Source organism: Deltaproteobacteria bacterium GWC2_55_46 (assembly GCA_001595385.3).
Lineage (GTDB): Bacteria > Desulfobacterota > GWC2-55-46 > GWC2-55-46 > GWC2-55-46 > UBA5799.
The window spans coordinates 1-57,270 of sequence record LVEI03000002.1 but is presented as its reverse complement, the minus strand read 5'-3'; the positions used below and the strand labels follow the sequence as shown (position 1 = coordinate 57,270).

Annotated in this window: 59 protein-coding genes, 1 tRNA gene and 1 pseudogene; 10 read left to right on the top strand and 51 right to left on the bottom strand. The window is 55.0% G+C overall.

The genetic code is table 11. The features are described from left to right. Positions 1–10: 10 nt before the first annotated feature. The 17 genes from A2V21_312610 to A2V21_312530 form a co-directional block, all read right to left on the bottom strand. Positions 11–376 carry a hypothetical protein gene (locus A2V21_312610; protein OIJ72682.1) on the bottom strand — a complete coding sequence of 122 codons (366 nt, stop codon included), beginning with the start codon at positions 374–376 and terminating at the stop codon, positions 11–13. Then, a complete protein-coding gene (locus A2V21_312605) occupies positions 361–969 on the bottom strand; it encodes a hypothetical protein (GenBank protein OIJ72681.1) in 609 nt (202 codons plus the stop codon). The genes A2V21_312610 and A2V21_312605 overlap by 16 nt, the downstream gene beginning before the upstream one ends. Next, positions 970–2,706, bottom strand: a complete 1,737-nt coding sequence (locus A2V21_312600) for a hypothetical protein (GenBank protein OIJ72680.1) — start codon at positions 2,704–2,706, stop codon at positions 970–972. After that, on the bottom strand, positions 2,703–3,701 hold the full coding sequence (locus A2V21_312595) for a hypothetical protein (protein OIJ72679.1): 999 nt from the start codon (positions 3,699–3,701) through the stop codon (positions 2,703–2,705). The genes A2V21_312600 and A2V21_312595 overlap by 4 nt, the downstream gene beginning before the upstream one ends. Beyond that, positions 3,691–4,758 (bottom strand): hypothetical protein, encoded by a 1,068-nt coding sequence (locus A2V21_312590; protein ID OIJ72678.1) that lies wholly within the window; start codon positions 4,756–4,758, stop codon positions 3,691–3,693. The genes A2V21_312595 and A2V21_312590 overlap by 11 nt, the downstream gene beginning before the upstream one ends. After that, positions 4,755–5,603, bottom strand: coding sequence for a hypothetical protein (locus tag A2V21_312585; GenBank protein ID OIJ72677.1), 849 nt, complete (start codon positions 5,601–5,603; stop codon positions 4,755–4,757). Before A2V21_312585 ends, A2V21_312590 begins: the two co-directional genes overlap by 4 nt. Further along, positions 5,584–6,465, bottom strand: coding sequence for a beta-xylosidase (locus A2V21_312580; protein OIJ72772.1), 882 nt, complete (start codon positions 6,463–6,465; stop codon positions 5,584–5,586). The genes A2V21_312585 and A2V21_312580 overlap by 20 nt, the downstream gene beginning before the upstream one ends. Positions 6,466–6,476: 11 nt before the next feature. Continuing rightward, on the bottom strand, positions 6,477–7,214 hold the full coding sequence (locus A2V21_312575; GenBank protein ID OIJ72676.1) for a methyltransferase, TIGR04290 family: 738 nt from the start codon (positions 7,212–7,214) through the stop codon (positions 6,477–6,479). Then, complete coding sequence (locus A2V21_312570) at positions 7,211–7,954, bottom strand: nucleotidyltransferase (protein OIJ72675.1); 744 nt, start codon at positions 7,952–7,954, stop codon at positions 7,211–7,213. The genes A2V21_312575 and A2V21_312570 overlap by 4 nt, the downstream gene beginning before the upstream one ends. Then, positions 7,942–9,033, bottom strand: a complete 1,092-nt coding sequence (locus A2V21_312565; protein OIJ72674.1) for a glycosyltransferase — start codon at positions 9,031–9,033, stop codon at positions 7,942–7,944. Before A2V21_312565 ends, A2V21_312570 begins: the two co-directional genes overlap by 13 nt. Positions 9,034–9,107: 74 nt before the next feature. Then, the gene (locus A2V21_312560) at positions 9,108–9,758 is read right to left on the bottom strand and encodes a hypothetical protein (protein OIJ72771.1); all 651 of its coding nucleotides are present in this window, start codon (positions 9,756–9,758) and stop codon (positions 9,108–9,110) included. 29 nt (positions 9,759–9,787) lie between these two features. After that, on the bottom strand, positions 9,788–10,879 hold the full coding sequence (locus tag A2V21_312555; protein OIJ72673.1) for a glycosyltransferase: 1,092 nt from the start codon (positions 10,877–10,879) through the stop codon (positions 9,788–9,790). A gap of 22 nt (positions 10,880–10,901) precedes the next feature. Continuing rightward, positions 10,902–11,978, bottom strand: coding sequence for a hypothetical protein (locus A2V21_312550; protein ID OIJ72672.1), 1,077 nt, complete (start codon positions 11,976–11,978; stop codon positions 10,902–10,904). After that, positions 11,962–13,068, bottom strand: coding sequence for a glycosyltransferase (locus A2V21_312545; GenBank protein ID OIJ72671.1), 1,107 nt, complete (start codon positions 13,066–13,068; stop codon positions 11,962–11,964). Before A2V21_312545 ends, A2V21_312550 begins: the two co-directional genes overlap by 17 nt. Then, positions 13,056–14,159: a hypothetical protein gene (locus tag A2V21_312540; protein ID OIJ72770.1), complete on the bottom strand. Its 1,104-nt coding sequence runs from the start codon at positions 14,157–14,159 to the stop codon at positions 13,056–13,058. The genes A2V21_312545 and A2V21_312540 overlap by 13 nt, the downstream gene beginning before the upstream one ends. Before the next feature lie 11 nt (positions 14,160–14,170). Then, on the bottom strand, positions 14,171–15,448 hold the full coding sequence (locus tag A2V21_312535; protein OIJ72670.1) for a B12-binding domain/radical SAM domain-containing protein: 1,278 nt from the start codon (positions 15,446–15,448) through the stop codon (positions 14,171–14,173). Positions 15,449–15,459: 11 nt separating this feature from the next. After that, positions 15,460–16,611: a nucleoside-diphosphate-sugar epimerase gene (locus A2V21_312530; protein OIJ72669.1), complete on the bottom strand. Its 1,152-nt coding sequence runs from the start codon at positions 16,609–16,611 to the stop codon at positions 15,460–15,462. A 632-nt stretch (positions 16,612–17,243) separates the two neighbouring features. Here A2V21_312530 and A2V21_312525 point away from each other — a divergent pair. Together A2V21_312525 and A2V21_312520 are read left to right on the top strand one after the other, a co-directional pair. After that, positions 17,244–17,990, top strand: coding sequence for a hypothetical protein (locus A2V21_312525; GenBank protein OIJ72668.1), 747 nt, complete (start codon positions 17,244–17,246; stop codon positions 17,988–17,990). Positions 17,991–18,021: 31 nt separating this feature from the next. After that, positions 18,022–19,563, top strand: a complete 1,542-nt coding sequence (locus A2V21_312520) for a hypothetical protein (GenBank protein ID OIJ72667.1) — start codon at positions 18,022–18,024, stop codon at positions 19,561–19,563. A gap of 52 nt (positions 19,564–19,615) precedes the next feature. Here A2V21_312520 and A2V21_312515 read toward each other — a convergent pair whose 3' ends face one another. The 22 genes from A2V21_312515 to A2V21_312410 form a co-directional block, all read right to left on the bottom strand. Continuing rightward, a complete protein-coding gene (locus A2V21_312515; GenBank protein OIJ72666.1) occupies positions 19,616–21,220 on the bottom strand; it encodes an RNA helicase in 1,605 nt (534 codons plus the stop codon). A gap of 321 nt (positions 21,221–21,541) precedes the next feature. Beyond that, positions 21,542–22,765 (bottom strand): DNA polymerase IV, encoded by a 1,224-nt coding sequence (locus A2V21_312510; GenBank protein OIJ72769.1) that lies wholly within the window; start codon positions 22,763–22,765, stop codon positions 21,542–21,544. Positions 22,766–22,776: 11 nt separating this feature from the next. Beyond that, the gene (locus tag A2V21_312505) at positions 22,777–23,010 is read right to left on the bottom strand and encodes a hypothetical protein (protein ID OIJ72665.1); all 234 of its coding nucleotides are present in this window, start codon (positions 23,008–23,010) and stop codon (positions 22,777–22,779) included. Then, positions 23,007–23,621, bottom strand: a complete 615-nt coding sequence (locus A2V21_312500) for a repressor LexA (protein OIJ72664.1) — start codon at positions 23,619–23,621, stop codon at positions 23,007–23,009. Before A2V21_312500 ends, A2V21_312505 begins: the two co-directional genes overlap by 4 nt. Before the next feature lie 239 nt (positions 23,622–23,860). Further along, positions 23,861–24,742, bottom strand: a complete 882-nt coding sequence (locus tag A2V21_312495) for a monofunctional biosynthetic peptidoglycan transglycosylase (GenBank protein ID OIJ72663.1) — start codon at positions 24,740–24,742, stop codon at positions 23,861–23,863. A gap of 86 nt (positions 24,743–24,828) precedes the next feature. Next, positions 24,829–26,040: a cofactor-independent phosphoglycerate mutase gene (locus tag A2V21_312490; protein ID OIJ72662.1), complete on the bottom strand. Its 1,212-nt coding sequence runs from the start codon at positions 26,038–26,040 to the stop codon at positions 24,829–24,831. Between the two features lie 224 nt (positions 26,041–26,264). After that, the gene (locus A2V21_312485) at positions 26,265–27,335 is read right to left on the bottom strand and encodes a threonine synthase (GenBank protein OIJ72768.1); all 1,071 of its coding nucleotides are present in this window, start codon (positions 27,333–27,335) and stop codon (positions 26,265–26,267) included. Then, positions 27,322–28,647 (bottom strand): homoserine dehydrogenase, encoded by a 1,326-nt coding sequence (locus A2V21_312480; protein OIJ72767.1) that lies wholly within the window; start codon positions 28,645–28,647, stop codon positions 27,322–27,324. The genes A2V21_312485 and A2V21_312480 overlap by 14 nt, the downstream gene beginning before the upstream one ends. A gap of 38 nt (positions 28,648–28,685) precedes the next feature. Then, positions 28,686–29,879, bottom strand: coding sequence for an alanine transaminase (locus A2V21_312475; GenBank protein ID OIJ72661.1), 1,194 nt, complete (start codon positions 29,877–29,879; stop codon positions 28,686–28,688). Between the two features lie 20 nt (positions 29,880–29,899). Next, entirely contained in the window at positions 29,900–30,754 is an 855-nt protein-coding gene (locus A2V21_312470; GenBank protein ID OIJ72660.1) for a lipoyl synthase, read from the bottom strand. Between the two features lie 121 nt (positions 30,755–30,875). Then, on the bottom strand, positions 30,876–31,496 hold the full coding sequence (locus tag A2V21_312465) for a hypothetical protein (protein ID OIJ72766.1): 621 nt from the start codon (positions 31,494–31,496) through the stop codon (positions 30,876–30,878). 180 nt (positions 31,497–31,676) lie between these two features. Continuing rightward, on the bottom strand, positions 31,677–31,916 hold the full coding sequence (locus A2V21_312460) for a hypothetical protein (protein OIJ72765.1): 240 nt from the start codon (positions 31,914–31,916) through the stop codon (positions 31,677–31,679). A 319-nt stretch (positions 31,917–32,235) separates the two neighbouring features. After that, entirely contained in the window at positions 32,236–33,492 is a 1,257-nt protein-coding gene (gene glyA, locus A2V21_312455; GenBank protein ID OIJ72659.1) for a serine hydroxymethyltransferase, read from the bottom strand. 55 nt (positions 33,493–33,547) lie between these two features. Beyond that, positions 33,548–34,000: a ribose 5-phosphate isomerase B gene (locus A2V21_312450; protein ID OIJ72658.1), complete on the bottom strand. Its 453-nt coding sequence runs from the start codon at positions 33,998–34,000 to the stop codon at positions 33,548–33,550. 68 nt (positions 34,001–34,068) lie between these two features. Then, positions 34,069–35,304 carry a beta-ketoacyl-[acyl-carrier-protein] synthase II gene (locus A2V21_312445; protein ID OIJ72657.1) on the bottom strand — a complete coding sequence of 412 codons (1,236 nt, stop codon included), beginning with the start codon at positions 35,302–35,304 and terminating at the stop codon, positions 34,069–34,071. A 102-nt stretch (positions 35,305–35,406) separates the two neighbouring features. Beyond that, positions 35,407–35,643: an acyl carrier protein gene (locus A2V21_312440; GenBank protein OIJ72656.1), complete on the bottom strand. Its 237-nt coding sequence runs from the start codon at positions 35,641–35,643 to the stop codon at positions 35,407–35,409. 99 nt (positions 35,644–35,742) lie between these two features. Continuing rightward, positions 35,743–36,483, bottom strand: a complete 741-nt coding sequence (locus A2V21_312435; GenBank protein ID OIJ72655.1) for a 3-oxoacyl-[acyl-carrier-protein] reductase — start codon at positions 36,481–36,483, stop codon at positions 35,743–35,745. A 32-nt stretch (positions 36,484–36,515) separates the two neighbouring features. Then, positions 36,516–37,457, bottom strand: a complete 942-nt coding sequence (locus A2V21_312430; protein OIJ72654.1) for a [acyl-carrier-protein] S-malonyltransferase — start codon at positions 37,455–37,457, stop codon at positions 36,516–36,518. Between the two features lie 42 nt (positions 37,458–37,499). After that, complete coding sequence (locus A2V21_312425) at positions 37,500–38,471, bottom strand: 3-oxoacyl-ACP synthase (protein OIJ72653.1); 972 nt, start codon at positions 38,469–38,471, stop codon at positions 37,500–37,502. 3 nt (positions 38,472–38,474) lie between these two features. After that, positions 38,475–39,509, bottom strand: coding sequence for a phosphate acyltransferase (locus A2V21_312420; protein ID OIJ72652.1), 1,035 nt, complete (start codon positions 39,507–39,509; stop codon positions 38,475–38,477). Positions 39,510–39,604: 95 nt separating this feature from the next. Further along, entirely contained in the window at positions 39,605–39,790 is a 186-nt protein-coding gene (locus tag A2V21_312415; protein OIJ72651.1) for a 50S ribosomal protein L32, read from the bottom strand. Positions 39,791–39,879: 89 nt separating this feature from the next. After that, positions 39,880–40,404, bottom strand: a complete 525-nt coding sequence (locus A2V21_312410; GenBank protein ID OIJ72650.1) for a hypothetical protein — start codon at positions 40,402–40,404, stop codon at positions 39,880–39,882. A 116-nt stretch (positions 40,405–40,520) separates the two neighbouring features. Between A2V21_312410 and A2V21_312405 the strand changes: the two genes are divergently transcribed. Then, positions 40,521–40,594 (top strand) — tRNA-Gln (locus A2V21_312405). 345 nt (positions 40,595–40,939) lie between these two features. Here the strand turns inward: A2V21_312405 and A2V21_312400 are convergent. The 12 genes from A2V21_312400 to A2V21_312345 form a co-directional block, all read right to left on the bottom strand. After that, entirely contained in the window at positions 40,940–41,134 is a 195-nt protein-coding gene (locus tag A2V21_312400; GenBank protein ID OIJ72649.1) for a hypothetical protein, read from the bottom strand. 530 nt (positions 41,135–41,664) lie between these two features. Beyond that, entirely contained in the window at positions 41,665–42,087 is a 423-nt protein-coding gene (locus A2V21_312395; GenBank protein OIJ72648.1) for a hypothetical protein, read from the bottom strand. After that, positions 42,088–42,795 carry a hypothetical protein gene (locus tag A2V21_312390; protein ID OIJ72647.1) on the bottom strand — a complete coding sequence of 236 codons (708 nt, stop codon included), beginning with the start codon at positions 42,793–42,795 and terminating at the stop codon, positions 42,088–42,090. An 86-nt stretch (positions 42,796–42,881) separates the two neighbouring features. Further along, on the bottom strand, positions 42,882–43,430 hold the full coding sequence (locus A2V21_312385; GenBank protein OIJ72646.1) for a hypothetical protein: 549 nt from the start codon (positions 43,428–43,430) through the stop codon (positions 42,882–42,884). Positions 43,431–44,109: 679 nt separating this feature from the next. Further along, positions 44,110–46,383: a hypothetical protein gene (locus tag A2V21_312380; GenBank protein ID OIJ72645.1), complete on the bottom strand. Its 2,274-nt coding sequence runs from the start codon at positions 46,381–46,383 to the stop codon at positions 44,110–44,112. A gap of 1 nt (position 46,384) precedes the next feature. Next, entirely contained in the window at positions 46,385–46,627 is a 243-nt protein-coding gene (locus A2V21_312375; GenBank protein ID OIJ72644.1) for a hypothetical protein, read from the bottom strand. A gap of 95 nt (positions 46,628–46,722) precedes the next feature. Next, positions 46,723–47,391: a hypothetical protein gene (locus A2V21_312370; protein OIJ72643.1), complete on the bottom strand. Its 669-nt coding sequence runs from the start codon at positions 47,389–47,391 to the stop codon at positions 46,723–46,725. 3 nt (positions 47,392–47,394) lie between these two features. Beyond that, a complete protein-coding gene (locus A2V21_312365) occupies positions 47,395–48,615 on the bottom strand; it encodes a hypothetical protein (protein ID OIJ72642.1) in 1,221 nt (406 codons plus the stop codon). Positions 48,616–48,883: 268 nt separating this feature from the next. Beyond that, positions 48,884–50,329 carry a hypothetical protein gene (locus A2V21_312360; protein ID OIJ72764.1) on the bottom strand — a complete coding sequence of 482 codons (1,446 nt, stop codon included), beginning with the start codon at positions 50,327–50,329 and terminating at the stop codon, positions 48,884–48,886. Between the two features lie 422 nt (positions 50,330–50,751). Beyond that, entirely contained in the window at positions 50,752–51,924 is a 1,173-nt protein-coding gene (locus A2V21_312355) for a hypothetical protein (GenBank protein OIJ72641.1), read from the bottom strand. 171 nt (positions 51,925–52,095) lie between these two features. Continuing rightward, positions 52,096–52,836 (bottom strand): hypothetical protein, encoded by a 741-nt coding sequence (locus A2V21_312350; protein OIJ72640.1) that lies wholly within the window; start codon positions 52,834–52,836, stop codon positions 52,096–52,098. Between the two features lie 26 nt (positions 52,837–52,862). Next, complete coding sequence (locus tag A2V21_312345) at positions 52,863–53,336, bottom strand: hypothetical protein (protein OIJ72639.1); 474 nt, start codon at positions 53,334–53,336, stop codon at positions 52,863–52,865. A 285-nt stretch (positions 53,337–53,621) separates the two neighbouring features. Here A2V21_312345 and A2V21_312340 point away from each other — a divergent pair, with 285 nt between their 5' ends. From A2V21_312340 to A2V21_312310, 7 genes and pseudogenes are all read left to right on the top strand, one after another. After that, on the top strand, positions 53,622–54,251 hold the full coding sequence (locus A2V21_312340; protein OIJ72638.1) for a hypothetical protein: 630 nt from the start codon (positions 53,622–53,624) through the stop codon (positions 54,249–54,251). A gap of 91 nt (positions 54,252–54,342) precedes the next feature. Further along, on the top strand, positions 54,343–54,546 hold the full coding sequence (locus tag A2V21_312335; GenBank protein ID OIJ72637.1) for a hypothetical protein: 204 nt from the start codon (positions 54,343–54,345) through the stop codon (positions 54,544–54,546). A 26-nt stretch (positions 54,547–54,572) separates the two neighbouring features. After that, positions 54,573–55,328 carry a hypothetical protein gene (locus tag A2V21_312330; protein ID OIJ72636.1) on the top strand — a complete coding sequence of 252 codons (756 nt, stop codon included), beginning with the start codon at positions 54,573–54,575 and terminating at the stop codon, positions 55,326–55,328. A 257-nt stretch (positions 55,329–55,585) separates the two neighbouring features. Beyond that, positions 55,586–55,870: a DNA-binding protein gene (locus tag A2V21_312325; protein ID OIJ72635.1), complete on the top strand. Its 285-nt coding sequence runs from the start codon at positions 55,586–55,588 to the stop codon at positions 55,868–55,870. 147 nt (positions 55,871–56,017) lie between these two features. Continuing rightward, on the top strand, positions 56,018–56,251 hold the full coding sequence (locus A2V21_312320; protein ID OIJ72634.1) for a hypothetical protein: 234 nt from the start codon (positions 56,018–56,020) through the stop codon (positions 56,249–56,251). Positions 56,252–56,576: 325 nt separating this feature from the next. Beyond that, on the top strand, positions 56,577–56,894 hold the full coding sequence (locus A2V21_312315; GenBank protein ID OIJ72633.1) for a hypothetical protein: 318 nt from the start codon (positions 56,577–56,579) through the stop codon (positions 56,892–56,894). Positions 56,895–57,044: 150 nt separating this feature from the next. Continuing rightward, positions 57,045–57,270: pseudogene (locus A2V21_312310) on the top strand (integrase).

Here is a 57,270-nt window from a genome sequence, read left to right as displayed (position 1 = left end):
ATTCAAGCTATCACTCAAGGACCACCGGGGCTGATGAAAATCCTCCGATGACGACATGCACGCTGTCACCTTTTTTGAATATTTTTCCATGATTGGGAAATGTGATGCTCTCCTTTGGCGCGTCTTTTATCAGTGGAGAACTTATAAAAATCCCGGACTTCTCATGGAGGATAAAGACCCTTTCGCTCCCGGAAAGCGCATCGTCGAGTCCGCCAGGCCTGGTCTCAGAAAGCCGTATGACCGCGGCCTCGTTGTCCTGGGTCAGCCCTATCCCCTTGACCTCTATCCCTGCCCAGCCCCTACCGCAACCGGCCAGCACAAAGAGCAGGGACGGCGCGAGAAGGAGAAGGCAAAAAGCGTTCAAGGCCTGCCGCACACGCCCCTGTAGCGCCCACCCCTCAGCAACGAGACGAAGTTCTCGTATGTGACCTCGTCCTGGAACTCGGTATAGCATCTTCCAACGTCCTCCTTGCCGTGCGAGTCGCTTCCGCCTGTGGCGGGGATGCCGATCGAGGCGGCCACGACCATGGCCTTTTCATTCTCCTCAGGGGTGTTGTGCCCGTTGAAGGCCTCAACGGCACACAAGCCGTGGACAGAGGCGAGGTCGGCCTTGAACAGGCCCCATCCCCTGAAAGGATGGGCCGCGATGACGGCGGCGCCTTTCGGCGTGACGTATTTTATAAGCTCAGAGACAGGAGCGTACATGCCGAGGCCCATGAAGCTATCGTCGGTTATCCCGAATATGAGCACATGCCCTTCAGCCGCGTCATATTCCGCGCCCCTGAATATCCTTATCCTCCCCTCGAACCTCTCTTTAAGCTCCTCGGCCATGTCCGAAGCAGAGTAGGAGTTGTGCTCTGTAAAGGCTATTCCGTCGAGACCAGCGCCTATCGCCGCCTCGATCGTATCTTGAGGCTCAGAAGAGCTCTCATGAGTGAAAGAATGGTTGTGGAGGTCTATCTTCATCATTTAGTCCTCAAGCCATAGAAGCTCCCTTTTAAGCGCCGAGGCATAACGGTGCCGAAGGGTCGTAAACCTCTGACCGTCAGCGCTCCCCGCAAGCTCGATCGACGCGAAGGTAGAGTAGCCGAGCCTGAACGCGAGATAGGCGATAGTATAAAATCTCAGGCGCTCATGACTTACGTGGTCGCCGGCTGCGGCGGAATACCTGCCTACGAAATAGCTCTGCTCCATCGGATTCATCTCGAACTCGACGGCTGTCATACTTAAGTCCCATGCTATATCCTGGGAAGAGGGGACGAACTGGTCGAGATGGTGGTCGAGGCAATCCGTCTTCCTGTAGCCTTTACCTGTAAGCAGCCACTCGAACGGGAACATCCTGCCGTCTATCTGCACCGCCTCATGACCGGCATATTCCCCTTTAAACCCCTCAAGGCGAGCCGCCGGCTTTGCCCAGTCCTCGCCGAGGCCGAGGGTGATATTGCGAACGGCCATCTGGACGAACTCATCAAAACTCATCCTGCCCTGGGCCGGGAAGTTCTGCTTCACAAAGGCGAGATAGCCGGCCATCTGGTCGAGCAGGAGCTGGTTTACATCCTTTGCGGTAACGGGCCTTCCCGGAACGAAATCACTTAATATGAAACCGTTTGTAAAGCCCTTTACCGGCATGGTGAAACCTGCTTGAGAGAGCCGCGCCGCCCTCGCTGCCTTCGAGGCGCCGAACCTGCCGTGGCCGGCGAACTTGAGCATCACGGAACCAGCCTCCCCAGGCTCGCCTACCATATATTTTCTCCTCTCATGCCTCGGGTGTACGGCCGGGCAATCCTCATCATTGTAGAAAAACCCCCTCCACATGCCAGCCGATATGTCCTTAAGCGGCCCAACAAGGCCGGTTTCCATCTGGAGCCTTCCGCTCCTGACCCATATATCCTCGAAATATGAGACATACCTGGCGTGCCTGCCCCACCTCTGCCTTGCTTCCCCTGAGATGAAAGAGCTGCCGTCCGGTTCCCAGCTTGGGAAGATGATGATATTCCCGTCAGGGACACCCAGCCGGGATAACCTTTGGGCCACCGAGGAGAAAGACGTGCCACTGAGCCCCGGCCCCTCGTCCACCAATAAAAAGAAGCTCCCCTTGAGACCCGTGACAACCTCCTCAAGCTCAGGCATAAGGAGCGCCTTTCTGCTGAAAGGATGGCCCCTGGGCCTTAATGTAAATGACATAACGTCACACCCAAGGGACTCAAGGGTGGCGGCCACGACAGACGAGAGACTTGTCCCTATGCTCCGGAGGCCTATGCATACTGCTTGAGCGGGCCTCCTGTCCTCGAAGAAATCGCGCGCCGCTTGCAGATAGACCTCAGGAAAGAGCCCGTAATGGGCATATCCCTCCGGTAGCCTCGTCTTGATCCTTCCGGGCAGAGGCATGGAGAGTATACTCACGAGTTGGGCCGTCAAGACGTCAGACCATGACGATACTTCAGCGCCCCTTCCCTCCCAGGAGGCCCTGAATACGTGCCCGGCGGCGGTCGAAGCCTTCCTCATGGCCGCGCTTATCTCGTTTACGCCGTCCCTTTCATGGAAGAGGCTGTCGGCTATGCCCGATTCCAGCCTGCCCAACTCGATCATAAGCTCTGTTGCGGCCTCGTGGGTACAACCGTCCTTTACGCCTTCCGCCATCCGCAATATCTCCATCGCCAAATGGCGTGTCTCAATCTCCTCTTCAGACTTCCTGTACACGATCATCGATCTTTCCCCTGTATGACCAACATGTAGTTCCTGCTCTCCTTTGGCATCCAGACGTACTTATAGCTTTCGGCGCCCCTTAAAAAATCGACCTCTTTGGCCCCTGCCCTTATAGCGTCCTCTACCGCGTATTCGAGCATGCGGGCGCCGGGGCTTAAGGCGGCAAGGTCCGGCTCAAAGCCGCTTAGGTACGCGTACATCCGTCCTCTATGCAAAAATGAGTACAACGCTGCCATGTCGCTCCCCTGGTACCTCATCCTGTATAACCGCAGAAGCCCCTTATGAAGAAACCCGGCTGCCGCCTCGTTGTGAAAGGACCTTATCTCAGCGCCCTCAAGAACACCCTTCCGGCCGAGCGAATTCCATCTCCTCAGGTGAAGCGTGAAAAAAGATTCGAGGAACTCTGGAAGGTCGCCCATGGAGGCTGTCTCGACTGAAATAGAAGCGCTCCTGTCCAGCTTTTTTCTAGTACGCTTGGCGCCGTTTCTTCCCTTTGAGCCGCGCTTTCCGATCAACTCATCAAAGGTCGATGGCAGATCGATCGACAGGCAGGGCTTTCCCGCGATTTTTTCCGCATCTGCTGAATTCAAGACCTTCGGTGAAAGCATGGCTGACGAGGGCTTAAGCTCGCGCAGGTCGCATCTTCTCCACCGGCCCTTCGATAGTGAAAGGTATTCAACGACCGCCATCGCCGCTTCCTCCTCAAGCCCTGGAAGAGATAATATGTCGAGGTAATCGGAGACCCCTGTGCCTGAGAAGAATAGCTCTTCGCCCTTCAACGTGAACGTGGCGAGGCCAGCGAGCGCGCCGCCGCCTCTCAAGGCGAGCGCGAAAGGGCTGCCGTCATCAAGGTGCCTCGACCAGGGGATAAGCCAACGTGGGGACTGGAAGGGGGTTGCCATGGGGCATGCCTCGAAAAGCTCCTCCCAGGCGGGCGCGATACCTTCAAGGCCTTCAAGCGTAGTTATCTCATCGATAATAAACCTAAAGCTCAATGACACCGCTTCCTCCGCTCCGCTTCGATGCCGCGATCCTTGAATAGAGATCGATATACTTATCCGCCATCTCAACCGATGAAAAGCCATGAGCGGCTGCCCTGCATTCATCACGCGATATGGTGTCGGCGTAGGCGATAGCATCGGCCATCTCGCCTACGCCGTCTACGAGGAAACCGGTCCTGCCATGCTCGACTATCTCTGTCAGGGCGCCTTGCCGGAAGGCCACTACAGGCGTGCCGGAGGCAAGGGCCTCCATCGCCACAAGCGAGCTCGTCTCAGGCACGAGCGACGGGATAAGGACGCACCTGGCCCCGGCAAGCAGACGCCTTTTCCTTGGAAAACCAGCCAGCCCGGCGAAGACGCAGCTCCTGCCGTCGACCCTCGGGGATATCTCCTTCCTGAAGTACTCCTCATGCTCCTCGTAGCGGAATACCGCACCCGCTATAACGATAGGGACTCTTGCCATCCTTGCCGCGTCTATGGCATGGTGGAAGCCCTTCTCCGGGCAGATCCTGCCCATGGCAAGGGCGTAGTTCCTCCGTGTTATGCCTGTCGAGAACCTCTCCACGGGGACACCGTTCGTTATTACACCGGCAAGATTGATCCCTTCAGGGCATGTACGCTCCTGGCTCCTTGAGACGCAATTAAAAAAAGTGAGCGGCCTTGATGTCAAGAGCGCTTCTTCAGGGTACCAGGATACAGGCAGGTGGAGCGTTACGAGCGCAGGTACGCCATCTCTCGGCATGTATTCGAAAAAATCGAGCCCGTGCATGTGCACAAGGTCTATCTTCCAATGCTTGACCGCAAATCCTATGCTCTTCCTGTAAAGCTCATGCATGTAGGAGCGGACCTGAGCGTCAATACGCCCCCATACATAAGGTGTCGGCACCAGAGTGCCTTCCACCCTGGACCCTTCCGGGGCGACTACGACCGACCCCCAGCCCCTGGCTGAAAGCTCGCTATCAAGCGTCAACAGGACCTGTTCGGCTCCCCCGGGCGTATCCGGACTTACCCTGGCGAACGGGAACGAGACCCCGAGGACGGTGGGATTCATAAAAGCCCCTCTATCCCAAGCTCTTTTATCGCCTTTGAGGCAAGCTCGCGCCAAACTCTTCCGTCGATGCCCCAGTTAAACCGCTCATAATAAAGCCCGCCCTCATGCGGTGGCGCCGCGAAGTCGTAGCGCGGGGCAGGCCTGAACCTCTCAAATTCAAATGGAAAGACCCTCAAGACACCGGCCTGCGTGGTGAAGCTGTCCATCATCTTCTCTTTAAACCGCTTCTCCTCTTCGGTGAGTATGACCGTTATATCCTCGACACCCTCCCTGGGCAGGAACTCGAATACCCTGAGCCTCCCCTCAACCGCGTGATACAAGGGGTACTCTATTATCGGCGGCGCCTCGGCCCCTTCCTTTTTAAGCAACGCCACAGCGGCGGCTACGCCGAAAGAGACCGAATCATGGTCCGGGTGACCGCCCTCGTACGTGTGCGCCATCACCGACTCGGGCTCGGTCATGCCGATCATCTCCTTTAGCTTCAACGCCAGCCCGGCGAGGTTGAAGCCGGCCTCCTGGTCCGGTATCCCCACCTCGAGGCAGTCTTCAGGGCCTATGCCGGCGAAAGAGAGCGCCTTAAAAAGCTCGTTCCTTCTCGCCTTCGCGTATTCACCGGCTGACTTGAAGCCGTGGGAGGCCGCGTCTACGAGGTCTCGCGGAGCACCGTCGGTTACGTGGACGAAGACCGCCTTATCAAGGTACTTGTAGAGGGCGCCCGCGCCAGCGGCCTCATCATCAGGATGGGCCGCGACTATGAGGACCCTTGCCCCGAAGATATCCTTTACAAGCTCGCGGGCATAGCCCACCATGGACGTCTTTATGAACCTAAACTCCCTTGCGCGCATATCTCCTCACCATCGCGGAGCAGAAATCCGCGTACTCCTCGATCCTTTGCGGCGGGGAAGTATGGTGCGGCTTTATCCCCTTTTCCTCTGGCGTGAAGCAGAAGGTCACTGTCACGTCAAAGTCCTCTATCGCCTTCATCTGCCTGTCGAACCAGGATAGAGCGCCGGGCCTTAAGCTGTCGGCCCAGCTGAGCCCGGTGCGTAACTTTTTGACTCCAAGCCTTTTAAGCCACTCGACGGCGCCGAGGAGCCTCGGGTCCTCGAAATGGAACCATTGGCAGATGCCGAGGGCCGGAGCGTAACTGGCGAAGATATCGAGCGCCTTTTTTGGCGTGCCGTCCTCGCGGAGCAACCCCATGTAGAAATGGCGGTAGTATGCCGACCCTTCGGCCTCGCGGTGCCTGGTCGTGGCAGGCCAGGCCTTCGGCAGGTCGTAGAGGCTGTACCAGTGGACCCTCTCAGCCCTGCCGATAAGGAGCTCTGCGGAGCGCCTGAGCCCGAACTCCTGGACCTCCTCCGCCCCGAAGCTCGAAACCCCGGCCTCCGAGACCCATACAGGGAGGTCGGAGGTGGCCTTGATCCCGGCGAGCTTCTCCGGCCACTCGTCTATCATCCAGTGGTTCCAGTCGAGCGGAAAGCCGTGAACGGCTATGGCGTCCATCTCATCAAGGACGCCCTGCCCCTTGAGGTTACGGATAAAGTCCGGGTCTATCGGGGATATGCCGCCAAGGACCTTTATAAGAGAGCTCTGTTCAGCCTCAACCGCCCGGGCGGCGGACCTTACCATGCGCGAGTATATTCTCCAGCCCGGGTCGAGGTGAAAGTCCCAGTGCGAAAGGTTATTGGGCTCATTCCAGAACATGACCGCCTCTATCATGGCAGCGCCCACCGCCTCTCGCCCCTGCGGCAGATAAAGACCTCGCTCTCAGGGTTGTCTATCACCTCAAATCCGGAGCTCCTCAGCATGGCCTCTGCGCACGCCCTGTTCGGAAGCCACCAGTTGGTCGGGTCGCCGGAGTAATTCTTCTCTATGAAATGCATCCTCGGAAAACCGGGGCGCTCAAAGACCTGGGTCTCGTTGAACGGATAATCGTCATCTATCCCTTCCACGGATCTACCGCCCCTCAGCATCGACTGGAAGACGAGCAAGTCCGCCGCCGCGTGCTCATATACGAGGTCAAGCGCTAATAGCGGGTGCCTCAGATGATAGAAGACCCCCAAAAACAAGACCAGGTCGAACCTCTCATCAAGCCCTGAAAGGCCGTAAACGGACATATTCCTGAACTCTATGTCGGCCCCAAGGACGCTCGCGGCAAAGCTGGCCTGCGCGAGGTAGTCATCGTCAATATCTATCGCGAGCACCCTGGACGCCCCCCTCCTTTTCATCTCGATCGAATAAAAACCGGCGTTGCAGCCTATATCGAGCACGCTCCTGCCGCTTAAGTCACCTGGGACGGCATGCGCGAACCGCTTCCACTTGTACATGGGGTAGTCGCCAAGGAAGTGCTCTGGCGAGGTCAGAACCCCCTTGAGGTCGATATTCTGGAACCATGGGCCGAGTCTTTCAACGCGTCTTGCTATCTCATCCGGCGTAAGCTCATCTTCCATCATCTATCTCCTCTGGGCCTTCCTGGCAGGCTCAGGAGCCTTATCGCCTCCCTGTAGCCGTTGATCGTGCCGACGTCGACGTATGAGCTTCCGGCCCGCACCCCGACCGCCTCGCCGCCACCTGATATGTATCTGTTGACCAGCGTGCCTATGTACTCGTCTTTCCTGCCATGCTCAAGCCACAGGGCGTGCAGGTCGATAAAGACCGAACCAAGGAGCTTGAAGGAGCCCCAGACCCACCTGGTCGTGGGCCTCTTCCTTTTTACCTGTATCTCAAGCACCCTCCCGCCTCCGTCTATGACCACGGCGTCGAAGTACTCCGGCCTTTTAACCGGGAACAAGAGGAAAGAAAGCCCCTCGTCACCGAGCGCGCTGAACCCGTCCTCCGGGAACCAGATCGTGTCTGGCAGGCCCACCAGCACGTACTCGTCAGGCCTTATGAGCGGCATGGCCCTGAATATCGAATCGCACAACCCCAGCGGCTCCGGCTGCACGACGTAACATATGTCGGCCTCTCCCATGCTTCCGCCGTAGTACTCCAGTATGTCCGACTTGCCTGGAGAGATTACGAAGCAAATCTTCTCGGCGCCAGCGTTGAGCATGCGGTCAACAAGGTATTCGCTTACGGCCCTGGGGCGCTCGATAGCGCCTTCGAGGCGGCTCCCGACGGGCAGCAGTTCTTTTGAGAATGCCAGCGGCTGTATCCTTGAGCCGGAGCCAGCGGCAGGGATTATCCCCCACATGAGTGCACCTTGCGCCGCAGCGCCTCTTCCATTATCCTCTCGAACTCGGCGGCCCTCTCAAAAGAAGTATGCTCCGCGAGCGCCCTCTGCCTCGCCCTTCTCGCTATCTTAAGCCTTTCATCGTCATCCATCTTAAGCGCCTCTACCACGTCGTCGGTGCTCTCCACGATAACGACCTCAGAGCCAGGCGTAAAAAAAGTGTCGATACCCTCCCACCAGTCGCTCACCATGGGACTTCCGCACGCGGCAGCCTCGAAGAGCCTGCCGGACGGGCACCAGCCGGTCTCCGCCATCGCGCCCCTTGTGATATTGAGCGTCAAGGCGGCTGATGAATAGAAGGCCGGGTGCCTCGGCGGAGGCACATGGCGCGCGAAATAGATGTTCTCCGTCCACGGAAACTCTTCCGGGTATAGCGACCCGCCCAATACGAATTTTTTCTGCGGAAACCTTCTCGCCGGCTCTACAAAGAACTTTAAAAGGGCCTCCTGCCTGTCCTCCGCAAAGGTCCCCAGGTATGAAAGGTCAGCCATGTACTCATCTGCCTTTTGGGCAGGGGCATGCGCAAAAGGGTCGACGCTGCCGTAAAGCGGCGCTATGTTTCTGGCGCCAAGGATATCGCTTAAGTATTTCAACGTCCTGCCCCCCGTGTAGCTCAAGACGATATCAAACCCGCCGAGCCCGTCTTCTGGCAGGTAGCATACCTGGCGTCCAGCTTCCAGGTTCTTGATCGTAACCGGGGTATCAAGGTCATAAAAAGAGCTCAGGCGCGCGCCTGAGGATAGCACAAGTTCGGAGGCGCTCCGTCCGTCCGGGCAGTACGAAGTGACCATACCGACGTCCGCGCCCTTTAGCTCGCTTTCTGCCCTCTTCCTTACATCCTCCCATCGGCTGTAGATGACGAGCTCCGCCCATGGCGCTTCGGCCATGTCCCTGTGCGAGGCGTAGTAGGGCGCGTCCTTCTCGAAGAAGACGGCCCTGTGCCCCCTTTGGAAGAGGGCGCTCAGAAGCCCCCGCCAGATGGTCGCGTGCCCGTTGCCCCATGAGGAGCTGATCGTAAGTCCGAATACCACGAGCTTCATCTCCCCTCCCCGCGGGGCAAGATAGATCAGCCGATCATGGCCGAAGCTGCCGCTTTAACGCCTGCCGCCTTTCCTCATTCTCCCATCGCGCGGCCTGGCGGAGGTACCGCCTCCATGGACTGCTTGAACTTGAGAAGCTCCTCCCTCAGCTCCCTGAAGGAGACCGCGCCAAGGAGCCTTTGCACCGCGCCTTTCGCTCCACCCGGCAGGTTGTAGATCATACGCACCCTCAGCTCCGTTCCCCTGTGGCCGGGCGCGGTCCTGAACTCGACGAGCCCCTCGGCGTCTATGTCGGAGAAGGGAAGCGACTTCCATGCTATATACTCGTTCTCCCTTTCCCCTGTTATCTCCGAATCCCACTCTATCCTCGCGCCGTCAACGCTGGCGACCCAGTGCGAACGCCTGTCGTCTATGACCTTGACCTCCTCAAGATGGCTCATGAACTCAGGCAGGTTGGCGAGGTTCCTCCAGTACCTGTAGATCTCATAGGCGGGCCTGTTGATGGTAACCGTCTCATCGAGCTCCACAGGGCCGCCTGAGGTATCTATGCCAAGCCTCTCGTAGAGCGCGCAATGGCCTGTGCCGCCCCTGTATATGAGATAGCCGCCGGTAAGGAGTGATAGAAAGGCGCCGAGGCGCCCTTTCCTCAAGGCTCCGGCAGCCAGATAACCGCCAAAGAGAAAAGAGGCCACGCGCTCAGCCCTGCCAACGTTCACCTTTTCCATTGCTCTCCAGTATTTGGGCTCATGGTGTGTCATTTGAGTACCTCCTGTTTATTAAGTACGCTCCCCAGGTAACTCTCAAGCTCATCCACTCGGTGGACGGAGGTGTGCCCTGCGAGCACCCTTGCCCGTGCCCTCTCGCCTATCTTTACCCTCTCCTCCTCCGGTATTTCGCGAAGGTGGCGTATCGTATCCTCGGCGCTTCGCGTAACGAGTATCTCCTTGCCGGGGCTGAAAAAACAGTCCAGCCCGGTCCAGTAATCGGAGATCACCGGGGTGGCGCACGCGGCGGCCTCAAAGAGGCGCACACTCGGGGAGTAGCCGGCCCTGATCATTTGAGCCCTGGTGATATTCATCGTATACTTCATGGAGCCGTAAAAGGAGCGGTGCTGTCCCGGGGGCAGGTGCTCTATCCTTTGAATGTTGCCGGGCCAGACGGTATCGCAAGGGTAAAGCGGCCCTGCCACGACAAAGCTCCCGTCGAGCCTTCTCGCCGGTTCAAGGAAAAGATTGTTCAGAGGCTGCTGGCGGTCCTTGCTGTAGGTACCTATGTAGCCGATTTCCCACCTCTTCTCCATCTTCTCCGGCCTGTACACCTCAATATCCACCGAACAATACAGGGGCCTCGCCATCGGAGAGGCAAACTCCTTTTCGATCCTTTCAAGGATAGGCCCGCCTGTAAAAGAGAGGTAGATATCGAACCTCGGTATCAGCCCAGGTGTCAGGTACTCGTAATCACGGAGCCTCAGCTTTGCAAAGGTGACCGGGGTGTCGATGTCGTAGAAAGCCGTAGCGCCCCTGGCGATATCCAGCGCCCAGCGCGCGACAGTTACGCCCTCAGGCACGTAGGAGCCTACCATCACGAAATCGGCGTCCATGACATCGGCCTCGAAGCGGTCTTTAAGCTCATCCGTGCATGAGTAAAGGCCGGTGCTGCACCAGGGCGGCTTGGGGAGGTCGCGGTTATCACGGTACCAGGGCATATCGCGCTCAAGGAAGAGCACTTCGTGCCCCCTCGATGACAGCTCCCGCACGAGGCTCCTGTAAGTGGTCGCGTGACCGTTGCCCCATGACGACGTTATCGACAGGCCCAGCATTACTATTTTAAGAGGCGGCAGCCCCATAGGTCCTCCTGACAACCGGGATTCATCCGCCCAGGAGCGAGCTCAAAACAGTTGCGACCTGCCTTGCCCTGTGGCCATAAGTATGCTCTGAGGCGACCCGCGCCAGGGCGTTCCTTCCTATCGCGGCGGCGGCTTCAGGCGTAAGGCCCGATAGAAGCTCGGCCACTTCCCTGCCGCTCCCGGCCACAAGCACCTCTTTGCCGGGTGCGAGGAATGTCTCGATGCCATCCCACCTGTCGGTAATGATGCACGCTCCAGCGCCAGCGGCCTCGAATATGCGGGTAGGCGGTGAGAAACCGTACCTTGCCATCGAATCCCTGTTTACGTTCAGGACGGCCATGCACGCCGAATTGAAGGCGTTATGCCCATGGGTGTATACATGGCCCAGCCATTTGACGTTCGGGATATCGATAGAGTCCCAGCCGCTGCCGCCGAGCAGGAATCTTCTGTCCGGCAGCAGTGACGCGGCGCTGAAGAAAAATTCCCTGACCCTTTCCTCGCGGTCCGGCATGCGGTTGCCCAGGAAACCGAGGTCGGCCCTTAACATCCCGTCCGGGTCGGACGGGTAATGGGTCTCAGGATCGAGAGCGTTGTATATGGGGGTGCATCCGACCGCGCCAAGCCTGGAATATTCATCTACGACCCGGTCGCCGCCCCCGTAAGTGAATATATGGTCGTACTTTTCAACCAGCGGCCTGAAAGGGTCGGAAGGGTCGCCCTTCATGCGCTCCATGGTCGCCGGCGCGTCAACGTCCCAGAAGGCCGCGAGTCCACCCCTGGTCTCCAGCACCGCTTTTTCAAGGTACTCGTCGAAAGCACCCACGCCGCTTGCCTTTACGATGAGGGCGCTGCCGCTCGCCTCAGAAAGGGCCCTGTCTACCCCTGTCTTGGTAGCCTCATATACCGATACCTTTGCCCATGGAGGGTCTTCTATATCCCTGTACTTCTGCCTGTCGTAGGCGTCCGGTTCGTAAAAGGTGACCCTGTACCCCAGCTCATGCAGCCCCTTGATTATCCCCCTGTAATAGGTGGCGGCCCCGTTCCAGTACGCTGAAACGAGGCTTGATCCGAAAAAGGCGATCTCAGGCCCTTGCTTCATATGCCTCCTTCTCCACATCAAGCCTTGAGCATATCGCGAGGAGCTCATCCACCCTGTTCGCGCAGGTGTGGCGGCTCAATACGGTTGAAAGTCCGCGCGCAGCCATTTCCTTCCTCATGGTCTCGTCATGCAAAAGATCACGGAGGAGCCTTTCCATCTCCCGCCCGTTCTTGGCGACGAGAAAATCACCGGGGCTGAAGAGCCTTTCGGAATCTTCCCAGGGCGCGGATAAAAGCGGTATGCCGCAGGCAAGGGCCTCGAAGACCCTTATTGTCGGTATCCCTGGAAGGGCCTCTGCATAAGGCCTTCTCGGGACGTGCACAGTACACTTGTGAGCGGCGAAGACGCCCGGCACCTCGAAGTTTGGAAGCCAGCCCTTGTACTCGACCCCCGACTCAGCCAGCCTCCTTAACGCCTGCTCCGGGTATCTCACGCCATGAGCCAGCGCCCTCAAGCCCAGGGACCTTGCCGGCCCCAGAAAAAACTCATCGATCTCAGCGCTCCTCTCCCCGTCGCCCCAGTTGCCGATCCATACGAGGTCACCTTCGTTCACTCTGCGCATCGGGCGGAAGACCCTCACGTCGGCCGCCTCATGCCACGTCCATGCCCTGGAAGCCCATCCACGCTCAAGGTATGTCTCCCTTATCACCTCGCCGAAGGCGAGCACCCCGTCGTAATTTGAAAGGTCGTAGGCGCCCATGTTCCACGGCTCTGTGGCGGAGCGATGGTGTGTGTCGTGGAAGAAGAGGCGGAAAGAAGACCTCCGCCGCAAACTCCCTATCCTCCTTACAAGCTCATGGTCGTTCCATTCATGCACTATCACTACTTGAGCGCCGTCGATGGCCGCCTCAAGGTCTATAGACCCGAGGTCGTAACGCGTGCTTGAGAGCATCGGGTACCTGGACCGGAAAAGCCCCGCCGCGTCGCCATGCGCGGATAGAAGGTTATTAAAGCTCCATGAGTCCCTCGGCTCGTATATCTCTACCTCATGACCTCTCGAAAGAAGCTCGGTTGCCACGCCGCGCAGGAAGTGCGCGTTGCCGTGGTTCCAGTCCGAGATAAGGGATTGATAGAACATCACGAAACGCATCTTTCCGTCCTTTCAGCGCCTTCTGCAAGGAGACGCCTGTATATGTCGATATAACCCCACGCCATCCTTTGGGGTGTAAACTCAAGGGCCCTGTCGCGCGCAAGGGCCCCAAGCCTCTCACGCAAGGCCTTGTCCGCTGACAGGGACTCAAGCGTCACGGCAAGGCTTGAGGGTTTATCAGGATTTACAAAGAGAGCCGCCCCCTCCCATGTCTCCCTCAAGCTCGGTATGTCTCCCAGTACAAGGGCGCACCCGGATAAGGCCGCCTCAAGGATTGTAAGACCGAAGGGTTCATAACGGGCGGGCAGCGCGAATATCGAAGCACTCGCCATCCATCCTGAAAGCTCGGTGGAACCAAGCGCGCCAAGCATCCTCATCGATCCATCCGCCTTGAAGCTTTCGGCGCCGTGCTCAAGCGCCCCTGCCGCGTAAACAGGCCAGCTAAGACCGCCTGCCGCGCCCTGAAGCGCCTCGATGTTCTTGGCCTCGTCCCATAGCCTTCCGGCCGTGAGTATGAACTCCTCTTTTTTTGTACCGGGCCTGAAAAGGGCGCTGTCCCTGCCATTAGGGATGACATCGGATGGAGCGTCGAAGGAATAGTGCTTCTTGAGGCTCTTTAGCATCGCGTTTGTAGGCGCTACGACGGCACGGGCGCCACTAAGCCCTTTTTCGACCTCCGCGGCATATCTACGCCAATCGTAAGAGACGGGCGTCCTTCTGACGGCCTCCCACCATGAGAGCACGCACGAGTGGGCGGCTATGACGCACGGCGCGACCCACGGCAGCGCGCCGTGGCAATACCCGTTCAGATGGACGATATCCGGCATTGTGTACTCTTCGATCCTCAGCAGCCACTTCCCGGCAAGCTCTACGTTAAGCCATGGGTCGTCCATCCATTCGAGCTTAAAGCCGCTTTCAAAGAGATCTGCACCGGCTGACGTGGCCTCTTTTAACTGCGCCCTCGTCACAGCGGGGCCCATGGTCGCGAGAAAGACCTTGACCCCTGAAGAGGCCAGGGCAGAGGCCAGCTCTACGGAATAGGTCCAGACCCCGCCAACGGCGTCTGTAGTCATCAGCAGCTTTTCCGGCATCCTGCCTTCGCTCATATGCTCTCGAGCTCCCTTAACGGACCAGGCCTGTCGTCCTGTATGTCGCTGAAAGAATGGTTCTCCCGGAGGTAATGCTCGTGCGCGCGCTCCCATGCGTACTCATCCGGATCCCCCCATCTCCGTGAATATTCCTCAGAGCCGGGATATGGGAAAAGCGGGACGGGTTTATTTACCCATATGCCAGCGTCTAGGAGGTACGACCTCCACGCATCGACCGCCTCCGGGCCGTCCTCGTGCGCGTCAAGCAAGGTGGCCTGAACGAACGGCACGCTCTTTCTGGCTTTTTTAAGGAGGCTCGCAAGCTCACCTGTCGAGACCGCGCACCGCTTGTTAAGGCGCGCGCGCCCTTCCTCCGTGACGCTTTCCACCCCGGCCTCTATGGATACGCAGCCCGCGGCCCCGAGGAGAGCGAGCATATCAGTCTTCCAGAGGTCGATCCTGGTCTGTATCCCGAATGAGAGCCTTCTCGACGCGAGCGCCTCGAGGAGCTTCCTGTCTGGCATGAATATTTCGTCTATGAAATAGATGTAGTCGACCCCGTCTGATATAAGCCTGTCGATCTCTTCGAGGACGACCGGCAGTGGGCGTTTCCTGTAATTATTGCGGAACTCCTTTTTAGCGCAAAAGGTGCATGAATATGGACAGCCACGCGACGACTCAACCTCGGCGCCAGCCCCTGCCGGGCGCACGCCGAAGCGATGATGGTGATGCCTGTGCATGTCGATATAACTGGACGGCCACTTAAGCGGCGGCAGAGTCGGCATATCGGTCACCCTTGGCCCGCCCTGGATCTTCAAGCCGGTAGACGAGACGTAGCCAAGTGAGCTTATCTCCGCGAGGTCTTTTGCCGCAAGCTCAGGGAGGACCGTCTCTGGCTCGCCCATTACGACGATATCCGCTCCGAGCTTTTTGAGCGCGGCCGTTGGCGTTACCGAGCAATGCGGGCCCACCCCGACTTTTTTAGCCGGGATGCCCTCCATCTCACGGAAAAGGAGCATCGGCACCTTAAGCTCCGGCTGAGGACACCTCCAGAAAAGATACCCGGGGGCTGTTGTGATGACTATGAAGTCAGGGTTGAGCGCTTCGACCCGCTTCTTCGTCTCAAACAGCGTAAGGCCCTCGGAGTGCGCGTCTACGAGCTCCGCCCTGTGCCCAGCCATCTCAAGGAGCGCCCCGGAGTAGGCAAGCTCAAGCGGGAAATGGGGTTCCCTGCAGCCGAAATAAACGCTGCCTGAAAAGTCCCAGTTCGGATATACCAGCGCGAATATCATTCACTGTCCTGTCATATTGTAAGGCCCCGGTTCGCAAGCTCCTCACAGGCCTCGGCGACACGGTCGCATGCGGCCTTGCCTTCGAGCCACGCCGCAAGCTCGATGAGCCCGTCGGCCATGGTTACCTCTGGTTCATACCCCAGAAGGCTTTTCGCGAGCGTTATATCGGCAAAGCAGTGCCTGATGTCCCCGACCCTGTATCTGCCCGTGACCTGAGGCGCTATTCTCTTGCCGAAGACCTTTCCCAACCTCCCGGCTATCTCTATTATGGAATAGCTTTCTCCGCAACCTACGTTAATGGCGGCATACGCGGCAGCCGGAGATTCCAGCGCGAGCCTGCATGCCCTGGCAACGTCGCGCGCGTTTACGAAGTCCCTCATCTGCATGCCGTCCTCGTATATAAGCGGCGGCTTGCCGTTCATCAGTCTTGCGGAGAATATGGCGAGCACGCCTGTATATGGGTTAGAGAAGGCCTGTCTCGGGCCGTAGACATTAAAGAACCTGAGCGCCACGACCGGCATGTTATACGCCCTTCCCGTGACGAGGCACATCTTCTCCTGATCGTATTTTGTAAGGGCGTAGACCGATGATATGGAAGGCGGCTTGGACTCGGGCGTGGGCACGGGAGTGAGCCTTTCCCCGGCAGCGTCCTTAAGCTCCCACTCCCGTGCCTTCAACTGTTCGACCATCCTTGCCGCGTCTTGGACCGCGACCCCTTCCTCGGTCCGGTACGATCCCTCTCCGTATACGCTCATGCTGGAGGCGGTAACGAGCCTTTCAACAGGTTTTTTTATGAGTGTCTCAAGGAGGACAGCCGTCCCCCTGCAATTCACATCTACGTAGTCCTCTATCATGTACATCGACTGTCCGACGCCAACGGCGGCGGCGAGATGCACTACGGCATCCATCCCTTCGAGCGCCTTGCGCACCGCTTCACGGTCCCGGATATCCCCGACGATCAATTCCACTTCAGGCGAGAGATACTCAGGCCTTTTCTTTTCAGGGCCGTGTACCTGTTCGGTCAATGAATCGAGGGCCCTTACCTTGTAGCCGCGCCCAAGGAGCTCATCTGCCAGATGCGAGCCTACGAACCCGGCCCCTCCGGTTATCAGGATATTTTTCACAAGCCACCTCCCACATGGTCGTGCCAGGAACGAGGCCATATTTAACCTGCCGCCTAAATCCAAAGAGGGACCAGGCACGGTAAAACGACCTGTTTTTTCGGCTAAGCTCTTGCAGACGGACCGCGGGAAAAGGAAACATTCAAACCACAACGGAATCGCGGATAAAGCGGCTCAAGCCCTCCTCAAGTCGAAGCTTTCTTTCTTCTAAACTTATATCAGGATTCAGCTTTGTCAAGGGTATGTAGATGAAGAAGCTTCTGCTCGAAACGGCGCATTAGGAGGCTGTTGAAAAACAGCCTCCTAATGCAATCCATGGACGGATTGCCAAATTGCGAGACTTGAAAAGCCGAGCAATTTGTAAAATTTGGACTGATTCACTCAGGCCAAATCGTAGTTGAAAAAGTCCTGGATGGGCTTTTTCAACATCCTGTTAGGGCGGAGATTCTCAGGACCATTATGCTTAAAAGGACGGGGCCCGGCTTCGGGGCCATGGAAAGGCCAGTGGCCCGTTGTTACTGCGTAAAAAAATTTTCATGTACTGGCGCGCCGTGATATAATTCTTTTCTAAATAAAAATGGCAGACGTTTCTCTATTCCTCTCCCCCTCTTAATCAGCCAGCCTCCTCCCGGTTGAGTTTCTGCCGCGATACCCTATAATTAAAGTAGCAGTAGATGCCGCGCCAAGACACTATCCGAATAATGACGTATAACGTCCACAGCTGCACAGGCTCGGACGGTGAAGTCTCGACTTACAGGATAGCCGACGTTATCGCGAAATATGAACCTGACGTCGTGGCTTTGCAGGAGCTTGACGCAGGCCTGGCGAGGACGAAACACAGGCATCAGGCCGAAGAGATAGCGAAGCATCTCGATATGGACTTCCATTTTTACCCGTCTATAAAGATACAGAGCGGGCACTACGGGAACGCCATATTGAGCCGTTATCCATTGAGGCTGGTGCAGGCAGGGGCCCTTCCGGCGCCATGGTGGTTCCGTCCCTTTGAGAGAAGGGGGGCGCTCTGGGCCGCGGTCCAGGTCGGGGATAAGGAGATACAGATAATAAACACGCACTTCGGGCACAACTGGAGGGAAAGGCTCGCACAGGCGGAGGCCCTGCTGGGAGCCAAATGGGCGGCGCATTCGTCCTGCAACCCTCCTCTTGTGGTATGCGGCGACCTCAACACGCTGCCCATATCATCGGTCTACCGCAGGTTCAGGCAGCTCCTGCGGGACGCCCAGATGTCGCTCAAGGGCAAGCGCCCGATGAAGACCTACCCGAGCCGCTGCCCCGTGGTACGGATAGACCATATCTTCACAAGCCAGGAGGTCCTGGTCCTGGACACTAACGTCCCAAGGAACGGGCTCACCGCAAAGGCCTCAGACCACCTCCCCCTTATCGCCGAGCTGGAGATCACCTGACGGAAAAAGTTTTTTTTCCGGAGGTACTAAAATGTGGGCCAGGATACTGAAGCCCGGCCGCAACTGCTTTGAGAACTCTGGCGTCAATGAAGCGGGCGTCTACGTGGACGGCGGCGAGTACTACACCGCCTTCTACCGCGCTGCCCTCAAGGCCCGGAAGTACATAATTATCTCTGGATGGCAGTTCGACAGCGAGGTACAGCTCCTGCGCGGGGCAGAGGCCCGGCACGCGAGGCGCGAAGTAAGGATGCTCAGGTTCCTGGACCTGCTCTGCAGGAAGAACCCGGAGCTAAGGGTCTACATACTCGCCTGGGACTTCAGCCTTATCTTCATGCACGAGCGCGAATGGATGCAGGAGCTGGTCTTCAACTGGTCCACCAGCGAACGCCTTCACTTCCGCTTCGACGACAAGCACGCCATAGGAGCGAGCCAGCACCAGAAATACGTCGTGATAGACGGTACAATAGCCTTCCTTGGCGGCATGGACATCTGCGCCGGAAGATGGGACACCAGGGCCCACCTCGCCACTGACCCCGACAGGATAAACCCTGACGGCGGCCATTACGGCCCGTACCACGACATACAGGCCTACTTCACCGGCCCTCTCGTTCTGACCATCTCAAAGATGTTCGAGGCGCGCTGGAAAGTAACTACCGGAGTTGCCCCCGGCCTCAAAGCGCCGCTGGAAGGCGATTATCTGCAGCGCGGCATCGGCTCGGAGATATCGGCGCGCCGCGCCGCCCTCAGCAGGACCCAGGGGAAGACATTCATAAAGGAGCTTGAGCCGGTAAAAGAGATACGCGCCCTCTACATAGACGCCATAAGGTCGGCGAAACGGCTCATCTACATCGAAACCCAGTACTTAAGCTCCCACGCCATATACCGCGCCCTTGCCGAAAGGATGGAGGACATATCCGCCCCGAGGCTCAATATAGTGATAATGCTCCCGAAAAAACAGAACGCCCTCGTCGAGACGATATCCATCGGTCTCCTGCAATCGCGCATACTGAGCGTGCTCAGGCAGACGGCCAGGCGCATGGGGCACTCCTTCGGGGTCTACTACTCTACCGCCTTCGACGAGGCAGGCGAAGAGGTGCCGGTATACATACATTCAAAGCTCATGATAGTGGACGACAGGTTCCTGACGATCGGTTCGGCCAATGGCACGAACAGGTCCATGGGCCTCGATACTGAATTGAATATCTCATGGGAGGCATGCTCGCTCCGGGACTTAAAGCTCCTGAGGTCGATAAGGCGTTTCAGGACCGGCCTGCTGATGGAGTTCATCGGACCGGGAGAAGGTGTAGACAGACGGAGGCTCGGAAGGAACAGGCGGCTGGTCGACTACCTGGACTCTCTGGCGGATACAAAAGTATACCGCATACAGCGTCACTCATTAAGCCCGTATCTGGCCGGCAACGAAGTGCTCCAGGCCTTTGACGAGCTTGTGTTCGACCCGGATCGGGCGGTCATTGAGGAGAATGTATTCGAGATATTCTCGCCTGATATCGCCTCGGTCTTCGCTGAGGGGATCACCTTCCTCAAGAACCTTTTCAGGAAAAAGACTGGGTGAAATAACAAAAGGCCCTGGGAAACCAGGGCCTTTTTGTTGGATGCGGATGCCCTTATCTCCCGAAAGCCTTGGGCTTTGCCGGCGCCACGGCGACCTTTCTTCCGGAGATTATCGAGCGGTGCAGGTACTCGATGACCTTCTCAGCCGTGTTCCTCGGCACCTCGACAAAGGTGAACGTATCGAATATGCTTACCTTCTTTATCTGCTGCCTGGGAAGGTCAGCCTTCTTTGAGATGGCGGTTATGATATCGGCCTGGCTTACCCCCTGTTCCTTGCCGATGGTCAGGAACAGCCTTGCCATACCCGGAGAGGCGCCGGTATCGTCCAATGAAACGGCCTCAGGCTGCTCGGCGGAAGGCTTTTCAAAGCCCTCGAACTGGAACTTAAGGAGCGCGGCCAGCGCTTCGACCGGCTTTATCTTCTCGGAGAGCCGCTCGGCCAGGGCAAGGAACTTGTTGAAGCCCTTGTCGTCGATGAATACGTTTATCTTCTCTTCAAGCGAGGTTATCCTCGCGCCCATGACCTCTTCCCTGCTTGGGAGCTTGCCCCTTTTTATAACGGCCTTCGAGGCGGCCTGTATCTGCCGGAGCTGGCGGTCTTCCCTTGGAGTGACGAAGGTTATGGCGATCCCTTCCCTGCCGGCCCTTCCCGTGCGCCCGATCCTGTGCACGTATGATTCAGGGTTCTGGGGTATCGAATAGTTTACCACGTGGGAGATGTTGCTTATATCGAGGCCGCGCGCGGCGACGTCCGTCGCCACGAGTATGTCCACCTTTGATGCCCTGAACTTCTTGAGGACCGCCTCCCTCTGAGCCTGGGTGTAGTCCCCGTGCATGGCGTCAGCATCGTAGCCCCGGAGCCTCAAGTGAGTCACTACCTCGTCGACTTCCCTCTTGGTGTGGCAGAATACGAGGAACATCCCTTCGGCGTCGAAGTCGATGAGCCTTGAAAGCGCGTCCAGCTTATCAGAGTTCCTGACCTCGTAGACTATCTGTTTTATCTTGGAGGCCGTGAGCGTGTCGGAGGCTATGCGTATGCGCTCAGGGGTCTTCATGTAGCGCTTGGATATCCTCAGGACCTCTTCCGGCATGGTGGCCGAGAAAAGGAGCGTCTGCCTGCTATCCGGGGTCTCCTTCAATATCCTGGTGATGTCGTCGACGAAGCCCATATCGAGCATCTCATCCGCTTCGTCAAGGACGACCATCTTTACGTCCTTGAGCTTGAGGGTCTTGCGCTCGATGTGGTCGAGCACCCTGCCCGGCGTGCCTACGACCACATGGACCCCCTTGGCGAGGGCCTTTATCTGCCTTTCTATCGAGGTGCCGCCATAGACAGGCAACGCGTGGACCCTCTTGAACGCCCCGAGCTTATTCATCTCCTCGGCAGCCTGTATGGCAAGCTCCCTTGTGGGGGCGAGTATTATAGCCTGAACAGCGTTAAGCCCCCGCTCTATCTTTTCGACTATCGGTATGCCGAAGGCCGCCGTCTTTCCTGTACCGGTCTGTGCCTGTCCTATTATGTCCTTATTCGCAAGGAGCACCGGTATCGTCTTTGCCTGTATCGGGGTAGGCTCCTCAAACCCCATCGAGCCGATCGCTTTCAGGACCTCGCTTGATAAGCTGAAATCGTTAAAACCCTTCTTTTCCTTGCTTTCCAATTTGCCTGCAATCTCCTTTTTACCAGCTTTGTATGTCAATTGTATAATATAACATAAAAACAGACGGTTTGGCAAAGGAATACCCTAAGTTTTAAAGAGGGTTTTTTAATGGACAAAATAAAAGGGCCGGGAGTCTATTAGACTCCCGGCCAAGGAGGGGGAACAGCAACAACTCTTCCAGTGAGTCGCGCCTGAAAAAACTTTAACACAGTTTTCAGGGTTGTCAATCCGGCTTACGAAAAACCGGGGCTCGGGGTAAAATCGTTTTACAAGCAAAGCCGTCTTTCTGGGTAAAAAACAATTTTTTAAGGTTCCCTGTGATCACTTCACGTTCACCCTTTTTACACCCTCAGGCCTCCAGGACGGCGAGATGACACCGCTCCTTTCCTCCCAGGGGTCCTCCTCCAGGAGCGTTGCCCATGTAATGGTCGATCCCCCGAAAGACCTGTTCACCGCGTCCATGGCCGAAAGGAGCCTCTCGCGAGCGCGGTCCTCCTCGAAAAGCGGTATCTGCAGGCTGGATTTGACCATATCCGATATCGAAACACCCAGGAGCCGCACAGCCGTCCTCAAGCGTATCGCCTCCAGTATGCCAAGGACCCAGGCATATATGGCGCGCGTGTCGTTGGTGGGCTCTGCAAGGGTCTTCTGCCTTGAGAAGGTATAAAAGTCAGGATACCTCACCGTAAGGCAGACCTTTCTGCCCTTTAAATTATGCTCGCGCGCCCTGGCGCCGACCATCTCAGATAGCTTGAGTATGTATTTCCTTATGGCCGCCCTGTCGGCTACGTCGGCCGGCAGTGTCATCGAATGGCCCACGCTCTTGGCCTCCTCTTCCTGCCCTATCGGGACCACCACGCTTCCGTATATCCCCTGCCCCATATCTTTAAGCCTCTCGCCTATTATGCCGAAGCGCTCCCTGAGGATACTGGCCGGTGCCCTTCCGAGCTCTCCGCAGGTCGCTATACCCATGGCGTTGAGCTGCGCGGTAAGCCTGGGGCCTATACCCCAGAGCTCTCCGACGGGCAGCCCTTCGAGGAGAGAAGGCACATCCTCCTCGCCGATTATTACCAGGCCGTCGGGCTTTTTCATGTCAGAAGCGAGCTTTGCGAGTAGCTTATTTGGGGCTATGCCTACCGAGCAGGTAAGGAGGCTACCTATCTCCGCCCTTATCCGTGCCTTCACCGAGGCCGCGATAACTGACGGAGGTCCGAAGGCCGATGAGCAGCCGGTTATATCGACGAAGGCCTCGTCTATCGAGTATGCCTCGACCTTCGGGGAGAACGACTTCAATATCTCCAGCATACATACGGAGGTATCCATATACTTCCTGTTGTCCCCGATAACGAATATGAGCGGCGGGCAGGCCCTTTTTGCCTCGGCCTTGTTCATCCCGGTCTTTACTCCGAACTTCCTGGCCTCGTATGAGGCGGTCGTCACCACCGTCCTCTGCGCCGAGCCTATGACGGCTATCGGTTTCCCGCGCAAGGACGTGTTGGCCTGCTGCTCGACCGAGGCGAAAAAGGCGTTCATGTCGACGTGCATTATAACGGGCGTCACGGCAGGACCTCTTCAAGGGACCACTTGAGCGTAGACTGGTTGTAGGCAAGCTCGTAGAGGGATGAACCGTCGGAGACGGAGAAATGGAGTATCTTGGCGCTCCCGTCCCTGGAGGCCCAGGTATAGGTTATATCCTTGATACCGTATACGCGCCCGCGCCACTTGAACTTGGCTGGCTTAAGCCCCTTGTCAAAGACCGCCACGACCTTTACAGGCTCGCCGAGCTTCATCTCTCAAGCCGCCTTATTACCGATATGACCTTGCCCACGATAGAAAACTCGTTCCCCTCGCATACTTCGATAGGCGCCATCGTCGGGTTCTCCGGCTTTAATATCATCTTTTTGCCGCTCCTCGAAAACCTCTTGACCGTCGCCTCGTTATTTACGAGGGCCACGACTATCTCTCCATCCAGGGCATCCGGCTGTGGGCGGACGACAACGAAGTCCCCGTCTGATATCCCGGCGCCGACCATGCTCTCCCCTTCCACCTTAAGGAGAAATGCCTCCCTGCACTTGAAAAAGCGCTCGTCGAGCACGACATGGCCCATGATATCCTCGACAGCCTGTTGTGGGGCGCCTGCCCTGACCCTTCCGGCTATAGGGATGGAAACACCGTCCCGTATCCACGGGTCGAGCAGTTCTATAGCCCGCGAGGCCCCGGCCGCCCTTTTTATGAAGCCCTTTTTCACGAGCGCGTCGAGGTGTTTTGCCGCGTTCTTTGGCCCGCTTATGCCGAACCTCGCACAGATGTCCCTCAAGGAAGGCGGGTAGCCCGCCTCCCTTATGAACCCACGGAGGAAGTCCAGTATCTCTTTCTGCCGTGATGTAAGTGTGTTTTCCATAGGGTAATATATGTTACCCTATAATAGCCCAGCTTGCTTAAGATGTCAATGGGATGATGGCAGGAAGAAAAAGCATGAGGTAACCTGTGTAACTATTTGATAATAATATATGTTTTTCTCTCAAAACCTTTCTCCGCGCTGCCGTGCGGCTTAGAGGGTTCTATTTTAAAGACAAAAAAATCCCCTCACTTTGAAAGGCAAGGGGAAAATGATTGTCTTGAGATGAACTTGCCAGGACTTCAATTCCCTTGCGGGACGGCGTCAGTCCCAGGGTTGGGAAAGCTCTGTGAGGCAGGCTCAGGGGCAGGTACAGGCTCTGCATCTGCCTCTAAAGGATCCGCAGGGGCAGGTTCAACGGGCTGCCCCTGGTCTGCCGCCTGTTCTGGCTGGGCAGGGATCTCTATCGCTGGCTCGGCCTCGATCTCCTCAAACTCCTGTATCACGATGCCGCGCCTGACCATGATGCTATAGATGAGATTTGCCCTTCTATCGACAAAGCCCTGTGTACCCGAGGCGTTAAGCCTCCTCGGATTAGGGAGCACTACGGCGAGCCTCGCGGCCTCCATCGGCGTAAGCTCAGCGGCTGATTTGCCGAAGTGGTGGCGGGATGCGGCCTCCACCCCGAAGACCCCATCGCCCCATTCGGCCACGTTAAGATAAAGCTCAAGTATGCGCCGCTTGGAGAGCGTCCGTTCGAGCTTCCAGGTGATGACAGCCTCCCTCACCTTCCTTACCGGCGACTTGGTCGGCCGGAGGTAGAGGTTCTTGGCGAGCTGCTGGCTTATCGTAGACCCGCCTGCTTTGAGTTTGCCGGCCTTAAGGTCCTTTTCAATGGCCTTCTGCATCGCCTCGAAGTCAAAGCCTTCGTGGCTCCAGAACTTGTCATCCTCCGCCAATATGACCGCCTTGGTCATGTAAGGCGATATCCTGGAATAGGGCACCCATACCTGGTAGATCTTCCGCTTCTTTTTCTTGGCCGCCCACTCCGCCTCCCTGTACTCCATCATGGCGGTCTTCTTCGGGTTCTCTTTCTTGAGATTGGAGACACCTGGGATGAAGACCAGATAAAGGACTACAAGAATGGATATAAAGGCGAGGACGGCGTAACCGGCTTTTTTCATCTTACGGCTCATCTCTGATAAGAACCCATCCTGTAAAAAAGGCCCGCAAGCTCTTTGCGGGCCTTATGGAGACTTTTAAAAACCTCTCAGGCGAGCGCCTTCTCGGCCTTTCCGTAGAACTCTTCGGCGAGGGCGGCGCAGTCATCCACGACCACGCCCGAAGCCTTGGCGTTCCTCTCGCAATACTTGACCGTGCCGCCTGACATGCCGCTCCTGTAGAGGACGAACGGGACCGCGTCAGGGGTATGGGTCTTTATGGCTATCGGCGTCGGGTGGTCAGGCAGCACCATGACGACGTAATCGCCTAAGCGCTCAGCGCCCTTTAATACCGGCCCGACTATCTTTGCGTCGAAGTCCTCTATGGCCTGGAGCTTGTCCTTCAAGTTGCCGTTGTGCCCTGCCTCGTCCGGGGCCTCGATATGGACGCAAACGAAGTCACCCTTCTCAAGAGCCTTGATGGCGGCCTCTGCCTTGCCGTCGTAATTGGTATCTATATAGCCTGTCGCCCCGGGGACCTTCAGGACCTCGAGCCCGGCGTATATGCCTATGCCCTTCATGAGGTCAACCGCCGATATGATGGCCCCGTCGACTCCGAACCTCTCCTTAAGCGTAGGCATGGCCGGGGCGCTCCCCTGCCCCCAGAGCCAAATGGATGTAGCCGGCTTTTTCCCGGCAGCCACCCTTCTCTTATTTACCGGGTGCTCCTTTAGTACCGCTCTTGATAGCTCCATAAGCCTTACGAGCTTCTCCGCGCCCTTGCCCTTTGGCAGATGGCTATCTATAGCCTTATCAGAGATATCATGCGGAGGGGTGGTCTTTAAATCCTTTGCCCCATCCTTCCAGACCATAAGGTGCCTGTAACTCGTGCCTGGATAGAAGCGCACACCCTCATTGGAGAGGGCCTTGTCGAGGTCAAGGACTATTTCGCTGGCGTCCTCTGTCGTTATATGGCCGGCGCTATAGTCTCCCATGATGGCAGCGCCGTCCTTCTCGATGAGCGTTACCATGTTGCACCTGAAGGCTATATCCGTGGGGCCGAGCTTTACCCCGATGGAGGCGGCCTCAAGCGGGGCCCTGCCAGTATAGTACTTTGCCGGATGGTAGCCGAGGACGCTTAAGTTCGCGACATCGCTTCCAGGTGAGAAGCCATCCGGGACGCTTCTGAAGAGGCCGAGCTTGCCTGCCCCGGCCAATCTATCGATATTGGGCGTTTTCGCGTATTCAAGCGGCGTTTTACCGCCGAGCTCGGCTATGGGGCTATCGGCCATGCCATCGCCTATCAAGATTATATATTTCATTCGAGTTCTCTTCCGCTCCAGGCTACTGAAAAAGTCCATCTGCATCGTTGTCTTCGTCGCTCGTCACTGCGGCGTACATAAAAAGTACGCCTCATTCCTCGCTCCCCGGTTTAACGGGGGCCTCGCATATGGAACTTTTTGAGCAACCTGAATAAAATCTGTGTTTTTCAGCAACCGCTGAACCGTTGATCAGTACTGATTATACCAGAACCGCGACAAACGGATTAAAAACCCATCACCTTTAGTATCTTCTTCGTGTCAGCCGGCACCTTTACAGGCTTCTCAGACGATTTCAATGCTATATCAGGATCCTTCAGGCCGTGTCCGGTGAGCGTGCATACGACGGTGTCGCCGTCGTTCAACACCCCTTCCTTCTTCATCTTTATCACCCCGGCAAGGCTGGCGGCTGAAGCCGGCTCGCAGTAGACGCCCTCACGTGAGGCGAGGAGCTTATATGCAACGAGTATCTCCGCGTCGGTTACCAGATCTATAATACCGCCGCTTTCGTCCCTGGCCCTCAACGCCCCGTCCCAGCTCGCCGGGTTGCCGATCTTTATGGCGGTGGCTATCGTCTCCGGGTGCTCAACGGGCCTTCCGAGGACTATCGGGGCCGCGCCCTCTGCCTGGAAGCCCATCATCTTCGGCAGGTTAGAGATTATGTTCTCGTTATGGTACTGCTTGTAGCCCTTCCAGTAGGCGGTAATGTTACCGGCGTTGCCCACCGGGAGGAAGTGGTAGGTCGGAGCATACCCGAGGTGTTCGCAGACCTCGAAGGCGCCTGTCTTCTGCCCCTCTATCCTGAACGGGTTGATCGAGTTCACCATCTTTACCGGATAGTCGCCGGTTATTTCCTTCACGATCTGAAGGGCCTCGTCGAAGTTGCCCTTTATCTGCAGCACAAGCGCGCCGTGCATTATCGCCTGCGAGAGCTTGCCCATGGCGATAGAGCCGTCCGGCACGAGGACGAAGGCCTTCATGCCTGCCTTTGAGGCGTAGGCGGCAGCGGCGGCAGAGGTGTTGCCGGTGGAGGCGCAGATGATGGCCTTTGCCCCCTCCTCCCTCGCCTTGGATACCGCCATCGTCATGCCGCGGTCTTTAAACGAGCCGGTCGGGTTGAGCCCCTCGTACTTAAGGAGCAGCCTCAGGTCCCCGAATATGTCCTTCAGGTTTACGCACTCGATAAGGGGCGTATTCCCTTCAAGGAGGGTCGTTATCGCCTCGTCGCTTATCTCAGGGAGAAAGTCCCTGAACTCCCTAATGACGCCGCCCCAAAGCCCTTTTCTAGTTAGCTGCACCAAGGTTCTCCTCTATCCTTATGTAGACGATCTTGTCGTGTATTATGTCCATGGTCGATATCTCTGCTATCGCGGCCCTGAGCTCCTTTTCAAGGGCGTTATGCGTCAATATCACAAGCGGTACCGCGCCGCCTACCTTCCTGTCCCTCTGTATGACCGAAGATATGCTTATGTTGTGCTTGCCAAGGACCCCCGATATCTTCGACAGCGCACCCGGCCTGTCCATCGCGAGGAAGCGTATGTAATATGGTATCTCAAGCGTCTCCGTACTTTTAAGCTCAACGGCCCTCACCGCCTCTTCAGGGCATGACAGCGGAGGGACCCTGCGTGGGGAGTTCGTGGAGATGTTCCTCGCTATGTCCATTATGTCGGCCACGACCGCGCTCGCGGTCGGCATCATACCGGCGCCCATGCCGTACAGAAGCACAGAGCCCACCGCGTTGCCCTTGAGATAGATGCCGTTAAAGGCGCCGTCAATGGTCGCGAGAGGATGGTTCGCCGGTATCATGGTCGGGTGCACCCGGGCCTCAATCTTCCCGTCGACCGATTTGGTTATCGCAAGCAGCTTTATCCTGTAACCGAATTCCCTGGCGAACTTTATGTCGAGCTGGCTTATGCTCGATATGCCCTCTGTATAGATGTCCTCTATCCTTATGTACGTCCCGTACGCGAGGTTAATCAGTATCGCGAGCTTGTGGGCGGTGTCTATCCCCTCCACGTCGTAGGTTGGGTCCGCCTCGGCGTAGCCCTTCTCCTGGGCTCTCCTCAATACGTCCTCGAACTTGCCCCCTTCGTTGGTCATCTTCGAGAGGATATAGTTCGCGGTACCGTTTATTATGCCGTATATCGACTCTACCCTGTTCGCGGCAAGCCCTTCGCGGAGCGCCTTTATTACCGGTATGCCGCCGCCCACGCTCGCCTCAAAGCCTATGTCGACCCCCTTTTCGGCGGCCTTGGTGAATATCTCTTTTCCATGCGTCGAAAGAAGCGCCTTGTTGGCAGTGACGACGTGCTTGCCGCGCTCGAGGGCCTCCATTATGAAGTCCTTGGCGATGCCCGTGCCTCCGACCAGCTCGATCACGACCGATATATCCGGGTCGTTTATGATATCCCTGGCATCTGTGGTGAGGACGCCTTCTTCAACTCTTATGCCCCTGTCCCGGTTGACGTCCCTGTCGGCTATCTTTTTAAGGACGATCTCGCACCCCAGCTTGTTGCTTATGACAGAGGCGTTCTCCTTCAAGACCTTCACTACACCCGTGCCAACGGTGCCGAAGCCGATGAGCCCGACGTTTATCGCGCGGAGCGCCATGGAATCTTTCATGACGGCATTCTCTTTTTCGGAGGTGATCATCCGATGACCTGCTTGACTGAAGACTCGAAGGCCTTCTTTATGCACTTGGCCGCCTGGCGCACCCTGTGCTCGTTCTCTACGAGGGCGAGCCTTACGTAATCGTCGCCGTACTCGCCGAAGCCTATTCCGGGTGAGACCGCGACCTTTGCCTTGTTAAGGAGGAACTTCGAGAACTCAATGGATTTCATCGCGGCAAATGGCTCCGGTATCTTGGCCCACACGAACATGCTCGCCTTTGGCTTTTCTATCTCCCAGCCGGCCTTGCCGAAGCTCTCTATGAGGGCGTTCCTCCTCGACTCGTATATCTTGCACATCTCGGAGACGCACTCCTGCGGGCCGTTAAGGGCTATGATGCCCGCTATCTGTATCGGCTGGAACATGCCATAGTCGAGATAGCTCTTTATCCTGGTGAGAGCGGCTATCATCTTCCTGTTGCCCACGGCGAAGCCAACCCTCCAGCCCGGCATGTTGTAGCTCTTGGAGAGCGTGAAGAACTCAACACCCACGTCCTTGGCGCCGGGTACTTCGAGGAAGCTCGGGGCCTTGTACCCGTCAAATACGATGTCGGCATAAGCGAGGTCGTGGACGACCATCAGGTCGTTCTCCTTCGCGAAGTCGACTATCTTTACGAAAAAGTCCCTGTCTACCACCAGGGTCGTGGGGTTATGGGGGAAGTTTATTATCAGCATCTTCGGCCTGGGCCAGGTCTGCTTTACGGCCTTCTGCAGCTCATCGAAAAAATCGACGCCCGGCAACAAAGGTATGCTCCTTAAGTCGCCGCCTGCGATGATGACCGAGTAGGCGTGGATCGGGTATGTGGGGTTGGGCACAAAGACCACGTCCCCCGGCCCGATTATGGCGAGGGCAAGGTGGGCTATCCCCTCCTTCGAGCCGATGGTCGCCACCGCCTCGGTCTCAGGGTCTATCTCCACGTTAAACCGGTTCTTGTACCAGTCGGCTATGGCGAGCCTGAGCTTATATATGCCCCTTGAGGCCGAATACCTGTGGTTCCTCGGGTTGTGGGCGGCCTCTACGAGCTTGTCGACTATATGTCCGGGGGTCGGCTGGTCGGGGTTGCCCATGCCGAAGTCGATGATGTCCTCGCCCCTTTTCCTGGCGGCCACCTTAAGATCCGTCACTATGTTGAAGACATAGGGGGGAAGCCTTTTTATCCTGTGGAACTCTTCCATTTCCCGCGCACCTTTCAAAGTCAGTCTGATATCCTGTTTAATAGCTTCTCAGCGTTATAAGAGCTTCTCACGAAAGTCCCGGAGTATACGTGCTGGAAGCCTATGCTTCTGCCGTACTCCTCGTATTCCTTGAAGACCTCCGGCTCTACGTACTCCACTACTTCGAGGCTCTCCCTTGTGGGCCTCAGGTACTGGCCTATGGTCACCGCGTCGCAGCCGGCGCTCTTAAGGTCCCTTAGAAGGCTCCTGACCTCTTCCCCGGTCTCTCCGAGGCCGACCATTATGCCGGATTTCGTCAAGATGCCCGGGCGACGGGCAGAACAGATGACCTCAAGGGACCTCTGGTAGTCTGCCTGCGGCCTTACCCTGGGGTAAAGGGACGGGACCGTCTCGAGGTTGTGGTTAAAGATATCCGGGCCGGCCTCAAGAACGGTCGAAAGCGCCTCTTTTTCCCCCTTGAAATCAGGGGTCAGCACCTCTACTAAAATGCCCGAAATGTTATCCTTAACCGCCTTGATTGTCAAGGCAAATTGCCCCGATCCGCCATCCGGAAGGTCGTCCCTGGTGACCGATGTTATGACCACATGCTTGAGTCTCATCTCGGAGGCCGCAAGGGCTATGTTAGCCGGCTCATGGGGGTCTACCAGCAGCGGACTGCCCGATTTATCTATCGAGCAGAAGCCGCAGGTCCTGGTGCAGACGTCCCCCAATATCATGAAAGTGGCCGTCGGCTTAGAGAAGCATTCGCCTATGTTGGGGCACCTGGCCGACTCGCAGACCGTATGGAGGTTCCTCTTCCGGAGGATGGATTTCACCTCATGGAGCTTATCAGAGGGCCCGAGGGTCTTTTTTGCCCATGGTGGAAGTCTTTTCATATTTGGAATACAAGTCCGTTATGCCCGAAATTGGTTGATTTGCGTATGTTTTAGAATATCATTTTGGGGCGGGTTCTGCAATACAACAACTTAGGGTGCGGGCTGGGGGGGCGGGGCCGGGCTACAGCTCCAATTCCCTCAAAAACCCCGCACTCGACGGGGCTTCCGGGTTATCTTTCAGGTATTTCAGGTCCTCAGCCCTGTCTATATCATGCCATGTGTCGAGGAGGGCGCATTTTAGAGAGGCCTGCCTTGCCCTTGCGATCGAATCATCGAGCACCGAGCTTGAGCCCCAGATGATATCACTGAAAAGGCATCCGGCAGGGCCTTTGAGAGCGATGAGGTAATACCCTCCATCCATTGCCGGGCCAAAGACCACATCCGAGCCGTCAAGCGCGAGGATAGACCCTGATATGAATGCGATTGGGAGGTCTGGCGTATCCGAGCCTATCATCGAGACCCTATTGTAGCCAGCTGAAAAAAGCCGCATGAAGGCATCGCTCATCCGCTCACCAAGGCCTCCCCCGGCCTGCTCAAAGATAGATATCCCTTCAGGCACCAGGGCCCTTACCTCCTCCTCCGATGCCTGTGTGTAAGCGGCAAAGGGGTCGATGCCCTTTAAAGGAGTTATCCTACCGAAGGTGTCCTTGAGGAAACACCGGTAAAGCGAGGCCGCCTCCTCGCTCGTTAACGGAGGGACGAGCCTGGTCTTTACAGCGCCCGGCCTCGGGTACTTCATCATGACGACAAGGGCCGCCTTGCCCACTTCTATTTCACGACCTTGAGCCTTGCCTGCCTCTCCTTCTCCTTCTTCTCAGAGCACTCAGGGCAGGCATACCTCTTCTCGTGCTTGACCGTAAGCCTGTCGTAGTCCTTGTCGACGGCTACCCTGGTCACGTTCTCCGTCGTCTTCCCGCAGAAATCACACTTTAACATAGACCTCACCTTCTTTCCTGTATACGCTCCTTGGCGTCAAGCCTGAGCCTTCGAGCGCCTTTTTCGCATCATCAAAGGCCTCGCCTTTTAAACGGATGACCAGCCCGCACGCAGAATCGAGCGCCTTCGGTACTGGCAACAACCTGAAAGGGAGACCGGCCTTTTTAAGTATCTCCTCGGCCTTTAGCGCCCTGTGGGCGGAGCCGAAGCCCAAGATAAACTCCATGAGCAAACAATTAGCAGATTTCAGCGGATAGCGCAAGTAGTCAGAATTCAGCGATAAAAAAAGGCCTGCCGTTGGTACGGAAGGCCTTACCTTGATCAATTCTTTTTTTCAAAAGACCTTTTGCGCGCTACCGCGCTTTTTTGGGCATAAGGCTCCGCTCGCTGTCTGCCTCCTGCCTCCTCGCTCGCCGCTTACGTCGCTCGGGTTTACAGCCTTGCTCCAGTTTGCCCGGCTCGCTCGCCCTTCCCCCGGCCTTATGCGAGCTACGCGTTATGCCCCCTTCAGATTTAAAACAAAACTTCAAAAAAATGAAACTGCCCTAAACAGTAGCCTTATCGAGCCTGCTGGTATAGAACGGGAACCTGGAGCAAAGCTCCTTTACCTCGGCCTTGATGGCAGCCAAAGCCGTCTCGTCCGACCTCTGCTTCAGGGCCCTGTCGATCAAGCCGGCTATTATACTCATCTCGGCCTCTTTCATGCCCTTGGTGGTGGCGGCAGGCACACCGATCCTCACGCCGCTTGTGACAAACGGGCTCCTGGTCTCGAACGGGATGGTATTCTTGTTCACGGTTATGCCGGCCTTCACAAGGGCCTCTTCGCCTTCCTTGCCTGTTATGTCCTGCTTCGTGAGGTCCACGAGCATCAGGTGGTTGTCGGTGCCGCCTGAGACGAGCGAATAGCCCCTGTCCATGATCTCTTGCGCGAGGACCTTGGCGTTGGCAAGAATCTGCTTCTGATAGGTGGTGAATGACGCATCGAGCGCCTCCTTGAAGGCGACCGCCTTTGCCGCTATCACATGCATGAGGGGGCCGCCCTGTATGCCGGGGAATATCTGCTTGTCTACGGCCTTCGCGAACTCTTCCCTGCACATTATCATGCCGCTTCTCGGCCCGCGGAGCGTCTTGTGGGTAGTGGTGGTAACGAACTCGGCATAGGGGACCGGGCTCGGGTGAAGGCCCGTTGCCACAAGGCCGGCTATATGGGCGATATCTACCATGACCTTTGCCCCGACCTCGTCAGCCACTTCCCTGAACGCCTTGAAGTCGATTATCCTCGGGTACGCGCTCGCGCCGACCACGATGAGCTTTGGCCGATGCTTCTTCGCAAGCGTCCTCGCCTGGTCCATGTCTATCCTGTGGTCGTCGGGACGGACGCCGTAGAAGACTATGTTATAGAGCTGGCCTGAGAAGTTCACCGGGCTCCCGTGGGTAAGATGGCCCCCGTGGGAGAGGTCCATGCCCATGACGGTCTCGCCGGGCTTTACAGTCGACATGTAGACTGCCATGTTGGCCTGCGAGCCTGAATGGGGCTGCACGTTCACGTGGTCTGCCCCGAAAAGCTTCTTCGCCCGTTCTATAGCGAGCCTCTCGACTATGTCGACGAACTCGCAGCCGCCGTAATAACGCTTTCCGGGGTAGCCTTCAGCGTACTTGTTGGTCATTACGCTTCCGGCGGCTTCCAGCACGGCTTCGCTTACGAAGTTCTCGGACGCTATGAGCTCGAGCTTCCACTCCTGCCGTTCGGTTTCAAGCCGTATCGCTTCGAAGACCTCCGGGTCGAATTCCTTGAGAGCCATCTTTTTAGAGCCTCCGTGTTAAAATACTTTCAAAAAAAAGAAAAAACGCAGGTTGCTATTTGTGGTTCCTCTTCTCTATCTCGGTTATCTTATCGAGCCGCTTCTGGTGCCTGCCGCCCTCGAACCTGGTCTCTATCCAGGTCCTGAGCATCTCTCTGGCGAGCCCCTTGCCGACTATCCTGCCGCCGATGACGAGGATATTCGCGTCATTGTGCTCTTTGGCCATCCTGGCGGTAAATACATCGGCTACGAGAGCGGCCCTGACGTTCTTGAACTTGTTGGCGAGTATGCTCATGCCTATCCCGGTGCCGCAGACCAGAATGCCCCTGGCTATCTCGCCTTTTGAGACCTTTTCCGACAAAGGTATGCCGTAGTCAGGATAGTCCACGGACTTGTCGTCGTTAACGCCCATGTCGAGGACATCCACGCCCATGGAGGAGAGAAATTCCTTCAGGTCATCCTTGAGTTCCCTGCCTGCGTGGTCGCTGGCTATGGCAATCTTTTCCATCAAAAGACCCCTTGGATGCTTATAATCAAATTATCCGTCTTTTCTGAGACCGAGACAAGGGTTTTGGCCTACTCGAAGCGTTTAAAGGCGAGGACCCCGTTGGTGCCCCCGAAGCCGAAGGAATTGGAGAGGGCCACCTTCATCCTGGCATCCCTCGCAACGTTCGGGACATAATCCAGGTCGCACTCCGGGTCAGGGGTGGTATAGTTGATGGTCGGCGGGAGCACGCCGAGGTAAAGGGAGAGCGCCGTAAAAGCCGCCTCTATGCCTCCGGCTGCGCCAAGGAGATGGCCTGTCACGCCCTTTGTGGAGCTTACCGCAAGCTTCCGGGCGTGCTCCCCGAAGACGGTCTTTATCGCCATGGTCTCGTAAAGGTCGTTATAATATGTAGAAGTGCCGTGAGCGTTTATGTAGCCAACTTCATCCGGGTTTACACCGGCGCTCTTCAAGGCCATCTTCATGCACCTGGCAGCCCCTTCGCCATTCGGCGCAGGCGTGGTCATGTGGTTGGCGTCGGCGTTCAACCCGTAGCCCACCACCTCGGCGTATATCTTCGCCCCTCTTTTCCTGGCGGACTCCATCTCTTCGAGGACCAGCACCCCGCTCCCCTCGCCTATTACAAAGCCGTCCCTGTCCTTGTCAAAAGGCCTGCTCGCAGCCTGAGGGTCGTCGTTCCTGGTGGAAAGGGCCTTCATGGAGTTGAAACCGGCAACGCATAGCGGCGTGATGGTCGACTCGGTCCCGCCCGCGATCATCACATCGGCCATGCCGGTCTGGATGAGCCTGCAGGCGTCTCCTATTGAATGGGTGCCGGTAGCGCAAGCCGTAACCGCGCAGCTATTGGGTCCCTTGGCGCCGAGCTTTATTGAGACCTGACCGGAGGCCATGTTTATGATGACCATGGGTATGAAAAACGGGGTGATCCTGTCGGGCCCCTTCTCCCTGAGCACGTTATACCAGTTCTCGATCGCAGGGAGGCCGCCTATGCCGGCGCCTATGCAGACGCCGACCGATTCGGCGTTCTCTTCCGTTATCTTAAAGCCGGAGTCCTCAAAGGCCATACAACTAGCGGCAAGGGCGTACTGGATGAAGAGGTCCATCTTCTTGACCTCTTTCTTCTCGATATACTGGAGCGGATCGAAGTCAGGGACCTCCCCGGCTATCCTTACCGGAAAGTCCTTTATATCGAAACGGGTTATCTCCCGTATGCCGGAGCGCCCCTCGATAGCGGCCTGCCAGGATTTATCAACCCCTGCGCCGAGCGGGCTTATGATGCCTATGCCTGTTACTACTACCCTTCTCATCTTCTATTATCCCGGGTCTTAAATAAATCCGCCGCAGAGGCTTGTGCTAAAGGCCTCCCGGCGGAATTGAAAGAATGCGGAAAAAACGGCGAGAAGACCGGCTTACTTGCCTGTCTTCTTCTTTATGTACTCCACCGCGTCCTGGACTGTCTTTATCTTCTCGGCGTCCTCATCCGGGATCTCGATCCCGAACTCCTCTTCAAAGGCCATGACCATCTCGACCGTGTCGAGCGAATCAGCTCCAAGGTCGTCGACGAAAGAGGCCGGGGAAGTCACCTCTTCCTCGGTCACGTCCAACTGGTCTATTATTATCTTCTTGACCTTATTCTCAACAGACATTGATATCCCTCCACAATATTATTCATGAAAAAAACGATTATTAGCCAGACCAAATGTATAACACCCATGAGGTTGACTTGTCAATTCTTTAGATATGCTTTACATCGCCATTCCGCCGTTGATATCGATGACATGGCCGGTTATGTAGCTCGACGCGTTGGAGGCGAGGAATAAGACCCCGTTGGCGACGTCAGCGGGGCCGCCGAGCCTGCCTAATGGTATCCTCGCCATAAGCTCCTCTTTTACCTTGTCGGAGAGGGCGTCTGTCATGGCGGTCTCTATGAAGCCCGGGGCAACGGCGTTGCAGGTTATGTTCCTGCTCGCGAACTCCCTGGCGACCGTCTTGGTGAGCCCAATGAGGCCCGCCTTGCTCGCGGAGTAGTTGGCCTGTCCGGCGTTGCCTATCTCACCCACCACCGAGGCGATGTTTATTATCCTGCCCCAGCGCATCTTGGTCATGTATTTAAGCACCGCCTTCGTGCAGTTGAAGGCGCCCTTGAGGTTCACGTTCAGCACCGCGTCCCAGTCCTGTTCCGTCATCCTCAATATGAGCCCGTCCCTGGTTATTCCGGCGTTGTTGACGAGGATATGGATGGCCTCCATCTCCTTGAAGACACGCTCGGCCATCTCCTCGCAATCTTTAAGGCTCGTGACGTCGACCTTGAGGGCCATCGACTTCCTGCCCATCGCCTTGATCGCGTCAGCCGCCTCCTGGGCCTTCTCCAGGTTTACGTCTATTATGACCACGTCCGCCCCGTAAGAGGCGAGCTTTTCCGCTATCGATCTGCCTATGCCCTGGCCGCCTCCGGTCACGAGCGCTACCCTGCCGCTTACATTCATCCCTGACCCTCCCTGATCAAAAATTTACACATCTACGCCCCGAGCACGCCCAGGACCTTCTCCAGGTCAGCCGGTTCGCTCAAGCTCAAGGCGTTGATATCCTTCTCTATCCTTTTAACAAGGCCGGCAAGCACCTTTCCCGGGCCCACCTCGATTATCGTATCAACGCCGTCGGCCTTCATCGCCCTTACGGTGTCCACCCACCTTACGGGGCTTATTAGCTGAAGGCACAGAAGCTCTTTTATCCTCGCGCTGTCAATAAGCGGCGCGGCCTCGACGTTCGTATATACCGGGGCCTTCAAACCGTTCAACGTTATCCTGTCGAGCTCCTCACCGAGCCTCCCAGCGGCCTTCTCCATGAGCGGCGAATGGGATGGGGCGCTCACCTGCAAGGGGATGACCCGCTTTGCCCCGCGCTCTTTGGCAAGGTTCGCGGCGATATCGACGGCTGCGGCGTGGCCAGATATGACAATCTGCTCGGGGCTGTTTATGTTGGCTGGAACTACCCTGGCGGAATCCATGCTCGCGGAATCGCAGATAGCCTCGACGGCTCCGAGGTCAAGTCCGAGTATAGCGCACATCTTGCCGACGCCCTGCGGGACGCTCTCCTGCATGAACTTTCCCCTCAGGTGCACCAGGCGCACGGCGTCGCTGAAATCGAGCGCGCCCGCGGCGACAAGCGCCGTATACTCGCCAAGGCTGTGACCCGCGAAGCAGACCGGCGTAAAAGCGCTCTTCTCCCTCAAGGCCAAAAGGACGGCTATAGAAGCCGTAAGGAGGGCCGGCTGAGTGTACTCGGTCTTGTCGAGCATCTCCTGCGGGCCGTCGAAGGCGAGCCTGGCGAGGTCCATGCCCATCGCATCATTTGCCTTTTCAAAGATACTCCTGGCGCTTTCAGAAGAATCGAAAAAACCCCTGGCCATCCCGACGGACTGCGAACCCTGGCCCGGAAAAACAAAGGCTGTCTTGCTCAATTGCTTATCTCCATGCTGGTCTCTAACAAGTAAAAAGACGGCTTACCACCTGAGGGCTGCTGACGCCCATGTGAGCCCTCCGCCGAAGGCGACAAAGAGGACGATATCGTTATCCTTCACCTTGCCTTCCCTCACGGCCTCGTCAAGGGCTATGGGGATGGAACCGGCCGAGGTATTGCCGTATCTTTCGAGGTTCGTGAATACCCTGTCTTCCGTAAGGTGAAGCCGTTCCCTGGCGGCGTTTATTATCCTCATATTGGCCTGGTGGGGGATAAGGAGGGAGATGTCCTCGGAAGTTAGCCCCGTCTCCTCCATGACCTCCTTTATGGCCTGCCCCATCGTCCTTACCGCGAGCTTGAAGGTCTCGTTGCCGTTCATCACGAGGTATTCTGGCCCGGCCCCTTCTTCGAACGGGTTCGGCGGGCAGGTGCTCTTGCAATAGAGCATGTCCCAGTGCCTGCCGTCGGAATGTATGCGGGTAGAGAGCACCCCTTTTGAGCCTTTTTCAGCGGAGAGGACGACCGCGCCGGCGCCGTCGCCGAAAAGGACGCACGTCGTCCTGTCCTTCCAGTCTATGAGCTTGGAGAACCTGTCAACGCCGATGACAAGGGCCTTTTTGGCCCCGCCTGACTTAAGATACTTGTCTGCTATATCGAGAGCGTAAAGGAAGCCTGAGCAGGCCGCGGAAACATCGAAGGCAGCTGCCCCGGCGCGGATGCCGAGCTGGGACTGGACTGAGCAGGCGGTTGACGGGAATGCCATATCAGGCGTTACGGTGCCTACTACGACAAGATCTATATCCTTTGCCTGTACCCCGGCGGCCTTCAGAGCCGCCTTTGCCGCCTTGGAAGCCATGTCGGAGGTAGGCTCATCGACCGCGATCCTCCGCTCTTTTATGCCTGTGCGGGTGGCGATCCAGTCGTCGGAGGTCTCCACCATCTTCTCCAGGTCGTGGTTGGTGAGCACCCTGGCGGGCACGTATGAGCCTGTGCCTATGACCCTTGACCTCAACATCCGTTAGCTCCCGGAAGCGGCCTCGCTCCGGCCCAGCTTCATAAGGTCATGGTATTTTTCTATCTCTTCCATGAGGTGTAGGTTGACCCTGTTTTTGGCGTACTCATGAGCCCGAAGAATAGCGTTACGCATGGCCTTGGCGTTCGACCTGCCGTGGCTTATGATGCACACGCCCTCTATGCCAAGGAGCGGCGCTCCGCCGTACTCCGCGTAATCCATCTTTTTCTTGAGGTTCCGGAAGGCGCCCCTGGAAAGGAGGTAGCCAAGCCTTGCCGGAAGGCTCGCCATGATCTCGTTTTTAAGCATGGTCGTTAAGGCCTCTACAAGGCCTTCGCTGAGCTTGAGGACGACGTTTCCGACGAAGCCGTCGGCTACGACCACGTCTACTTCGCCATGGTATATGTCCCTGCCCTCGACGTAGCCGATATAGTTTATGGAGGAGCCCTTCAAAATGGCATGGGCCTCTCTCGTCAGCTCGTTCCCCTTACCCTCCTCTTCTCCGTTGGAGAGGAGGCCGACCCTGGGCCTGTCCTTCCTGAGGACGTACCTGGCGTAGACGTCGCCCATGAGCGCGAACTGAAACAGGTGCACGGGCTTGCAGTCGACGTTGCCGCCAACGTCCAGGAGCACCGCCTGGTCTTTCATGGTGGGCACGCTCACGGCGATAGCGGGCCTGTCAACGCCCTTTATCTTCTTGAAGAGGAATATGCCGGCTGCCATGGCGGCCCCGGAGTTGCCGGCGCTTACCACAGCCCCTGCTTCGCCCGAGCGCACGAGGTCGAAACAGACCCGGAGCGACGAGTCCTTCTTTTTCCGTATGGCCTGTGCTGGGGATTCGTCCATGCCCACCACCTCGGAGGCGTGGACTATGGAGATATTGGGGGCGGAGGCATTGTGTCTTCCGAGCTCGTCTTCCACGCGCGCCCTGTCGCCCACAAGGATGATGGGGATATTCAGTTCGCTCGCGGCCCGGATGGCCCCTTCAACAACCACGGCGGGGGCATGGTCCCCGCCCATCGCGTCAACGGCTATCTTCATACCTGTTTGGCTGAGAACGCAAAAAAGTGTGCCGCTCCCATGGAGCAGGGCGCGTGGCCCCGCCAGGAAGCTGGTTGGGTTGAAGGATGCACGCCTTAGATGGCCTCTTCCTTCTTTATCACAGTCCTGCCCTTATAGGTGCCGCAGCTCGGGCAGACGTGATGGGGGCGCTTTGGCTCGCCGCACTGGGGGCAAGTGGAGACCGCCGGAGCGGACAGTGAATCATGGCTCCTTCTCTGCCCCCTTTTGCACTTGGAATGTCTCTTCTTTGGATTCGGCATCTGAAAAACCTCTCTTTTCTGTTTCGTTCCGGGTCCATATCCTTATATAGGATTTGGCACCGCTCTTCAATAAGAAAAAACAAAAAAAACTACTTTACCTTGAAATCCTTGAGCTTCGCGAACTTCGAATCGGTCTTCTCATCGCGGCCGCAGCCGCAGTCGCCGAGGTTTAAGTCAGCGCCGCACCTGGGGCAAAGCCCCTTGCACTCTGTAGAGCAAAGGGGCTGCATCGGCAGTTCCAGGGATATCTGTCCGAGGAGAAGCTCGCTGGTGTCGAGCGTGTCGCCGCTTATGTAGTTCACGTCCATGTCAGCGGCCTTAAGCTCTTTTTCCTTTTCCGGCTCCGCCCCCCTTTCGTAATATGAGGCGAAATCGGCGTCAAAGGGATAATCGAAGTCCTTCAGGCACCTGCTGCAGTTAAGGTGGATTCCGGTCTTTATTTCACCGCTAACAAAGATACTCCTGCCCTTCTTCGATATCTCAAGGTGGGCGGCAACAGGGGAAGAGAAGCTGAAGTAAAGTTTGCCGCCGGCAAGGCCGTCGAATACGGCCCCATCCTCTTTAAGGTCGAGAGAAAACCCGGACTCCGGTATGTCGTCTATGTTTATCTTCATATTATGCCGTCCCGTATAAAGACCTAAAAGTATACAAAAAAACCTTCGCCATTGTCAACAAAATTTACTTGACTTTACGCTCAGGATAATTATATTAGATTATCTGTCCAAACGCCTGGGGGATCGTCTAACGGCAGGACAACGGACTCTGACTCCGTTTATCTAGGTTCGAATCCTAGTCCCCCAGCCAATTTAAAAGCCCTGTAATTCTAACGAGTTACGGGGCTTTTCTTTATCTTCTTTTTTAGTGCCTCTTTCCTCTAAGGGGTATTTGTCCAGCATCTGTCCAGTTTGGACAAAATAAAAAAGCCGCCCACCTTTTCAGGGAGCGGCCTTCCGGCAAGGAGCCGTGGTAGGCGTGGGGAGGGTCATACGGCAGCATCATAATCTTTAAGGCATGGGTGCTCGCCCCAGGGTGAAACCTCCTCGCCGTGGAAACTCAAGGGAGCTGCGCAATGGTCACAGAGACGACCTTCTTTTTTATTTACGAAATCAAAAACCGATGAGCATCGTGTGCATCCGTAAACCATCATATCTAAGACCTCCGTCCTGTTTTGCCGGGTGTGTTCCGTCTCTCCGGTAGAACCACCAACGATATGAGCCTATCGACCACCTTGAGGTATTCCCGCCGTATTCTGGCCATTGCTTCCCGGTCCTCGCGGTAATGCGCCTGGACGGAAAGGCGGTCGAGCCTCTTTTCCTCTACCCATAGAGCCTTGAGCCTGTCCATCGTCCATTCAGAGCCTTTCCATCGCCAGCGTGCCCTCCAGCGTGCCTGCTGGAAGATAGAAAACGGTTTTCAGGGCTATCGGTCAGTGTCTTTATACGGCATCCACGGGAAAAGCGCACAACTCGGAATCCGGCAACTGTGTTTGCCGTCCGAATAGCCGCCCATGCAGTCGTAACAATTCGCATGGATAGCCTGCCGCTGCGTGAGCGTGCCGCCCTTTGAATACTTCACAAGGTGAGCACGGCCTGTGGCGCTCTTGGTAGCCGGGTTATTCAAAAAAGCCGTTACGCGTTTCATCTGATAATACCTCCATCAAGATAAAGGACGGCCCCTCCGGAGAAGGGCCGCGCCATGTGGACTACCTCTTCACGACCTTCTCGTCGGGTAGAACATCCTCGACATTGACGTCTACCTCTACGCCGCCCCTCAAGACCGTTACAGTCGGGCATGGGCCGGGTGCCACTACATCGACCGAGCCAACTATTTTTTGCCATTTTTCGTCAAACATTTCATGCCTCCAGAATATAGGGTTAAAAAAAACTTCTTAAAAAACCAGTGCCGCTCGATATGGGCTTAGTCGTTCTTCGCAAGTGCTTGTTGCTATCGAGGAATTCCTCAACATACGCCTTGACGCTCAGAGCCGCGCCCGTTCCGTCGTAACGCCTCTCCCCTTGTTCATCTACGACCGATAGCACGCCCACGGCATCGGCCTTTATAAACGGGCCTACCAGCACGGTAACCTGTCCGGGGTTTACGGCCTCGCCCTCGATAGCGGCGTTCTCTATCGAGGCAAGCCGGAGTCTATCGTGAGCCTCGGCGAGCTTCATCTGAAGCTCGGTAACAACCTTTGGAGTGGCTGCGTCATATTTTTCCACGGCCTTTGCATATGCTTCAGCGTATTTTTTGGAAATCAGAGCGTCGATGAACGCTTGTTGGGATGGTGTGAAGTCCATCTAAACACCTCCGGGCAGAGTGCCCTGGGCCAGCCTCGCCTCAGCTTCCGTCGCCGCTTTCGCCCTTCTCTCTATCGAGTCCAGCTTTGACGGGTTTCCAAGTTCATGCGCTGCCCGGCCTGCCTCGTGGAGGGCAGTCTGGAGGTTCCCGGATAACTCGGCGAAGACCTCGCGGTTTTTGTGGAGGTCTGGGAGTCGCTGTATTTCTATCTGCTCCTTGAGGCGCGAGTGCGTTACATTGTCCAGGCCGCTAAGGTAGGGAGGCGCGAAAAGTACGGAACCCAACCCAGCATCATCGGCGTTCTTGACAAGCTCCTGGAGAAAGACAGAACGATCTGCCGGGTCCTTAAGCGCCTTCAGGTGTGCCCTTATCTCGCTTGCCGTCTGTGGCGTAGTCAACCCGCTGTTCTGAACAAAGGCCGCCTCAAAGCCTGCCTCCGTTTCGGAGCGGAGTTTTGCCAAACGCGCCTCGACGCCGGGCAGAGCATCAGAAAGTTTCGCTGCGGCCCTCAGGATGCGAGCTTGCCGCTGTTCTGGCGAGCTGTCGGCATCGGGGTTTTCGGCAATCGTGGCAACCGCCTCGACGGAACCCGCCAAGCGCCCCATGTCCGCGAGTACCTGCTGCTGTCCAGGGCCGGAGTTCGAGTACTCCTGCATCTTCTTCAACATCATAGATAGAGCTACTGCCGGTGTGTATTTCGTCTTCATCGAAGTCTCCCGCTCATCGTGATGAGCTTATCTGTGGCCGCCTCTACCGGCGGCAGGTCTTTGCCTTATGCTTTGGCGATAAAAATTTAAGAGCTTCCCTTATCAGTTTTTGAACCGCCGTTAGTTTTTTCTTCATCCGCGTTGTACCTCCTTTTCGGCTGCCACTGAACCAACTCCCTCAGGGCATCGTCGATCGCCGTCGTTAACAGCTTCATAATAGCGACCGCCGCCGCCCGTCCTTCAAGAGTTTTACCCATGTGTGCGCACTCCTGAGCGACCGACGCCGGGATGGACCTCAGCCGGGTTTTTACTGTTGTGGCAACATCCGCAAAATAGAAACGAATCTCATCGACGTTGACAAGGGTCCGCGATTTTTCATCTGCTTCCAATTCCCTGAGCGAAGCCAATGCTCTTTCTTTTCGCGTCCTCGCCTCGTTAAAAGTTTCGTCAGGTTCGACCACGGGCCTCTTGCCGCCGTGAATAGGGTTCTTGTTTTCGGCAACTCGCCGATCAGCGTCCACGGGGTCTATGAGGCCGTCGATAAGTTTTATCGTGCCGTCCTTAATGAGCTTTGATATCATCTGCCGGGAAACGCCCAGGTGCCGGGCATAGCCTGCCTGCGTGAGTTTTTTCAATATTCCCTCCTTATTTTGTCAACCAGAGCAATCAAGTTTCAAAACTGAAACGTTTTTAGGGGTCGCGCCTTGGTATCCGCACGTGACGTGGGTAGGTGAAAACCCCGGTGTACCCCCTAAGCCCTTAATATCATTGAGCTTTTCCTTTTCATAGTCCACAAGCTCTGCCCGCCCACTGAAGGCTATAAAGGAAGCGCAAGAGGGCCGCCCGTAGTCTCTTCAATTTTTCCACGGTACCTCCGGGCCTCTTGGTTTTCTCCTATCAGCATCCTTCTTTATCTCCGGCGGCACCGGCCCCACCACCTTGATGATGTAGCCCGTCTCCATGAAAGGGGTCTCAGGAGGATGTGAACAGTGCGCCCACCTGTGGCCGTCTCCAAGACCATGCCAATGATACCGTCGGCAGTGTTCACACCAGGTTATACAGTGAATTCCATCACCCCAATCCCATGCCATAAGTACCGGGATCACCTTTTCCGTATCCATTTTATCTCCGTAGGTGCTGGGTCAGTCAAACCCGTCACACACCAAAAACACCTTAGATATTAAGTGGTTATCGCCTTTTCCCTTTACTCTTGTGACGGGTTTGAGGCTTTTGTGTAACTCTTTCCCTTAACTCATTTTTTAAAACTCTCGCGCAACAAGGATATGACAAATGGGGTCAAACCCGTCACACCCGTCACAGAGCCAACTTCAGGCCGGTATAAAAAGCACCCAACCGCCCCTTAGCCTTTTGGTATCTCACACTCATTTTCCTCCCGAACGCTGTCCCGCTCATCGGCTTTATATTCATAGCCGCCGACCAGTTCGTGTATGCCTGGTAAAGGAGCGCGGCCCCGACCTCGGCATCATGGTGAACCTCGCAGGAGTCCTCGATGAAGCGAAGAAGGAGGTCCTCATCTTCGCGGTAATCTTCCGTGGCGACCTTGACGATCTCCGGCGGATTCAACCCTTCCCGCTGCCAGGCAAGACAACCGCGCACCAGCCAAGCGAGTATGCCTGGAGCCTCGCGCCTTAGCGTGTCTGCCATATTCGGAATTTTGCGACGCTCATGCGGGGCCTGTGGGTCATCAACAAAAGAGATCCCGAAGGGTATGAGTAAAAGACGTTTCCAAAGTGCGTAATCGTCGGAGTTAACATGGGGCCTCGCATTCGTAAGAAGGAATAAGGTGTAGCTCTGTGGAAAAGATATTTCCCTCCTCCCAAACGGCGGCCTACCCACTAAGGCCCCGCCCCCTGTGAGAAGTTTTACCCGACCGCTATCCAGCTTGCGGCCTTCGTTTGTTTCTGAAGCCCAGGCAATACGGCGGCCCCTCAGTGCCATGATGTCGGCGGAAGGCCCGGCGGAAGACCGGGCGCGCCCCTGCTCAAGCAACAACTCAGATTGAACAGGCCCGGCGAGGTCCCCCAGTACATGGGAGACCGCCTCCAGTGTTGTATCCTTCCCATTGCGCCCTATCCCGTGAAGCACCGGGAGGATATGCTCGATGGCCGCACCGACGATAGCCGCTCCGAGGAGCCGCCGATAAAACGAGATAAGCTCCTTCTGCCCATCGAAAATTTCGTATAGCGTCTGTTCCCAGCGAGCGCAAGCGGCATCCGGGGAATAGGGTGTCGGACATATTGTTTTTAAATAATCTTCAGGGGCACCGGGCCTTATTTGCGCGCTCTTGAGGTCCACCACGCCATTAGCGCATGGCAGTAACCACGGGTGCAGGTCCCACTCCTCGCCAGTGATTCCGAGGCTCCCAGGGCCTTGCGCGGCAAATTCTATGACTTGCTTCCTGTACCCGAGTGAATTTAAATTAGAGACCTGCGTGAGACACGCCTTTTGCCTGGCCTGCAATTTTTCGATAGTCGCCTTGAGTTCGACGTCGCGGTCGTCTCCGCTTTTTGCAGTCTGCCCGAGTACGATTATCTCGCCCTTGCACCTCGCTGCCGCCCCCCGGAAAAGTTCCGCGACGGCATCGACGGCCTTGAGGGGTTCCCCCAGGGGTTCGCGCTCCCAGTAGTGCGTCCTCCAAGTGTGCCAAACGCCTGAGGCATGGTCGAAGCAAAAGCGGTTCTTGTTGAGCCGGATAAATAAAGAGGCGCCCCCTTTCTGTCCTTCAAAGGCGGCCTTGAAAACATAGTCGTCATCCGGGGTGATTGTCGGTTCGTATTGAGCAACGCTCCTGGCAATCTTCTGTAATTCGCTGTCAGGGAGCGGAGGACTACATTTTTCTTGATTCTCTACTCGGAGCGCGGCCAGGATTGCGGCCTCGGAAAAACCGCGCCGCCGCATGGTACCGGCCAATGATGTTAAAGTAGCGTCCCGCGCCCCGTCGATAATTGTCTCGCCTACCCGAGCCGCAGCCTTTGTACTCTTTTTTAATGGCGGGATGCTCTCAGCCACTTTTTCAAGGGTGTACGGCAGCCCGCCGCCTTCATGGATAATCTTTACAAGGTGCGGGTGCGCGGGGTCTTTCAGATGATAGAATCCGGCAAGCCGTAGAACGCGGGAGCGGTCTTTCGCTTGAGGGTCGCTGCCGTAGTCTTCGACCATGCGCTCCATTATGGCGTCGGTAGTGTCGAGGTCATCGGAAGGTTCAATCAAAAGATATTCGTGGTGCTTGCCTGGTGAAGTCTGGATAACGAAATGCGGCTCAAGAGGAAGAGGAGGGAGTCCACCTGTATCATCTTCCCGCCATATAGCCCTGGCGTGTGTGATTTGAGCCTTCGTGCGCCCGCCTCTGTTGACGACCACGAATACTCCAGCCCCGCGAGCCTGTAGCCTGGTAAATTCCGCTGCGTACTCATCAAGAGTGCCGCGAAGAACGCCAGTACTACACGCCAGTGACAAGCCGCCCTTCTTCGAGTCGGGAAAAGTCTGGAAGGTAAATTCCGCTGCGTCCTCATCGAGCAAGAGGAGGTGACGGCGAGCCATATCGAGGTCAGGGGTCAGCTTGCCCATGTTACTTCGCCTCGCCCCTGTAGCTCGCCTTCGCGTGGGCCTTGAGGAATTCGATAACCGACGCAACCGGATAAACAACGCGCCGCCCGATGAAGAAACGGCCCTTAATCCCGGTGCCTTGCGAATCCATATTCGCACACCATTTTGGAGTTATCGCCCCTCCGGTGAATTTGCTTATGTCGGCGCGGGCAACAAGCGGGCTCCCGTGCTGCCTTGCCATAAGCTCGAAAACTTCGTCTTGCATTTTGAACCTCCTTGAAATAAAAAAATGGGAACTTCGTGTTGACAGTTCCCATAGTACTTGAAGGTTTTTATTCTGAATATGGTTACTCGTTTATTCTACTTGCCACTTTTCGGCCTCCCTCGTTTACCCTTTTCCCCGGCTATCTCCCGGACGAATCGCTCGCCAACGCCCAGCCCTGAAGCTACTGTATCGTAGGCGCTTACCCGTGTCTCGCCCTTCTCAACCGCCATTGTTACAAGGTCTGCGATTGCATCGGGTGCGTGTTTTACTTTGCCGCAGGGGCGAGTATGTAAAAACCCCTTCCATATATTACGCAGTTCATCTCCTCCACCTTCGCTCGTATATGTATGCGTCCTCAACAAATTTATAAAAGTATCTTGTATAAAGGGCAGCCGCAGAATCGCCGGATTCATCTTCACAAGCTCCTGTACGGCCTGTAGCTGGTCGAAGTCGAGCGGCCTTATATTATCCAGTGCGTGCTCGATATATGGCAGCCTGGCGCGGTTTAATACCGCTTTCAGAGTATCCGGCGCAACCTCGCTTACCTTTTTCCAGAATATCTCCACCGCGTGTTTGGGGCCATCGAGTCTCTTGTCTTTAACAGCTTCCTCATAGCAACCAACCAACCAGCTTAATACCGCATCGTCAGCGGTCGCGTAATTTTTGACTTCCCTGATATGGTCGGCTATCCGGGCATCATTATCAACGGCATACATGATGTTGTTCTGGCTGCTAGACGGCGTGATTTCTTTTTTCTTCCTCATATCTCAGCCCTCCTTCTTCGCCAGCGCAACTACCTTGCCGGGCGCCTGTAGGGTAGCGTCCAGCTTCTTAACGGCGGCCTGTAAGGTGTTCTCGCCCAGGTGCGCGTACCGCTGCGTCATGGCTATGTCGCTATGGCCTAACAACTCCTTGACCGTGTAAAGGTCCGTTCCATTTTCAACGAGCCAAGAGGCATAGCTGTGGCGTAACGAATGAAAGACAATTCTGTGCCGCCGATCCTTAATTCCCTCATTCATTTTGAGCGCGTCAACCGCCCGCGCGAATGTAAGGCTTATCTGTTTTATCCTCCCGCCCCGTGTAGACTTAAAGACGTGCTCGGAAGGCAAGCCGCGCTCCCTGGACCTGAAAACCTCCTTCACGGCCTCAGTCATAAAGGCCGTCCGGTTCTTTCCGCTCTTGGTGTCCTTCACTGCCAATAGTCCCTTATTAACGTCCACGTCCTGCCATACAAGCCCAAAAACCTCTCCGGCCCTCATGCCTGTATGAAGGCTTATAAGGCTCATGTCGCGTACCTCAGGGCTTATTGTGGCGAGTTTGGCGAGAAGCTCATCCGCTTGTTCCCTTGTAAGGAAGCGAAGCCTTTTATTGTCCGGCAACTTAAGCCTCCCTTTACCCTTTTTAATAGTCCGGGCAGGATTTAGGCCGGTAAACTTTTCGTCCTCCATAGCATGATTGAATATCTGCCGGGCAACCCCTTGAACATAGCGGACGGTATGCCGGGCACGATTGGCCTTAGCCATATTCGCTCTCATTATCTCGAAATGAAAAGGCGCTATGTCCTTCAAGGGCAGTGCACCGATAACGGACTCAAGCCATAAACGGATAACCTGTTCTTCCCGCGTCCAGGTTTTCTCGTCTCTGCTTGCCTTGTAAGCTCCCAGGGCATACTCGGAGAAGGTGATATTGTCCCTTGCCTCTTGCTCCTTTTGCTCGGCCTCCTTCCGGCGCTTTTTTTCCTCGATAGCTTTCTTTTCGGCAAGAGTCCGGGGTCCCTCTGAATTGCGACGGTTCTTTCTAAGCGCGGCTCGCACCTCAACTGCCTCGTCCTCTGTCCATCCCTCAGAGGCCCATCCAAGCCCTTCTTCAATTTGCTTGCCATTCACTCGATAGAAAATAGTGTAGTACCTGTCCTTTGAAACTCCATGCTTGCGGGTTTCGTGCTCCTTATAACGAACGCCTTTAGTAGCCTTTATCCATCGTGCCATGAACCCTCCTTTACGGTGCCTGTCCAGCTTTGTCCAGCTTTTCAACCCCTAAAAAAACAACTTCGTGTGCAATGCCCGTTTATCTCAGCCCGGTTTTCTGTCCAGCATCTGTCCAGTTTTTTTAGCTGAAACAGAAGGCAACTCAGGGTATGCTTAGGAAGGAGAATATCAAGGAAGGTGCTGTATTGTCAAGGGTTTTGTGCAGTTTCGGGAATGTTAGGGAAAGTCCAGATAAAGTCCTCTGACTCCGTTTATCTAGGTTCGAATCCTAGTCCCCCAGCCATTTTTTCTTTTTCGAGTTTTCCGCAAAGAGGTCGAAGGGTTTTCTGTAGGTAGGACAAGGGTTTCCGTCGTTCAAGTCGCAGTTCGAAAGTATTATTTTGAGCAGGCGAGCCTGCTCGAAGGCGTCCTGTTTCATGAAAAGCGCATAGGCCTTTTCAGCCAATTCCATGATCTTCAATCCGTCCCACATGTAATTCATGTTGGCGTTTTGATGGGCCTTCAGCCTTAAAGCCACATCCTCTTGGTCTTTTTTCCAATCCTGAGTTTTGACCAGCCAAAAATCCTCTGATATTTTCTTGTCGAGCTTGTCCACATAAGCCTGGTCTATTCTATTCTGAAACTTATTGTACCGTGCCTGCAATTCCTTTATTTTTTTACCATGGTATGCCTTTTCATCCAGATGGCTCATCTTGAGCGCCTCTCTGAGCCATTCCAACTTTTCCTCGCCGATTTGAATCGCCTTTACAACGTTTCCGAATTTTCTCCGTAAGTCTTCTTCCCTTACATAAGGCTGCCCGCATTTGCCTCTGAAGCCGGTGCAACGATAGTAAATGTACTTGTTCTTTTTTATTTCAGCGGTAATCGATAAACCACAATGCCCGCATTTAAGTAAATTACCAAACGCAAATTCCTTCTTTCCGATGCCCTTTTTTACCGGCTTATTGTGGATCTTGAAAGCCTCCTGGGCCTTATTAAAAAGTTCTCCGCTGATAATAGGTTCATGGGTTCCCTTGTGCACATCACCACACCAGCGGAAATGACCGGTATAGAAAACATTCTTCAGTAAATACTCCAAATTGCTCTTGCTGATTCTTTTTTCTGACTTTCTCGTTACAAAACCGTCTTTAAGACATTTCTCTCTTAATATATTTAAGGAATACTTTCCTGTTGCGTAGAGTTCAAATATCTCTTTTATGTAAAAAGCTTTCTGATTATCAATCTCTACGCGACGAGTCTCCTTATTGTTGAAATATCCGATTGGAGCTTTATTGGGAAAGCCGCCTTGAGCGACCTTTTCCCTCATCCCTTTCTTTACTTCTTCAGAAAGGTTATCTATATAATTTTTCGCCATCAAAAGCTTAACGCCGTGAATGAACTTCACATGAGATCGCGAATTTCTATTTAAGGTTTCTCCTTCCTTTACCAAATGAATATCCAAATCGAGATCTTCCAGCGTTACATAATCCTTAAAATTACGATACAGCCTGTCTGTTTTCTCGACGAGAACTGTCTTGACATCATCATGCGATTGCAAAAAACTGATCATCTCCTTGAAATTGGCGCGACCGGCCTTTTTGGCCGTTTCAACGTCTACATATTCTTTAACGACAAGAACACCGTTTGAATAAGCGTAATCGTTTAAAAGCTTCAATTGAGCGGGTATGGAATACCCCTCTTTTTCCTGCTCTTTACTTGATACCCTGGCGTAAATAATAGCTTTTTTGATTTCAGGCATATCCAAAAACCTTTTGGTTTGTTTAGGGAAAATTTTATTACAATTCAGCCTCCGAAACAATAAAAAAAGGGGGTCATTTAGACCCACCTTTTTGGTCGTCCTTTATTTCCCATTCGTGAATTAATTTAAAAAAATCAAAGACATTCCGAGCAATTTCCTTTGCGTCATTCCTATTTATTTTACCGTTATACGCCTGGCTAAATTCTTGCCTTGTTTTTTCCAAAAAAACACTATCAATCGACTTTGCCATTTACGATCCTTGCGACTTTTAAGATGCATTCAAAGGTAATATCTCTATACAGATATCACCTCTTTTCAGCCCTTCACCTATCCTCTCTATCAACCGCTCCAAATCAGGGGGAGCGTTTAGCTCCCCCTCCCTGCCTTCGATAGTGCCATCATGCGATATCCTTCACGATATCCATGGTGCCTGACAACGCGTCCTGTATATCGGTCAGCACCTTCTTGATCTGGTTCTTCTTCGGGACGCCGATCTCTTTCAAGGTGAACTTGCGCTCGATTATCAGCTCGTTAAGCGTCCTCAGGTCATCGCAAACGCCTTCGAGCTTACGAACCGTTTTCTCTATGTCCGTGGCCTTCTCCAGCGTCTCCCTAAAAAGTGCAATATTTTCCTCATAACTCTCGTTCTCAGCCTTCGTATCCTTCAGCTGACGCTTAAGTGACTCGATATCGTCTTTTTTCTTTTCCAGATCTGCCTGGAGCTTTTTGTAGTTCTCATTGGCCTTCTCGAGGTTGGCCCTGGCATGCTTGACGCTATCCGCGTATTGCTTGGCCAACTCTTTTTCTATTTTCTTTATCAGCTTGTCCTTTTCATCAGGGTCATCAGGAATGACCAGTTTTTTGCTCTCCTGCATATCCTGAACTCGATCCTTGGCCTCATCGGCGAAGTCCTTGAGCCTTTGCTCAAACTCCTTTTCCTTATCATTAAGCTGCGCTCTGGCTTCTTCCAGCTCTCCCTCAATCTCCTTTTTACTGGCTTTAAGATCTTTGAGCTCTTCTTCATACTCCTGAGCCGCGGTCTCCACAGCGGCAGATGAAAGGCGCTCAAGCGCATTCTCCTGTTGGCTTTCGGACAGCTGTGCCCATGACGAGATCAGATCTATTTCCTCTTTGGTCACATCCGATTTTTCCAGCATGCTCGAAGCCTTGTCTCTCAACGACGGGATCAAGCGGTCCACGAGTGTGGAAACGGAACTCGCTGCTAATGCGTTCCGCTCTTTTTCAAAATTTTTTCTTTGCGACGCATTCAGATGTCTGCGACACAGCTCGGTATCATACGGAATTATCCCGGCGTGTTGCGCCGACTCCGCAAGAGAACATTCCACCATGGTGTAACCGAGATCCGTAAGCGCCCCCAATCTGGTCCGGCCATCAAGGACCTCGAAGGTGTCTGCATCAGGCAGAGACCTTATGAGAAGAGGATATAGAAGACCTATTGTCCTTATACTTTGCTTCAGCCTTTCCACATCCTCAGTCCCCGCAGACTCCATTGGTTGATTAGTTACCACGAGTTTATTGGTCTCGATGAAAACTGTTTTGCCTCTTTCCATTGCTTAGAGCCCTCCTTTTAAGGTTTCAAAGCCTTAAACGATGAAATTGAATAATTTCAGTTTTGGATGTCTTGGACTCCAAAGCGACATCCCCATGTCGCCTTTCGGTCAACTTTGGACTACAAAGCGACATCCCCATGTCGCCTTCCAGTCAACTTTGGACTCCAAACCTCATGTCGCTTTCCGGTCAACCTGGACCGAAACGACCTTAATGAAACGGGTTAGTTTTTCAAGGCTTCTCTGCAACTCAACTGAAAACCCTATGCTATTGATTGACTCTTGTATCTTCTCAATACACGAATCAATCGTTTTGATGACAGGCTGTCTGAGATAAAGGTCTTTTCGCTCCTGATAACCCACCACTTGTTCCACCGGAAACAAGCCTCGGTTCTTTTTTTGCAGACCACCATCTTTGGCGAGCCGTTGTATCTGTCTACGGCTCATTCCGAGTTTTTTGGCTGCCTCGCGGGTGAAACAAGTGTTCTTTTCATAGAGATCGTCCCTGACGCGACCGAGAAAATCGACTATATAATCCCTGAAGGTGAGTATGTCCATCACCGGTATGCCGCCTTTACACCTGGCTGTTAGCCACATCTCCAATACCGACGGATCCTCACCGTTCTTTTTGATTAAGGCGATGAGGTTAGCATGGGGCTTGGGGTCGAAGTCCTTTATGATCTCCTTGACGACCCTCCTCCATTTATTGTAGGCCGCCTGCTTCGAATACCCTCCCTGCATGACCAACCTGACATACTCGCGGCGGTCGAGAATGTCATAAAGATGGAGATACTCCATCTCCCGTTGCGAGAGCCTGTGCCTCTTAACGTCCTGATATGTAACCTTCTTGCATAGTAATTTATCGAGTAGGTCTTTTCTGAATTGAGCGTCATGTTCCACAGTAGCGATACTCATCGCCCACCTCGCTATTGTCTATGCCGTCAATCAGCTTTGTCCGCAGCTACGTTTTCTATCCAGTCTCCATCGGTGTCTTTTCTAGTCAGGTCCACAAACGCGCGTCTGCTACGAACTGTATGTGCTGGCGGCATATCCTTTTTTCGCCGGGTATATTCCCGGGCTCGCAATGACTCCACATGGTTTCCGTTCCTGTCATATATGTCGTAAATCACGCGGTCAACATCAACTGCCAGGTGGAAATGCTTCTGGAGGTACCAATAAGCGTAGGTCTCCAGCTTCATTTGACCGCCCTTTCCCTTTCTGTACTTCGTGACGGCGGCCTTCAACGCCATCCACGCCTGCTGCTTCAAATCCTCGAAGTCCAAAGTATCATCGAACCTCATCAGCCTGCGGGCAAGCTTATTGATGGCTGGTTCCATTCTCTCGTACAGGATCTGCACGTCACGCCATGAATCTTTCTCTTCCGTAGCCTTCGGTCTATTCCTCTTTCCATTCATTTTTTCACCCCTTTCTTAAAAAATGTATTTGCTCCCATATCTCTCATCGAAGGTTTTTTCTTAACAATTAATTAATAATGCGGCCATGCGGCCCATGCTGTACTTCCGTACAGGTTGATCGCCAGTGTGCGAAAAACAAAAAAAAACCATCATCGAAAACCTATTGGCGTTGTTTGTTGTCCTGAAAAAGGCTCTGTTTATCTATTACCTTCCGTAAGCACTTTTTCTGCTGAGGCGGGTAATAGAAAGTAATAGACGGATGAATTCATTTTTTTAGCGGGAGATATGCAGATAGGACACCTGATCAACTTCTTTGTAGTCAAAGCCATGCCGGACTACGATTCGTATCTCGTATGCCTTCAGGGCGGGGAGTTGCTCGCATTACTGCCCAGGAAGTACGCGAACCGGGCTTATAAGGTAGGGGAAGCCGGTTGGGCTGCGGTCTTCGAAATCCAGGGCGCCAGAATTAGCCTTTCCCAAAAATCACCGCAATACGTCAGAAAAATTCTCGAGTACCTCACCGCCCCTCTAATTCAGGAAAAACAGATCCGGTTTAAAAAAGTTGCTCTGGTCGCAGGGGCGTCGTTCTGCAAGGCGGCGGTGGCGGTTGAAAACGAAATGTCAATGAAAGACGTGCACGCCCTATGCGCGCCATACCTTACGCAAGTCAAACAGTACGTGGCAGAGCATGTAATCCTCGTCAAATACTCCGACGATATCGAGGAATACGCCGTCAGCGCCCTGTTCCCGGGGCCGAAAAGAGCGGTCAAAAAAGTAATATGCTTTCATGACCTTAAAGCCCTTACGGTCTATGTGGATCATGCGAGCATAGCCGTCTTTTACGGACGGAAGGGACAGAACGTCGCGGCGGCGGCGAAACTCACCGGGGTAAGTATCGAAATCAAGGGATTGTGAAGACCAGCCACATGTTTTCGGATGAGACCGGAATAGGTCCGATGAATCCGGACAGACAAAAAAATATGAAGACAAGGGAGGTGGAAGGCACATGGCAGAGGAGAGCAGAGACAATCGTCAATCAAAGCTTATCCCCTTCAAGGTAATCGGTTCTTATGCCCATCAAAGGCCGAAAAAGCGGCTGGACTTATCGCGCGTAATCTATGCGAGGGATGCGGTGCATGCGATGGAGATATACAGAAAAGAACTTCGGGGCGTGAAAAAACGGGGGCTCATACAGGTGGTCCCTTTATAACTCAAAAACAGAAAGGGGGAAATATTATGACCGGAGAAAAGAGACAGTGGAAGGAAAGGACGCCGGAGGAAATAGAGATAATCAAGGAGAAGGCGGAGAAACGCCGCAAAAAGAACTTCAGCATTATCACGAATCATATAGATTCGGTATGCATTATCCCGGCCGACAAGCCTGCGTCCGCGAGATACGCGCTCGTTCAGATGATTTTCGTCGCCGACAGGATGATCACAACCCTTAAAAGGCAGGTCGGATTCGTTCTGCCCTTCGATACCGCCAGGCAGGTTCTTGGGAACCTCGACGAGTTCATTGAAAGCATCTGGGCTTACGTCATCAAAACCTCGCCCCACCTCTACTCCTTCGACAAAAGAAGGTGGCGTGAGCTCAACGACCCCATGGATATAAAGCTGAAACTCGTAGAAGGCAGGAACTTCGTAGCCGTAATCCTTCCACGGAGCGAGGAGATAGGACAACTCGCCGTCGCCGCAAAAATCCTGGAAAACCACATTCTCTATGTCAGGTCAACAGGGCCGTTCGACAAAATCGAAGAGTCCATCAGCGCCTACCGGAGCATCATCGAGGATTTCGACGAATTTCTGACCGGGCTATCAGAAAAAATAGGGGTCGAGTACGACTCTCCCATCAAAAAACTTATAAATCAGGGCGCGATGGAGCACGGGCAGGAATCAGGCGAGACCTCATGGCCTCCTCTGACAAATGACGCAACCTCTGCAAACCAGGAAGCGACCGGAGAGAAGAACGACAAGAAAAAAAGAAAAACATAGGAGGGTCAGCAATGCCGTCGAGCAGAGAGATTCTGTTATGGGGAACACTGTTTTCGATCCCCGCCCTGATGCAGGTCGTTTTTATTATCGTGTTTTTCTGAAATCCAAATAGGGGGCTTGCGTGCGAGGCAATGTTCGCAAGCCCCTCTCCTCTCTTATATCTCGCCTTACCAGCAAGCCTGAAATTCTCCTTGCCAAGCCCTTACGGATAGGATAAATTTTCATCCAATAAATCATCCGTACCGGAGGCAAACCGTATGGCAAAACCCATGACAAAAGCAAAGGCAATTGAAGCGCTGTCCGCTAAAACAGGTCTGACAAAGAAGGACGTTTCGAACCTCTTATCCAACCTTGCAGGGCTCGCCTATAAAGAAGCCAAGAACTCCTTTACCATCCCAGGTATAGGCAAGCTCGTGCTTGTGAACAGGAAAGCCAGGAAGGGCAGGAACCCCCAGACAGGAGCGGCCATCAAGATCCCGGCCAAGAAGGTCGTTAAGTTCAGGGTGGCAAAGGCATGCAAGGACTCGGTGCTTGGGAAATAGGAACCTTTGTATAAGGCTTTGATTATTCGACCATTAACAAATCAACAAACTATTCGAGGCTAAATCATCGCTATGGAGCAATGATTCCGTATCCGAAGGGTCTATGCCTCAACAAACATTTCAATCGAATAAAAAGGCGACCGAGGAATGATGAAAAAGAAATTCTATAATCTTACGGTAATCTGCGAGGGGGCTATGCCTGATTTTACTGTAGACGAGCAGACCCTTGCCTCCTTCGAAAAGTCATTTGACTCCGGTGAAGGGATAATAAAATTCATCGATAAGGAAGACAACGGTGAGGTCAGGCTGAGGAACAAGAAACTGGCAGGCTACAAAAAAACTCAGATGAATCACGTGCCGTCAGAATTAAAGGACAAATGATAGAAAAAACATCGAGACCGGCTTTATGACAGGATGATCTAGAGAAAAATCTTTTTTAACTGTTTCGTCGCAGTCTCTACTGAAAACACCTCTGCATGCGTAGACACTGATTTTTGTCCTGATTCGATAAAGTTGCCTCACAGGTTACAAACTCCCGCTAACTGTTTTTAAGTCACCCCGCGATTATCTCTTTTTTCATCTCGAACATCTTTGAGGCATCGGTTTACACCTTCGGAAGGTGGCTTGCATGTTGCGACCGCAAACAGAACTGCAGGTCTCCGCTACACGCGGCATTTTGTACTCATATCTTTCAAAATAGGATGCCATGAAGGAAGCCATTAGCAATGAGACTAACCCCTTAAAACAGGTTCCTGCCCTGGAGGGCACCCCCCTTAAGCCCGGCGTCATATTCTGCAGGATACTTGGCATAGTCGCTTTTGCCGAATTCATTGTGATGGTAATTCTTCATTACTTTGACATCGCCGAAGGCGTCTTTGAGTACCTCATGGATTCCCTGCTTCTCTCCATCCTGAGCGCCCCTTTTTTGTATCTATGGATTGTCAGAGCCGTTGCGATGCGTATTCCGGACCAATCTGACCAGCGATTCCGCTCCAAACTGACCACCCGTTCCGGACGAAACTGACCAGTCATTCCGGAGTAATTTGACCACCGATTCCTACGCCATTTGACCAGGCTTTAAGGGCGGCCCGGGATCCCCTTCCAACGACGCTGGATAAACCAGTCGGGCAAAAGGTATCCTTCAAGGCAACATTGTTTGCCGAGGAGGAACGTGATGCCCAACGAGAGGTTGTCCATGCGGAAGATAAGAGAAATTCTGAGGCTCAAATGGGAGTTGAAGCTCCGTAACCGGCAGGTCAGCCGTTCCTGCGCGGTATCCCATAATACGGTGCGGGAGTACGTGTTCAGGGCGACGCAGGCAGGGCTTTCCTGGCCCCTGCCTGCGGAGATGGATGATGGCGCCCTGGAGCGACTCCTGTTCCCGGCGCCGGTGAAAGTGG

Coding starts and splice junctions, on each gene's coding strand:
- A2V21_312605 (OIJ72681.1), bottom strand. CDS start 969: ATGATGAAGATAGACCTCCACAACCATTCTTTCACTCATGAGAGCTCT.
- A2V21_312600 (OIJ72680.1), bottom strand. CDS start 2,706: ATGATCGTGTACAGGAAGTCTGAAGAGGAGATTGAGACACGCCATTTG.
- A2V21_312590 (OIJ72678.1), bottom strand. CDS start 4,758: ATGAATCCCACCGTCCTCGGGGTCTCGTTCCCGTTCGCCAGGGTAAGT.
- A2V21_312585 (OIJ72677.1), bottom strand. CDS start 5,603: ATGCGCGCAAGGGAGTTTAGGTTCATAAAGACGTCCATGGTGGGCTAT.
- A2V21_312580 (OIJ72772.1), bottom strand. CDS start 6,465: ATGTTCTGGAATGAGCCCAATAACCTTTCGCACTGGGACTTTCACCTC.
- A2V21_312575 (OIJ72676.1), bottom strand. CDS start 7,214: ATGATGGAAGATGAGCTTACGCCGGATGAGATAGCAAGACGCGTTGAA.
- A2V21_312570 (OIJ72675.1), bottom strand. CDS start 7,954: ATGTGGGGGATAATCCCTGCCGCTGGCTCCGGCTCAAGGATACAGCCG.
- A2V21_312565 (OIJ72674.1), bottom strand. CDS start 9,033: ATGAAGCTCGTGGTATTCGGACTTACGATCAGCTCCTCATGGGGCAAC.
- A2V21_312560 (OIJ72771.1), bottom strand. CDS start 9,758: ATGGAAAAGGTGAACGTTGGCAGGGCTGAGCGCGTGGCCTCTTTTCTC.
- A2V21_312555 (OIJ72673.1), bottom strand. CDS start 10,879: ATGGGGCTGCCGCCTCTTAAAATAGTAATGCTGGGCCTGTCGATAACG.
- A2V21_312550 (OIJ72672.1), bottom strand. CDS start 11,978: ATGAAGCAAGGGCCTGAGATCGCCTTTTTCGGATCAAGCCTCGTTTCA.
- A2V21_312545 (OIJ72671.1), bottom strand. CDS start 13,068: ATGCGTTTCGTGATGTTCTATCAATCCCTTATCTCGGACTGGAACCAC.
- A2V21_312540 (OIJ72770.1), bottom strand. CDS start 14,159: ATGCCGGAAAAGCTGCTGATGACTACAGACGCCGTTGGCGGGGTCTGG.
- A2V21_312535 (OIJ72670.1), bottom strand. CDS start 15,448: ATGATATTCGCGCTGGTATATCCGAACTGGGACTTTTCAGGCAGCGTT.
- A2V21_312530 (OIJ72669.1), bottom strand. CDS start 16,611: ATGGCCTCGTTCCTGGCACGACCATGTGGGAGGTGGCTTGTGAAAAAT.
- A2V21_312525 (OIJ72668.1), top strand. CDS start 17,244: ATGCCGCGCCAAGACACTATCCGAATAATGACGTATAACGTCCACAGC.
- A2V21_312520 (OIJ72667.1), top strand. CDS start 18,022: ATGTGGGCCAGGATACTGAAGCCCGGCCGCAACTGCTTTGAGAACTCT.
- A2V21_312510 (OIJ72769.1), bottom strand. CDS start 22,765: ATGCACGTCGACATGAACGCCTTTTTCGCCTCGGTCGAGCAGCAGGCC.
- A2V21_312505 (OIJ72665.1), bottom strand. CDS start 23,010: ATGAAGCTCGGCGAGCCTGTAAAGGTCGTGGCGGTCTTTGACAAGGGG.
- A2V21_312500 (OIJ72664.1), bottom strand. CDS start 23,621: ATGGAAAACACACTTACATCACGGCAGAAAGAGATACTGGACTTCCTC.
- A2V21_312495 (OIJ72663.1), bottom strand. CDS start 24,742: ATGAAAAAAGCCGGTTACGCCGTCCTCGCCTTTATATCCATTCTTGTA.
- A2V21_312490 (OIJ72662.1), bottom strand. CDS start 26,040: ATGAAATATATAATCTTGATAGGCGATGGCATGGCCGATAGCCCCATA.
- A2V21_312480 (OIJ72767.1), bottom strand. CDS start 28,647: ATGGCGCTCCGCGCGATAAACGTCGGGCTCATCGGCTTCGGCACCGTT.
- A2V21_312475 (OIJ72661.1), bottom strand. CDS start 29,879: ATGGAAGAGTTCCACAGGATAAAAAGGCTTCCCCCCTATGTCTTCAAC.
- A2V21_312470 (OIJ72660.1), bottom strand. CDS start 30,754: ATGAAAAGACTTCCACCATGGGCAAAAAAGACCCTCGGGCCCTCTGAT.
- A2V21_312465 (OIJ72766.1), bottom strand. CDS start 31,496: ATGATGAAGTACCCGAGGCCGGGCGCTGTAAAGACCAGGCTCGTCCCT.
- A2V21_312460 (OIJ72765.1), bottom strand. CDS start 31,916: ATGGAGTTTATCTTGGGCTTCGGCTCCGCCCACAGGGCGCTAAAGGCC.
- glyA (OIJ72659.1), bottom strand. CDS start 33,492: ATGGCTCTCAAGGAATTCGACCCGGAGGTCTTCGAAGCGATACGGCTT.
- A2V21_312450 (OIJ72658.1), bottom strand. CDS start 34,000: ATGGAAAAGATTGCCATAGCCAGCGACCACGCAGGCAGGGAACTCAAG.
- A2V21_312445 (OIJ72657.1), bottom strand. CDS start 35,304: ATGAGAAGGGTAGTAGTAACAGGCATAGGCATCATAAGCCCGCTCGGC.
- A2V21_312440 (OIJ72656.1), bottom strand. CDS start 35,643: ATGTCTGTTGAGAATAAGGTCAAGAAGATAATAATAGACCAGTTGGAC.
- A2V21_312435 (OIJ72655.1), bottom strand. CDS start 36,483: ATGAATGTAAGCGGCAGGGTAGCGCTCGTGACCGGAGGCGGCCAGGGC.
- A2V21_312425 (OIJ72653.1), bottom strand. CDS start 38,471: ATGTTGAGGTCAAGGGTCATAGGCACAGGCTCATACGTGCCCGCCAGG.
- A2V21_312420 (OIJ72652.1), bottom strand. CDS start 39,509: ATGAAGATAGCCGTTGACGCGATGGGCGGGGACCATGCCCCCGCCGTG.
- A2V21_312415 (OIJ72651.1), bottom strand. CDS start 39,790: ATGCCGAATCCAAAGAAGAGACATTCCAAGTGCAAAAGGGGGCAGAGA.
- A2V21_312410 (OIJ72650.1), bottom strand. CDS start 40,404: ATGAAGATAAACATAGACGACATACCGGAGTCCGGGTTTTCTCTCGAC.
- A2V21_312400 (OIJ72649.1), bottom strand. CDS start 41,134: ATGGACAGGCTCAAGGCTCTATGGGTAGAGGAAAAGAGGCTCGACCGC.
- A2V21_312395 (OIJ72648.1), bottom strand. CDS start 42,087: ATGGACTTCACACCATCCCAACAAGCGTTCATCGACGCTCTGATTTCC.
- A2V21_312390 (OIJ72647.1), bottom strand. CDS start 42,795: ATGAAGACGAAATACACACCGGCAGTAGCTCTATCTATGATGTTGAAG.
- A2V21_312380 (OIJ72645.1), bottom strand. CDS start 46,383: ATGGGCAAGCTGACCCCTGACCTCGATATGGCTCGCCGTCACCTCCTC.
- A2V21_312375 (OIJ72644.1), bottom strand. CDS start 46,627: ATGCAAGACGAAGTTTTCGAGCTTATGGCAAGGCAGCACGGGAGCCCG.
- A2V21_312370 (OIJ72643.1), bottom strand. CDS start 47,391: ATGAGGAAGAAAAAAGAAATCACGCCGTCTAGCAGCCAGAACAACATC.
- A2V21_312365 (OIJ72642.1), bottom strand. CDS start 48,615: ATGGCACGATGGATAAAGGCTACTAAAGGCGTTCGTTATAAGGAGCAC.
- A2V21_312355 (OIJ72641.1), bottom strand. CDS start 51,924: ATGGAAAGAGGCAAAACAGTTTTCATCGAGACCAATAAACTCGTGGTA.
- A2V21_312350 (OIJ72640.1), bottom strand. CDS start 52,836: ATGAGTATCGCTACTGTGGAACATGACGCTCAATTCAGAAAAGACCTA.
- A2V21_312345 (OIJ72639.1), bottom strand. CDS start 53,336: ATGAATGGAAAGAGGAATAGACCGAAGGCTACGGAAGAGAAAGATTCA.
- A2V21_312340 (OIJ72638.1), top strand. CDS start 53,622: ATGCAGATAGGACACCTGATCAACTTCTTTGTAGTCAAAGCCATGCCG.
- A2V21_312335 (OIJ72637.1), top strand. CDS start 54,343: ATGGCAGAGGAGAGCAGAGACAATCGTCAATCAAAGCTTATCCCCTTC.
- A2V21_312330 (OIJ72636.1), top strand. CDS start 54,573: ATGACCGGAGAAAAGAGACAGTGGAAGGAAAGGACGCCGGAGGAAATA.
- A2V21_312325 (OIJ72635.1), top strand. CDS start 55,586: ATGGCAAAACCCATGACAAAAGCAAAGGCAATTGAAGCGCTGTCCGCT.
- A2V21_312320 (OIJ72634.1), top strand. CDS start 56,018: ATGATGAAAAAGAAATTCTATAATCTTACGGTAATCTGCGAGGGGGCT.
- A2V21_312315 (OIJ72633.1), top strand. CDS start 56,577: ATGAAGGAAGCCATTAGCAATGAGACTAACCCCTTAAAACAGGTTCCT.